Below are 57,256 nucleotides of genomic sequence, written 5' to 3' on the forward strand. Positions count from 1 at the left end.
CGAAAGCGACGGCAGCGGCTGCGACGGCCTCCAGGAAAACGGCCCCAACGTTAACTGCGGCGCCGAGTCCACCATCGCTTATCTCATGACGGCGGCGCTGTGCCGCTGAGGGTCAGCACTTATTCGATACGATGAGACAGATCCCCTGCCGGGAGGCGGGGGATTTTTTAGCGGTAAGTGTGCGTGTGCTTTCCCTCGACAGTACTTCAGCTACCTCCGCTCGTGCGCCACCTCGTGTGCTTTCCCTCGGCAGTACTTCAGCTACCTCCGCTCGTGCGCCGCCGCATGTGCTTTCCGTCGGCAGTACTTCAGCTACCTCAGCTCGTGCGCTGCCTCGTGTGCTTTCCCTCGGCAGTACTTCAGCTACCTCCGCTCGTATGCCGCCTCATGTACTTTCCCTCGACAGTACTTCAGCTACCTCCGCTCGTATGCCGCCTCATGTGCTTTCCCTCGGTAGTACTTCAGCTAACTTCACTCGTATGCCGCCACATGTGCTTTCCCTCGGCAGTACTTCAGCTACCTCCGCTCGTGCGCTGCCTCGTGTGCTCTCCCTCGACAGTACTAGCTCATAACACTTGTTTGAATTTCATTTGGACATTAGTTTCATAATTCTCCCGCCAGCTGAGCGCTCTAGAATGACCAGCCCTTTTTGTTCAAGTACGAGCGTGTGCCTCCCGATTGAACGATAGCTGACCTCCAGCTGTTCGACCAACTCCCCAACTTTCACGTTACCGGCTTGTTCCCGCGCATAATGCAAGATCGCCCGTTCGTATACGTTCAATCTGGGCCGATCCTTGGGAGCGATGAAACCCCAGGCCGACAGTGCGGCGAGCAGCGTCTGTTGGCACCGTCTCGGCTTCTCGAGCATGTCGTCGCGTGAAAAGCGGAGCAGGTGCCAGCCGTCGATGAGCAAATGATTCTGCCTCTCCAGGTTATCGGCGTACTTCCACCGGCTCACGTCCCTCACGTGCGTGCCGAAGGCATCCGCCTCCATCAGCAATCCGCGAGGACGCCGGATCGGATGGAGGAAGCCGTAGTCGCTGAAGCGCGTGCCGTCCTTCAGATCCGTGATCTCCATCTCGGGAATCAAGCCTGCGAGATCGCCTCTTACCTCCCACCAAACGTGCTGGGCCAGCAGCTTCTCGTTAAACCTGTCCAGCAGCAGCCTCCTTTTCCGCTCCCCTGCGCTCGCCTTGATCGCCTTTTCCATCATCTCGTCATAGGCCCGCTCGAATGCCGGATCCGCGCTCATGCTCATCTCTCCCCTCTGAAAATCAAAACAGGCCGCCCGCCGGATCTGCTCCGACGAACGGCCTGTGCTTCAGGACCATACGATCTTTCGTTTGATTATAAAATACAATCTGCAGTAAAAGAAAGCAAGCGAATGTTCATTCTCCAGCACGCAGCTTGGCCAGCGCCGCCTCGAAGTCCGCCGGCAGCGGAGCCCGAACCGACAGCCGCTCTCCTGTCCAAGGATGCGGCCAGATCAGCCGTTCGCCGTGCAGCGCCTGCCGGGAGATCACCGTCCGCTTGCCGCCATAGAGACCGTCGCCCGCCAGCGGGTGCCCGATCGCGGCGAGATGCACGCGGATCTGGTGCGTACGGCCCGTTTCCAGGCGCAGTCGCACGAGCGTGAAGCCTTCGAAGCGTTCGACCGTCTCGTAATGCGTGATAGCCGCATCACCGGTCTCGCTCACGCGGCGGCGCGTGGAATGGTGGCGATCTTGTCCAATCGGCAGGTTGATCGTGCCGCGATCCTGCGCGAGTTCTCCCTCCGCCAGCGCGAGATAGATTCGCTCGATCTCTTTTTCCCGCATCGCTTTGTCGTATTGATAATGGGCGAATTCGTTTTTGGCGTATAAAACGGGCCCTGTCGTCTCCTTGTCGATACGGTGGATGTGTCTGATTCGCACGTCCTGTCCCGTCATCTCGTAGTATGCGGCGACGCCGTGCGCCAGCGTTCCCCGCTGGCCGCGCTCGCTCGGATGAACCTCGTAGCCGGAAGGCTTGTTCACGACAAGCGTGAAGTCGTCTTCGTACAGCACGTTGAGCTCCATCCAGTCCGGCGGAAAATCCCGTGATTCCCGCGGAAACAAGGCGAGCCTCAGCGAGGAGCCTTGCTGTACGATGCCCTTGCTCTGCGCAAGCTTCGAAACGAGCTTCGGCGCAAGCGGCGTATGCTTCATGATCTGCTGCAGCGGCGCCGCGGCCAGCTCGCCCGGGAGGCGAAGCTCCATCCATTCGGCCTTGCGGCGCCCGAGCTTGAGCAAAGTATCGTCCATGCCGGCAAGGACGGCCGCGCGCGGCTCCGATCGGCCAGCCCTTCTGCCGCTTCTGCCGTTTGCGCCATAGCCTTCCGCAGCCGGGTTTCCTTTCGCTCGGCTTATCGTACCGCCGCTCATGCGACCAGCGCCGGAAAAGCCTCTCGCGGCATCCTGTCTCGTCTGCTCGCGTCCGCTCCTGCCGCCGTCGCGGCTGCTCCGTCCAGCTGTCGGCCGTTCCTGTCCGTTTCTGCCCGTCCCGCCCCGGGTTGGCTCAGACGGGCTTCTGCGCCCGCCTGCTGCCGGACCGCCCCGCATTTGCTCCGATTGGCCTCTGCGGCTCCCCGCGCTTCCCGAGCCCGGGCCGCCCCGGCCCCGCTGCTGACTCGTGTCGCCCCCGATGCGAGAGCCCTGCGCCGCCTCCCGGCTTCCCTTCTGCTGTCCCTTGTGCTGCTTCGGCTTGCCCTGCCGATTGCGTCCGGCCCCGCTCATAGGCTTCAACTCCGTACTCTCTTAGGTTCTTATTCGCACAATATAAGTGAACGGCTTATGGATGTCAATTTTGCCGCGTACGGCCTGATTGGCGCCGCGTTCGTCGAATTCTATCAAACACTGCGAGACGAAGGTTTTGTCGGTTCCGGTCGGATCGGATTACAATTTGATTACAGTGTGCGTTTTCGAGGCATCCGGACAAATAGCGTCAATTTACACCCGTATTCAGGCCGGGACCTTCGTGTTATTTTGAAGTCGGGGACATGCCCCAAACATCGCCAAGGAGGCAGAGCGCTATGAGTACGAACGAAGAGCAGCTGGACCAAGAGGTATTGGAAGCGAATTCGGAAGAGCTTGGCGAGGAGGCTTCCGCGGAGGATACCGAGGCCGTCGCGTCCGCTGACGATTCGGACGAAGCAGAAGTCGAGGCGGCTCCCTCCGTCGAAGACGCCGTACTGACGGACGACTGGGCCGTCCAGACAGAAGCGCCTGCCGCATCGATCGAAATTGAAGAGGCAGCCGAATCGGACGCGGAAGATGCAGCCGAAGCCGTGGCGGAGGACGATGCCGAAGCCCTGGCAGTAGATGAAGAGCCCGAAGAAGAGGATGCGCTGGCAGATTGAAAAATACCGGACTGCAGCGGGACCGCGACCGATGGTCCCGTTGCATTTTAAATGCCGCATCGTCGTCAAGCCATACGCTTCAGCGGCTGCGAACGGATGAGAGCAGCGCCCATCTGCGCTCCCTCCGCTTCATGTATCGGGGAAGGGTGCGATAGACGCCCACGCAATCCCGGTAAGCCTGCTTCGCGGCTGCACGATCCCCGAGTCTTGCATAGATTTTCCCCAACAAGTAGTAGGCCTCGCACGACGAAGCGTGAACGTCCTGAAACGCCTTCAAATAAGAAGCGGCCTTCGCGTCGTCCTTGCCTGCCCAGGCATCGCCGAGCAGCAAGTAAGGCAATCCGAACTTGACGCGCGGATTGAGCGCCAGCGCCTCGCGCATATGCTGTTCCCCGGTCTCCAATTGCCCCAGCGCCAGCTCGCACTGCCCTAGTTCGCTCCAATATTCGGCGGATTGCGTCATCCGGTCTTCCATGCCGGCCAGCAAGTTCCGCGCCTCCTCGAATTTGCGCATCCCGATCAGCTCATGCGCGAGCTCCGACTTGGCAGGAGTATCGTGCGGGTTCAACAACAGCTGCCGCCGCAGCTTGCTTACGCGGCTGCGCCGTTTAAACGGCTTGAGCAGGCTCGGCGTAATGCCCAAAAATCGCCGATCGAGCACGTAAAAAATGACGAGCAAGACGATAAGGGCCAAAAATGGATTGCCGAGCAGCCATGAAAGCAGAACAAAAACAAAAAAGATTTTCATGAAGAAACCTCCCGATCCATCGCATCAGACGATAAGCCGGCGGCTATGCGCCTCAACCGATCATACCACACGAGAGGAAAATAAAGGGATTCTAAGTTCGTGGACGCACCCGGCTCGTCGCTTGCGCCTGCATGGGATCGTCGGGCCAATAATGCTTGGGATAGCGCCCTTTCAAATCCTTGCGAACCTCGAAGTAAGCCTCTCGCCAGAAGCTGGCCAAATCGCGCGTAACTTGAACCGGACGCTGTGCCGGGGACAACAGATGCAGCGTGAGCGGCACCCGTCCTCCCGCGATCCGCGGAGAGGCAGGCCATCCGAACAGCTCCTGCAGCCTGGCGTGCAGCGCCGGTGCGGCAGGATCGCTATAATCGACCGGCAGGCGAGAGCCGCTCGGCAGGGCGACATGCGTAGGCGCTTCTTCGTCAAGCCGCCTGCGCTGTTCCCAGGAGAGCATCGCGGACAAGGCCTCCGCCATCTGGAGACGCTGCAGGTCCCCTCGGGTCCGCATGCCGATGACGAACGGGCCCAGCCAGTCCTCCAGCCCGTTCAGCAGCGCAGCTTCGGACAGATCGGGCCAGCCGGCGGGATCGTGAAGCGCCGCGAATCTTGCGCGCTCCAGCCATTGGCGGGACGACTTGGACCACGGCAGCAAGTCAAGGCCCTCAAACCGAATGCCGCTCAGCAGCGCCTCGGATACGGCTGCCGGATCCGGGTCGGCAATCGGCCCTTCGCGCAGCGTCAGCGCGCCAAGATGGATTGTCCGCCGCGCCCTGACGGCGCCGGCCCCGGGCTCCCAGGCGATCGCCCGGCGCTCCGCGACGAGATCGCCGAAGTGCCGCTCGAGATCGTCGGCGCGCAGCGGAGCGGCCAGACGGATCCGCCCTTCGGTCCCCTGATCGTCGAGCTCCGCCGCGACGATCCAGGATTCTCCTGCAAGCGGCTGCCCCTCGGGCACATAGGCGCCTCTGCCGCCGGACAGCGTAAATTTGCCTCCCCCGCGAAGCTTGCCGATCCGGTCCGGATAGGCGAAGGCCAGCAGCAAACCGCAATCGTATGCGGACTGTTGGGCGGAACGGCTCGCGGTTCTCGCGACAGATCCGCTTCCTGTTGCCGAGCCGGCGCCAGGCACAGAGTCGCTTCCGGCAACAGCGCCGGCACTCGCAACCAATCCGCTTCCCGTTGCCGCGTCGGCCCTCGCAGCCGCGCCGGCGCCAGCAGACTCGCCGATTGCATTGTTGAGCTGCGCCTCGAATTGGCGAGCCTCCGCCAGCAGGCGCTCCCTGCGGCCGGCTTCGATGCGACCGTCTCCCGCCGCCAGCGCGGCCAGCCTCAGGGACAGATCCGCGTCGCCGCCTTGCATCGGGTCCCTGTCGCCGAGCAGCGCGGCGATCCGGCAGGCATCGGCCGCGAGGCCGAGCGGCAGCGCGCGCAGCATCATATGCGCGAGCCGCGGATGCGCGCCTAAGCGTGCCAAGGCCGCGCCGTGCGGCGTCGGCGCGCCGTCCGTCCCGATGGCGCCGAGCGCGGACAGCAGCTCGCGCGCCTGCGTGTATGCGGCAGCAGGCGGCACGTCCAGCCAATCCAGCTCCGCCGGATCGGACACGCCCCACACGGCCAGTTCCAGCGCCAGCGGCGCGAGATCGGCCTCGCGAATCTCCGGCGTTCCGGCCTGCGCCAGCTGCCGGTGCTCCTCTTCCGTCCACAGCCGGTAGCAGACGCCCGGCGCGACCCGGCCCGCTCGTCCGCGGCGCTGATCGGCGGACGATACGGGAATGCGCGCCGTCTCAAGCCGCGACATGCCGGTCCGCGGCGAGAAACGGGGCGCACGCATCAGCCCCCCGTCGATGACGATGCGCACGCCCTCGACCGTGAGGCTCGACTCGGCCACGGGCGTCGCGAGCACGACCTTGCGGCCGCCGTTCGCGGCCGGCGCGAGCGCGCGGTCCTGCTCTCCGGGCGGCATGCTGCCATGGAGCGCCGCGATCTCTACGCCCTCTGCGCCCGCGCCGCGAAGCCGCGCCGACAGCGCCGCCGCCGTGCGCCGGATCTCCGCATAGCCCGGCAGAAAAACGAGCGCGTCGCCGTCATGCCGCCCAAGCGCGAGTGCCGTCGCCTCAGCCGCCAACCGCTCGACCGGCGCATCGGACCGTCGATCGAGATAGACGGTCTCTACCGGATACATCATGCCGGCGCTCTCAATGACAGGCACCCCGCCGAGCAGCCCGGCGACCGGCTCCGGCTCGAGTGTGGCGGACATGACGAGCAGACGCAGATCGTCGCGGAACAGACTTCTCGCCTGCAGGCAGAGCGCAAGCCCCAGATCCCCGTTCAGATTCCGCTCGTGGAACTCGTCGAAAATCACGAGCCCCACCTCCGCGAGCGACGGGTCCTGCTGCAGCATCCGCGTGAGCACGCCCTCGGTTACGACCTCGACGACCGTTTTCGGGCCTGCCTTCGTATCCATTCGGACCCTGTACCCCACGCGCGCTCCCGCGCGTTCGCCGAGTCCTGCCGCCATATATTCGGCCGCGCTGCGGGCGGCGATGCGCCGGGGCTCCAGCATGACGATCTTGCGCCCCGCAAGCCACGGCTCCCCCATCAAGGCAATCGGCACCCGCGTCGTCTTGCCCGCACCGGGCGCGGCGACCAATACGGCCCCTCCCCGGTCCCGCAGCGCTGCCTTAATATCCGGGATCGTCCGATCCACCGGCATCGCCGACATGCGCAACGCCTCCTTTTCCTCATCTTTGTAACCAACAGTATAGCATGACGCCCCCCTAAGCAGGAGCAGGGTCCGCTTCCGTTCAGCACGACAACACCCCATTCGATTCGTTCCAATTTATCCTCTTTTTCCCATATGCGCAACTTCCCTTGTACGACAACCGTCTAAAAGGTATCCAGTTCCGAAAGGGGAGAACCGCCATGAAACTTCGAATCGCGACTGCCGCCTTGCTCCTATCCGTGTCGTTAGCCGCTGCCGGCTGTACGAATCACGATAAAAATGCCGATCCTTCTTCCTCCTCTTCTCAGTCGCCCCAAGCCACGCAGACGGAGTCCGCTTCCGCGACGGCGACGGCAACAGCGCCACACTCGCCGTCGGCGAGCGATGCCGCCCCTTCGGCGTCCGGCTCCGCTCCGGCGTCCAGTCCCGCCTCCTCCACCGGCGAAGCTGCCGACGCCTTCGGCTTCCTGATCAGCCTGCCTTCGGGCAACGCGTTCAAGCCGTTCATGCAAATTAGCGAACAGAACGCCAAAAAGGTTGACGCCGTGCTGGACGATGCCGACTGGGAAAAAAAGGAGAGCATTTCCATGCCGACCGCCCCTTCGTACAGGCTGTCGGCGCTGGCCGGCGACCGCGAGACGGACGTCTATTATGTGTGGGCCGACGATGCCGGCGCCTACGAGCTCGTGAAGAAAAACGACAGCAGCTATGTCAAGCTGTCCAAGAAAGACAGCGAATCGCTCGCAAAGCTGCTGCCGTACGACTAAGCCCGAACGCGCCTCGCGTCCGACCGAACCGCCCGCAAGGGCCGGCTCGGTCCTTTTATTTTGGGAAAATCGCCCGTCGCGGTACAATAGGAGAAATCGGAAGGAGGAATCGATATGCGCACGATCGTCAGCCTGTTCGGGTTCGATCCCGAGCAGGAGAGGCGGATACAAGCCGCAGCCCCCGGCTGCAACGTCATCTTCGGCAAACCGGCGGACCTGGACCTCGGCCTGCTTGAGGAGGCGGAGGTGCTGTGCGGGTGGTGGAAGGCAGCCTGGGAAAAGGGCGCCGGAACCCCGGGCAAGCTGAAATGGGTACAGACAGGCTCCGCCGGCGTCGACAATCTGCCCCTGGGCGAGCTCGAAGCGCGCGGCGTCGTGCTGACGACCGCGAGCGGCGTACATCCGGTGCCGATGACCGAGACGGTATTTGCGATGCTGCTGGCCTTCACCCGCAAGCTGCACCATGCGGTACGCAATCAGACGGCGCGCAAATGGGCGCGTTCCGAAGGCTACGGCGAGCTCCGCGGCCTTACGCTTGCCGTCATCGGCGCGGGCGAGATCGGCGCGGAGGTCGCGCGCATCGCGCAGGCGTTCGGCATGCGGACCTTAGGCGTTCGGCGCAGCGGGCGCCCCGCCCCTCACATAGACGACATGCATACGCCGGAGCGGCTGGACGACGTGCTGGCCGAGAGCGACGTCGTCGTTAACGTATTACCGCATACCGCGGAGACCGTTCGCCTGTTCGATGCGGGACGGTTCGGCGCGATGAAGCCGTCCGCCCTCTTCATCAACATCGGCCGCGGCACGGCGGTCGATACGGACGCCTTGACCGAAGCGCTGCGCAGCGGCGCGATCGCCGGCGCGGGACTCGACGTCGTCGAACCGGAACCCCTCCCTGCGGAGCATCCGCTCTGGGCGATGGACAACGTCATCATCACGCCACACATCGGCGGCGCGACCAAGGCGTACAAAGCGCGCATGACGGATCTGTTCGTGGAAAATCTGCAAGCCTATTTATCTAAGGGCACGCCGGCGCGGAATATCGTAGATTACGCAAGAAGCTATTAACCTTCGCGCGCGGAAAAAACGCCCGCCTTTCCGCATTAGCGGATCGGCGGGCGTTTCAGTTTCAGATCTTATTTCCTGTTAGCTCAGCGAAAAATCGTCCAGGTAGAACGTACCGTTCAATCCCGTACCGCTGCCGTCCGTGACTTTCATGTAAACGCTACAGCTTCCCGTCTGCCTCGGCGCGTAGCGCACCGCCCGAGGCTTGACCCGGCGCGAGTGAGATTCCGCCGAAGGCGGCGACCAGCGTAAGAACCGCGATGAGGCAGACTTTTCAGACTTTAGCGTAGTTCACTTGTCATTTTCCTCCTCTACGTGCGGATAGGTGCCTTGCAAGCGATGCCTGTCTAATATTCGTTCACGCCACCAAAATCTGTAAGCGCTTCCCCCCCTTTCGCCGGCTGGATGATTTTCGACGGCTCCTCGCGTGCTGCGCGCATCGGGCGCTTCAACCGTCTTGACTTCATTTTTCACCCGCGGACCCGGTTCCGGCAACCCGACAGATCTCACTTTTCACCCTTCAAATCCGTCTTTCTTATGCAAGAACGTCGGGCAGCGCGCGCAAAACAGCGAAAAAGCCGTCCCGGGCCGGAACGGCTTGCCGCCGGAAATGGCTATGCCGAGATCGGCGGTTTTTTATTCGGGCCTGACGCCTTCCGCCGCAAGCATATACAACCTAATCGAGATCGCCTCCTCGGCTGCCCAATGTCTGTACTCGGATTCCGCGCGCTTCCACGCTTTCGGATCGCCGTAACCGTCTCTCGCCATCTGAGGCCCCCGGCTGGCCGCCGTATCCGCCCAGATGGAAGCTCTCGCCTCGAAGTCCGGTAGTCCCCGCCGCATCTCCTCATGCTGAGGGAAGACGCGGATGTCCCGCAAGCCTGCGTCTCCCATCCAAGCGGACAGCCGATCCGCGACCGCATTGTCCAAGCCCTTGTCCGACCGCCACTTCAAGTATGCAGCGTAAAACTCTTTCATGCTGTCGGGCGGTTCCGGGGACCATTCGATTTTGTCATGATTATAATCCGCGACCAGCACGGTGCCGCCCGGCCGTACTGCACCTGCCAGACTCGCCATACCGGCTCCCGGATCCGGCAGCCAGACGAGCAGGCGGGACGCGGCGACGATGTCGAACGTTTGGTCCGCTGGCAAGCTGCCGACATCCGAGACGTCAAACGTCAAGCCCGGCGTGCCGGCGTGCTTGGCGCGCGCCTCAGCGATTAAAGCCGCATTGCTGTCGACGCCGACGGTCCGGCCCCGCGGCCCGACGGCCTCGGCGATGCCCCGCGTGATCGCGCCTGTTCCGCAGCCGACATCGAGAACCCGAAGCCCCGTCTTCATCCGCTGGGCCAAGAGAGGGAAGGAATCCGCCAGCGTGCGCGCGTTGAGTACGTTTTTTAATTTGCCGTTCAGTGCGGTTTTGCTGCCGATGTCGGTCTTGTCCTTTGTCATTCGTTTACCGCCTTTCAAGCTGAACTTAGGATTGACTTGGTTTATAGACAGCTTATCAAATCATGCTTATTGATAGAAATACATATAAGGAATCAACTTAATAGATAATGACTATGAATAGACAAGAAATTTTTTTTCATATATAATCCTGATTATAAGTAACAAATTTTCTTACGTATCAGGGAGGCAGGGTCGCATGGGCATTCTGCAAGCGATCGAGGACCGGCTGGACACGCTGCATCCCAAGGAGCGCGAGCTGGCCGAGAAGCTGCTCGGACATCCGCAGGAAGCGGTCGGTATGACGATCTCCAAGCTCGCCGAATGGACGGGCGCGAGTTCGGCCACCGTATCCCGCTTCTGCCGCGCGATGCAGTTCCAGAGCTTCGCCGACTTCAAGATGAAGCTGGCGGCCGAGCTCGCGAGCCAGCCTGCGTCCGGACAGTACCAGGATATCGTCGCCGGCAATCCCCTCGCGGACATCGTCTCGGCGATTACGGCGAACCATGTGCGATCGCTGACCGATACGACCAACCTGCTGGATCTGCAGCAGCTGCGCGCCGCGATAACGGCGCTTCACGGCGCGGGGCGTATCGATTTGTACGGCGTGGCGACATCCGGGCTCGTCGCGGAGGACTTTTTCCACAAGCTGATTCGAATCGGCAAGGCGGCCGCCGTCTTCTCCGACCATCATATGCAGCTGACCTCCGCAGCCTCGCTGACCGAACGGGACGTCGCCGTCGGCATCTCGTACTCGGGGGAGACGCTCGAGATTATCGACGCGCTGCGCTACGCCGCGGAACGAGGCGCTACGACCATCTCCATCACGCGCTTCGGACAATCGACGCTGTCCTCGCACGCATCGATTCGCCTTTTCACCTCATCCTCCGAAGCCGGCATGCGGCGGGGCGACATGGCTTCCCGTATTGCGCAGCTTCACGTTGTAGACGTGCTTTTCACGGGACTTGTGAGCGAGCATTTTGACGAGTACGTGCCGAGACTGGAGCGATCGTTCCAGACCGTGCGCCAATATACAGGTAAAAGGGAGAGAAATCCGTTATGAATCTGTTAGTATTTGACGAGAACGAAAAGCTGAACGAAGCGGGCGCGAATATCATCGTGAGTCTGGTGCAGACGAATCCGCGGGCCGTGCTGGGTCTGGCGACCGGCGGAACGCCAGTCGGCATCTACGAGCAGGTCGTCCGCAACTACAAGCAAGGGCTGGTGAGCTTCCGCAATGCCATCAGCTATAATCTCGACGAATACGTCGGCTTGCCCGAGGATCATCCGGAAAGCTACCATACCTACATGCGTCAGCACCTGTTCGACCACATCGACCTTCTGCCTGAGAACGCGCACCTGCCCAACGGCAACGCCGCGGATCCGGACGCCGAATGCGCGGCTTACGACGAGATGATCGAGCGCTCGGGCCAGATCGACCTCCAATTGCTCGGCATCGGGCACAACGGCCATATCGGCTTCAACGAACCGGATACCGACCTCGTGCGCGGCACGCACGTCGTGACGCTCGCCGAAGAGACGCTCAAAGCGAACGCCCGCTACTTCGATTCGATCGACGACGTGCCGAAGCGCGCGATCACGATGGGTATCGGCAGCATTCTTAAGGCGAAGACGATCCTGCTCGTCATCCGCGGCGCGGACAAGGCGGAGATCGCGAAGCGGGCGCTGACCGGCCCGATCACGACGGACGTGCCGGCATCGCTGCTGCAGACGCACCCGCGTCTGACGGTGCTGCTCGACCGCGCCGCCGCGAGGCATTTGTCATGAGCGGCTCTGCGGGACGGGACGGCGTTGGCGGGACGCTGATCGCGAACGCGCGGATCGTCGCGCCGGGCGGCGTCCTTGACGGCGGCTGGATCTGGCTGCGGGGCGCGGAGATCGCCGCGATCGGCGGGTCTTCCGATCCGCTGCCGGCTGCGGCTGCCAGTGCAGAGCGGATTGACGGCGCGGGCGGCTGGGTGCTCCCCGGCTTCGTCGACGTACATGTGCACGGCGGCGGCGGGCATGACTTCATGGATGCGGACGAATCGCTGGCCGGCATCGGTGCGATCGCGCAGTTCCATGCGAAGCACGGGACGACCGGCATGCTCGCGACCTCGCTCACCGCCTCGCGGGAGGAGCTGACGGCCATGATCGACCGGGCGAGCCGGTACATGGCGGGCGATATGCCGTTCGCGCAGGTGCTGGGCGTACATCTCGAAGGCCCGTTCGTCAGCCTCAAATGGAAAGGCGCGCAAAATCCGGACTATATCGGACCGCCGCAGCTCGATTGGCTTGACGAATGGGTCGCGCGTTATCCCGGCGTCCTCAAGCTGCAGACACTGGCGCCCGAGCTGCCCGGCGCGCTCGACTATATCGAGCGGTTGGCTTCGCACGGCATCGTGCCGTCGGCCGGACATACTGACGCGACTTACGAACAGATCGTCGCCGCAGCGGATCGCGGCCTTCGGCACGCCGTCCACACGTACAACGCGATGACCCCGCTTCATCATCGCAATCCGGGCACCGTCGGCGCCGTACTCTCCGACGACCGGATCAGTGCCGAGGTCATCGCGGACGGCCATCACGTCCATCATGCCGCGATCAAAGTGCTCACCCGCGCCAAAGGCAACGGAAAGGTCATCCTCGTCACCGACGCGATGGCTGCGGCAGGTATGCCGGACGGCGAAGGTTACGAACTCGGCGGCTTGCCCGTCGTCCTGACGTGCGGCGTCGCCCGCCTGAAGGACGGCGGCAACCTCGCGGGCAGCACGCTCACGATGATCGGCGCGTTCCGCCACATGGTGCGCGAAGTCGGCATCGACGTCCCGGCCGCCAGCACCATGGCCAGCGGCAACCCGGCCCGCCAGCTCGGGCTCGGGGGCGTCACCGGCTCGCTGGAAGCCGGCAAGCGTGCGGACGTGCTCCTGTTGGACGAAGCGCTCGAGCTGCGCGGAGTGTGGGCCCGCGGCAGGCTGCAGGATTAAACAATGGAAACCCCGATTTCGGTTAGTCGAAGTCGGGGTTTTCATTGTTTAATAAAAGAGCCCCTTCCCCTCCTCGGATATCCGATAGTAACGATGACGCTGTCTATCCGGCGCTACGGCTTCCAGCAGACCTCTCGACTGCAAAGACCGTAAATTTTTGCGCGTCGTGCTCGGACATAGACCCAAGCATTCGCATGCGGAAGTAAAGCTGAACGCCTCTTGACTATGCAGCGCCAATCTTAACAACTCCCTTTCATTCACCTCCAGCTTTTCCAGCTTGTTCTCGCCGGCCGCCACTTTCCATTCTCCTATAATTTCATATAATGAACGGCGACACGCTTCGGGCTTCTTCTCGATCTCATCGCGACTGCATAAAGCTCCAGTACAATGCCCTCCAACGTCTTAAAAAAACGGTAGCGCCACGTTCATCAGCAAGATCCGCGTTCCATAAAGGTCCCTCCCCAGCATCTCACCACGCATGCCTCTCGCTTCTTGACGTTGACTCTCAATAAAACGATCCACCGCCTGCTTTCTGTCCATGACAGCCTCCATCATTGTAATAATCTATTTTGGCTCGGAACATAAAAAACGCCGCCCGCTCCAAAGGAGTCGAACGGCGTGTGCTTCACGCATTTATAAATTTATTGTAGAGGAGCCCCACGAATATGTCGAGCTCTAAAAGAGATCTTGCAGCTGTAGAGTAACTTTTTGCCCTTACAGCAACAAATTAAAAGTTCATTCAGCCTGTTGAGCAATATTTTGCTTTTACGATTTGGCTTATAGCCTATTCCCTCGAGTCAGCTTAGCCTTTCCGCGGTCCCTGCGCCCTCCCGCCGCTCCGCCCTCCGGATTCCATAGGTCTCGACCCAACGTCCGATCCACCAGGTGGCGGCGACGAACAGCAGCGCGTACAGCGCCTGCTCCGGATGGCGGAGGAACTGCGCGGGATCGTGTCCGATGAAAGAGATCACGAACACCATGACGGCCTTGCCCAGCAGGATCGCGACCAAAAACGAGCGGAAGCGCATGCGGGCCAGCGCGGCCGCGATGTTGATGACGACAAAGGGGCCGACCGGGAACAGGCTGAGCAAAAATACGTAGCTGAACGCGTTGCGGCGCACCCAGCGCATGCCCTTGCTCACCCGGGGGCGCTCCGCCCAGCGCTGCCAATACGGACGGTCCGCGATCTTGCGGATGACGGCGAACGTGACGAGGCAGCCCAGCACGATGCCGATCCAGGAGTAGAGGAAGCCCAGCCAGAGTCCGTACACAGCCGCATTTACGCCTACGATGAGGATGGTCGGCAGCGGAGGCACGAAGGACTTCATGAAGGTGAGCAAAATGCCCGGCAGCGGGCCGTACGCGCGGTATTGGTCGAGCCACTCCAGCAATTTCCTTTCATCTATGTGCCGCAATTCGTTCAGGATGTCCATGTCGCGTCCCGCCTTCAGATCTATCGGTCATTTCGTCAACGACAGCATAACCGATATCGGCGCGGAAATCCATGATTCCGGCGGACGCGGTCTGTACAGCCGCGAACCTCGCATCGATCGACACCGTGCTGCCGATGGCCGCAGGACAGACAAAAGCGGACCCCACAGGGGATCCGCTCTCGGTGAGTCCGCATGATTTGCAATACGCGGCGCATGCGCTGCATATGCCTTATGTATGGCGCGACGGCGCCCGCTGACCAATCCGTCCGCTCAAATTGCCGGCATCACATTGCCGCCGCTGACCGGCACATAGGCGCCGGTGATGAAGCTCGCCAGATCCGAGGCCAGGAACGCGACGACATTGGCGATCTCCTGGTCGGTGCCGCGTCGCTTAAGCGGAACCGTGCTCTCGTAGGATTCGCTGCGCTCCGTGCCGTCCGTCCGGTCCCGCTCGCTGATCGTCCAGCCCGGCGCGACCTGGTTCACGGTGATCTGATGCTCGCCGACTTCCTTGGCCAGCACCCGGTACACGCCGTCCATTCCGCGCTTGCCCGCGACGTACGCGGACTGCGTCGGGAAGTTCTGCATGGCGCACTCCGTGTTGATGCCGACCAGCCGGCCGCCGCCCTTCGCGATCATGTCCGGCAAGAAGGCTTTGGCCAGGTGTACGCTCTGCAGCACGCAGGACTCGAACTGGCCGACGTAGTCTTCGACCGCTTGCTCCAGCACGCTCGTCCATTGATACTGGATGACCGCATTGGCGACGACGATGTCGACTGCGCCCAGCCCGGCTGATACCGTATCCTTCATTGCCAGCACTTCTGCCAGCTTGGTCACGTCCGCCTGCACGGTCAGCGCGCGCACGCCCATGCCCTCGAGCTCCGCGCGAAGCTCCTCCGCCTTGGCGGCGTTGCCCCGATAGTGTATCGCGACGTTCGCGCCGCATCCGGCCAGTGTACGCGCCATTACGCGGCCGAGCTGGCCGGATGCGCCGGTGATGAGCGCCGTTTTGCCCGACAGATTAATTTGCATCGCCTTGTCCTTCCTCTGCGGCCCGTTCCCGGACAAAGTCGATCTCCAGGAACCGCGAGACTTCGGTCTCCCACCGTTCGGTTACGAAAGCGACATGAGCGGGATGCGCGTTGTAGCTGTCATATTCGGCCTGCGACGCGAATTCCATGGAGAAGCCGTATGTATAATCGTTTTTGGGACTGACTTGCCTCGATACCTCGAAGTTTCGGACGGCCGGAATGGAGGTAAGTATACGCCAACCGTCCTTCAGGAATCGATCCGCCTCCGCAGACCCCTTCTCATGCTTCAGATCGAAGATAACCTGATGACGGATCGCCGAATCATTAGGCTTGCTCATAGATATCCCCCTTTTCGTTATCCAACTCATTAGCTATAAACGACATTCATTATTATAACAAAAATTGCTTTTAACGAAATATCTCGCCAGTCATCCGAAATCCGCAACCGGCTCGGTCTTCAAATCGTCAAATAATGTGGAATTTCTTTCTTTACTCTTAGGGCGTTTGCCCTAAAATAGAAAGGGTTGCCTCATTTTTAATTTTAAATCATGCGGAGGAACATAATGAACACGCCAGAAAAAAAACGCGCCTGGGTGCGCAAAACGCTGAAATATGCAGGGATTGCCGTCGGTGCCCTCGTGCTCATCGTCGGAAGCTATGCCGGATACCTGGTATACAAAGCGAATCATGCCATCAACCTCATGGCCGGCGAAGAGCCCGCGCCATCGCCTTCCCCTTCGGCTTCCGGCGCGTCCGGCGGTCAGCAGGAGGATGCCGATTACGCAAGCGACAGCACGCTGATCAAGAAGCCCGTGACCTTCCTGCTGGCCGGCATCGACCGCAGGGAAGGCAGCGGCGGCACGCTCAACACGGACGTCCTCATGCTCGGCAGCCTTAATCCGCAGACCAACTCGGCCAGCCTGATCTCTCTGCCGCGCGACCTTCAACTTAAGCCGGAAGACCTAGGCACCCACAAGGCCAACTACTACTATGCCTATTTCTTCAACAAAGACAAAGATACGGCGATGGAAAACACGAAGGAGTTTTACAGCGACCTGTTCGACTTCCCGATCGATTATATGATCATGATCAACTTCGACGGGCTTCGCAAGCTGGTGGACGCGGTCGGCGGCGTCGATGTCGACGTTGATATGGATATGCGGTACGTGGACAACGCGGACGGCACGAACATTGATCTGAAAAAAGGTTATCAGCATCTGGACGGCGCCAAGGCGCTCGACTTCGTCCGTTACCGGAAGTCGAACCGCGGCACCGCCGAATCCTCCGACATCGCCCGCAACGCGCGCCAGCAGCAAGTGCTAAGCCAGCTTACCGACAAGCTCGCTTCGTTCCAGGGGATGCTTCAGTGGGGCAAGGTGCTCGACCTGCTCGGCAAAAACGTGCAGACCGACATTCCCGAATCGATCCTCCGCGACTATATCTATAACGTCAAGGAAATGAAACCGGACACGCTGAACGTGCTGCCGCTTGAGAGCCGTTGGGAGAGCCCTTATATCATCGTCAAGGAAGACGATCTCGAGCAAGCGCTCGACGCCCTGCGCGCCGAAGCAGGCATTCATGAACCAAGCGATCTGAAGCTGGCCGACGTCGTCGGACTCGATCCCTCCCCGGATCCGGACGACGCCAGGTAACTTGGCCGCCTCGCGCTAGACTAACGGCCGAACCAGACCATCACGAGCACCGCGTTCAGCACGAGCAGGGCAGGAATGCCCGCCGTGAAGGAGCGGTGCTTTGTCTTGTGGCGGAAAAAGCGCATGCCCAGCAGCATGCCGAGCGCGCCGCCGATCGTCGCGATCAGGAACAGCCGCTTCTCCGGCACGCGCCTCTCCTTGTGCATCGCCTTCGTCTTGTCGTAACCCATGATGATGAAAGCGATCAGGTTGACCGCCAGCAGGTAGTAAAAAACGATCATGTATGAATCCTCCCGGTCGGCTACTCTCTCAATGCGTCACGCAGACGGGTCGACATCGAGCCTGCGGTCGCGGCGGCCGCGGCTTTGCGCGCGCGGGCCAGATCCTCCTTCAGCTTGGCGTTGTCCGCGCGCAGCGCCTCGAGCTCCGCCTCCGCGGGATCGACGCCGAACGGCTCGCCGTTCGCATAATAATCGGATGGCCGGTAGCCGCGGAACGCAACCTCAACTTCCGGCACGCCGCCGTCTCGGATAAGCCTGTCCAGGCAGCGGGCGACCGCGTCGCGGACTTCCCGGCCGCGCTCGAACCAGGCGATCTCGACAAAGGGATAGGAAGGCGCGATACGCCCTCCGGACACGCAGGTCGTATGAATGACCTCAAGCATAAGATCGCTTGGCTCGCAGCCGATAATGACGGACAGCTCGGCCTCCAGCGAACCGCTCATGGCTTGGACCCGTTCGACGGACAGTCCTCTAAAGTATAAATGGGGCATCGTTAAGCAGCGCTCCTCGCTCTATCGTTCACTCTATTATAGTCCGCATAGCGTATAAAGAGCGAATCAAGACTTGCGCAAATTCGGCACCGGTGAAGCGATGCCTATTGCCCGACCTGAAACGATGCGTTACAATCGAGCTTAATCTTAATAAGCGGAGGTGTTCCCGAATGGGAATGTCAGGTTCGAAAAAAGCGAGGCGCAAAGCCGTGCGCGAAGGCAAGCTGAATCCGGAAGCGCTGCGGAGCGAATGGGTCCGCAAGCCGTATACCCAGGTCCAACCGAATAAGAAGGCCGATCAGCGCCGCTCCTTCTGCCGCAAGCCAGGCACAAGCGAGGGCGCTGATCCTTTATTTAAGGCCGCTTTTTGCGGGGCTTGTGGATTCTCGGCGCGGACAGCTTCTTGCCCCCGGCCAGCCTGATCCAGGTGTTGTAGCGTTTGCCTTCCTCCTTCATTTCGATCACGCGTGCCCCGCGTTTGAACCCCAGCCGGCCGTAAGTATGATAGCCCGTCGACCTTCCGTAAGTGAGCCGGATACCGTGCAGGGTCCCTTCGAAGTCGTTGATATGATCGTGCCCGCAGAACGTGCCGAGCACGCCGCCGGCCTCCGCCATTGCCGCAAACATGCCCGAATTCAGCTTGGGACAGGATATATCCTCGAATCTGCGTCCGTCGCACGGACGCGTGCGCCAGACCTCCTTGTACTCGGGCAGCGGAATATGAAAAAAGACGAGCGACGTCAGCGGCGCAGCGCCCTTCGCGCTTAACGCAGCGGCCTTCTCTCTGAACCAGTCGATCTGATCCTCGCGAATCCAATCGTAGCCGGGGATCCTGTCCAGCTCGGAATAGCTGCCTGCGTCCAAAAAATAGAGCGCGTGACGCCTTTCTCCGTTCGCTCCGTCGATCGTAAGCGCATAGTTGCCGACGCCATGGACGGAATCGGGTCCGGCGCTCGCAAGGCATCCCTGCTGCCCGACCAGCGTCTCCATCAGCCGCTCGCGCGACACGTCGCCTTCGCTGTCGTGGTTGCCGAAGACGGCAGCCCATGGCGTGCCGCTCAGGGCTGCCGTGGACACAGCTTGCGCAATGGACGCATACGGATCCCTGCAGCCCAGACTGAAGACGATGTCGCCCGTAAAGACGATCAGGTCCGGCTTTTCCTCGCTTAAAACCCGCTCCATCAGCCGCCGTGTCCGAAGATCCTCCTTTTCTCCGTTCTGCCAGTGAAGATCCGTAAATTGTACGATTTTAAACGTTCCGTCCTTGCGGAATCGCAGCTTGCTTTCCATATTCAGACCGCCTTCCGTTCGCCGATTGCAGGCCTACCCTTTATATATTCCCTGCGCAAAGGAAAACGACCTCCGCGGCCGGCGGACAGCCGCGGAGATCGTCAATCGTACAAGCAAACTTATGATTTATTGCTGGCTTGCTTCGATCGCCTGGCCGAGATCCGCCAGAATGTCGACGATCGACTCGGTGCCAATCGACAGACGGATCAGGTTCGGACTGACGCCGCTTGCGTTCTGCTGCTCTTCGGAGAGCTGCTGGTGCGTCGTGCTGGCCGGGTGGATGATCAGCGACTTGGAGTCGCCTACGTTCGCCAGGTGGGACAAAAGCTTCACGCTTGAGATGACCTTTTTGCCCGCCTCGACGCCGCCTTTGATGCCGAACGTCAGAATGGCGCCCTGACCCTTCGGCAGGTACTTCTTGGCGAGCTCGTACGATTCGTGACTCGGCAGGCCCGTATAGCTGACCCATTCCACATGCGGATGATTCTCAAGATAGCGCGCGACTTCAAGCGCATTGCTGCTGTGGCGCTCCATGCGCAGATGCAACGTCTCGAGACCTTGCAGCAGCAGGAACGAGTTGAACGGCGAGATTGCGGCGCCCATATCGCGCATCAACTGCACGCGCGCTTTGATGATGTACGCGATCGGACCGACCGCCTCGCTGTAGACGACGCCGTGATAGCTGGGGTCCGGCGTCGTGAGTCCCGGGAACTTGCCGCTGGCAGCCCAATCGAACTTGCCGCCGTCTACGATAACGCCGCCGATCGAGGTGCCGTGGCCGCCGATGAACTTCGTCGCCGAATGCACGACGATATCCGCGCCCCACTCGATCGGACGGAGCAGGTATGGGCTCGGGAACGTGTTGTCCACGATAAGCGGAATGCCGTTCTCGTGCGCGATCTTGGCGACCGCTTCGATATCGAGCACGTCGCCTTTCGGATTGCCGATCGTCTCGGCGTACAGCGCCTTGGTCTTGTCGGTGATCGCCGCACGGAAGTTTTCCGGATCGGCGGCATCGACGAACTTGACGTTGACGCCCAGCTTGGGCAGCGTCGTGGAGAACAAATTATAAGTGCCGCCGTACAGCGTCGAGGAAGATACGACTTCATCGCCGACGCCCGCGATATTCAAGATCGAATAGGTGATGGCCGCTTGGCCCGACGCCGTCGCGAGCGCGGCTGCGCCGCCTTCGAGCGCCGCGATGCGGTTTTCGAACACGTCCGAAGTCGGGTTCATGAGCCGCGTGTAGATATTGCCGAACTCCTTCAGCGCAAACAGATTGGCTGCATGCTCCGCGTCGCGGAAGCCGTAGGAGGAAGTTTGATAGATCGGCACCGCGCGCGACAGGGTCGTCGGATCGATCTGTTGGCCGGCATGGACGGCCAGTGTTTCGGGTTGATATTGTTGCTCGGACATGAGTAGGGTCACGCTCCTCAGGAATTGGTAAGTTTCGACAATGTTACAATTCGATCCTTATCGCTAAACTCCTGCAAAGTCTTTATAATTCCTAGTAACTTTATTGGAATCCAATGCGATTGGATGCGCCGCCCCAGTCCGTGCCGTTCAGCCAATCCCGATTGCGTCCTTTGTCCAGGTCGTTGCGAAGTCCGAGCACCAGCTGCTCCAGGTCGATGCGATCGTCGTAACGCTTCTGCAAGGCCGCGGATACGTAGAGCTCGTTGAGCTGTGCGAGCGAGAAACCTTGGGTACGTTCCGCCGCATGGACGGCCTGCTCATCCCCCGCCAATTCAGCCAGACCCTTGCGCCGCAGGTACGCCAGGCGCAGCGCCTCGTCCGGCAGCTTGACCTCGTAGGCGCGGTCGAACCGGCCGGCGCGATTGATCAGCGCAGGATCGATTTTTTGCGGATAATTGGTCGTCCCGATCAGGAACACGCCTTCCTTGGCCGTCGCGCCGTCCAGAATGTTCAGGAAAAACGACCGGCACGAGTCGGGCATCGAATCGATGTCCTCGATGACCAGCACGGAAGGCGCCTGCTTGACGGCAGCGGCGAACACTTCGCGAATCGATTCGCTGTTCGTATACTCGGTGATCTGCCAGTAGAAAACCGGCGACTCAACGCTGCCGGCGATCGATTGGACCAGCGTCGTCTTGCCGTTGCCCGGCTTGCCGTAGAGGAGGATGCCCCGCTTGTACGGAATCTGGTACTGCTCGAAAAACGTCCGGTCGCCGCCGAAAAATTCGTCGACGGAGCGGAAAATTTGCTGCTTGAGCGTCTCGTCCATCATGACGTCTTCCCGGGGGATGGCCTGGGAGATCGGCTCGCGGCAGTGCTGCAACCCTTCGCGCGTGTCGGTATACACATGCATCTTGCGTTCCTCCGAACGCCGCAGCTGTATCGCCTGGAGACAGGCGATAAGCTGTTCGTCGTCGGACGCGAAGATCAGGTCCTCGGTCGAGAGCAGCCCCAGATGGACGAGCATCGGCATCCGGACGAGCGCGACGCGGTATTCAGGGTATGCGAACAGATTGTTGCGGACCGAAGGCCGCATTCGGTAGATCGTCTCGCCGAGCTTCGGCTGAAAAGAAATTTGCCTGGATTCGACAAGGTCGAAGATTGATGCAACGTGGACGAGTCCCGGATAGTCCGATTCGATGTCTTCGGCCAAGCCGTCCCACACGTCTCCCTGATCCGCCTGATCGTAGAGCTTGAATTCGCAACCGAAGCGGTCCGAGAGCATGCCGGCAATTCTCGCAACGGTCCTCGCATAGTCGAAATAGCGCTCCGTCCCTTCCTGGGCGCGATAATCGTACGAAGCGACGAATGCCGGCGTCTGTACGGCGGTCGGTCCTCTCTGCATGCCAATCTCCTCCTTGGTTGTATAATGTGCGGAATGGCCTGCGCCGGATCGTAGCAAAAAACCGCAGGCTTAAGCCCGCGGTCGTCCAAGACGCGCATGAATGCGACTTCAAAGGACGAAGCGCGCGGGCAGGATGCGGTCTTGCAGGTATGAAATTCGAAGATGATGGCGGCGCTGCCGGCACTATAAAGGTCTCGGGGCTGCCGCTGGCTTGATTGCAGCCAGCTCCCGCATTTCGGCGAGAGCGGACCAAGGCTCTCCGTTGCCCAGATAAGTGAGAGACAGCGGTCCCTCGAAACCAGCTTGTCTGGCGAGCTCGACGCATCGCCTGAAGTCCATGGAATCCAGCTGTCCGCCTCCATCCTCGCGCGCCTTGGCGTGAACGGTCTCGGCATGCGGCAGGATCGCTTCAAGCTGGCGATACTTGTCCTGCTTGAAATTGCCGAAGTCGGCCGTTAGCCCGACGCTGCCGCCCGTCTCGCCCAGCATCCGAAGCACCTGTTCGGAGCGGCTCAGCAAGCCGCCGAGGTTTTCAATGACAACCCGTACGCCGGCTTGGCCCGCATACGCCGACAGCAGCGAGAGCGTCTCAGCGGCGCGGGCAAACGACGCCTCGTCGTCCCCGTCGCCTGCTCCGATGCGGACTCTGCGGAATCCCGCTTGTGCGGCTGCATCGATCCATTCGCGATAGAGCGCCATTTCCGCGTCGTGCCTGGCTGCGTCGCCAGTGCCAGGATCGCCGAAGTCGAGCAGCAGGGAATTCATCTCCACGCCCGCGAGCGACGAGATCCGCCTTAATTCGGACAGGCCTTCTGGCGAACGGTCCTTCAAATGCGGATAGGCGAGCTCGATCCCGCCGTAGCCTTCGGCGCCGAGCCGGACGATCAACTCGGCCAGCCCCCACCGCTCGGGATGCTTCTCGACGCTCGTCGTCAGCGCCGAAGCGTCCTCGTCCCACTCGACGTACGTCAGCGGACCCATCCAATTTTCAAACGACCAGCTGTTGACATGATGCTTCATTTCGATCGCCCCCCCGCCGAGCATGGTCAAAGCGCATACCCCTATTTAAACGCGGAAAGCGCATTCCAAACTTGTTCGCGGGAAAGTTGCGAATTTGCGATCAGCGGGCCGACGGCACGTCGAGAGATTCCGAGGCCGTCATCGTACGGTTTCTGCCCGACTGTTTGGCCTCATACAGAGCCGCGTCCGCTTGGGCGATCAGACGCTGCTCGCTGCCGGTGTCGGGCTTTTGGCAAGCGATGCCGAGGCTAAGCGTCACGACGCCTACGGGCGAGCCGATGTGCGGAATCGCGAGCTCCACGACGGCAGCGCGGATCCGTTCCGCGACGGCCAGCGCCTCTGCCGCATCCGCTCCGAGCAGGATGACGCCGAATTCCTCGCCGCCGTAGCGGGCCGCGGTGTCGGCGCCGTTGCGCAGGCACGCCATCGTGGCGGCAGCGACTTGTACCAGGCAATCGTCGCCGGCCTGGTGGCCGTAGGCGTCGTTAAACTTTTTAAAGTGGTCGATATCGAACAAAACGAGCGCAAGCGGCGAGCCCTCCGTATTTGCGGACGTCCAGGCGGCGTTCAACGCCTGATCGAAACGCCGACGGTTGGCGATTCCCGTGAGGCCGTCCAGCAGAGACAGCTTCTGCAGCAGGCCGTTGGCCTCCTTCAGCTTTTCCTCGGCGAGCTTGCGCTCGGTGATGTCGGTGGACACGCTCATGTATCCGATGACTTCGTCTTCGGAGTCGAGCACGTGCGACACAATTACATTCGCCACGAAGGCGGTGCCGTCCCGTCGCGCGATCGTCCATTCCTGCTCGTCCGCGCTGCCGTACATCATCCGCTGCAAAAAAACGGCCAGGGCGTCGACGTCCATTTCACCCTTCCTGCTATTGCCGGGCTTGTCCAAGGACGCGCGATCTACGCCGACCGCCCCTTGCGCTTGCACCTCGGACATCGTGCGCCCGACGACCTCGTCTGCAACGTAACCGAGCAGCTTTTCCGCACCTTTATTGAACAAGGTGATGCGCCCCGCTAGATCCGCCGCTACGATGGCCACATCCGAAGCGGACTGCAGGATCGATTGTTGCAGCAGATGGAGTTGCCGGTACCGCCTCTCGCTCGAACGCAGCTCCAGCTGCAGCCGGTTAGCCGTGGAGAAATAAGCCGTCAGCCCGCTGACAATGACGCCGCCGATCGCCATGACAAGAAAAAACGGAGGCAAAATGTCCAGCGCTTGCTCGCCGAACAGGATGGCGAACGTAATCGACGTACAGAGCATGCAGAGCGCAATGGAGAACAGCCAGAAGCGCCCGTATCGCCGAGGCAGCCAGCGGCTCATGGCGCCGCTGCTCACAGCCAAAACGAGCGCTGAGGCACATGCGATCAACGACGCTTCGTTGATGCCTCCAAACATCATGATGCGACCGAGCATGACGATCGCCGCCGTAATCAACGCCGAGATCGGTCCGCCGAAAGCTGCCGAGCATACAATCATCAATTGCCGGAAATCGAGCAAAGCATGCGCGTCAAGTCGCACGCTGAAGTACATGAGCACGAGGGCAAACACGCCGTAGGAGACGGCTCCGTACACAATAATCCGCCGCGGCTTGCCGCCGTCCGCTTCGTGCTTGCCGTACAGGGCATTAAAGAAAAACAGGAAAGCCGTTAACAATGCAAAGTTAGCGATGAGTGTATTAATCATGCGATGCCCCCGGTAAAAATAACGCTATCATGGGCCATTCTACTACAATTTCCGGGGAAATATCAGTAAATCCGCAAAACGAACAACAGAATGGCGAAAAAGTGCGCGATCGAGCCGCCGAGCACGAACAGATGCCAGATGGCGTGATGGTAAGGAAAGCCGCGCCAAACGTAGAAGATCGCGCCGATCGTGTACAGCAGTCCGCCGCCGATGAGCAGCTGCATGCCCCCCGCCGACAATGCCGCGGTTAGCGGCCCCCAAGCGAGAACGATCATCCATCCCATTAAGATGTAGACAAGCGTGGACAGGTAGAGGAACTTTTTCGTAAAAAACGCTTTAAAAACGACGCCGCCGATCGCAAGCCCCCAGACGAGGCCGAACAGCGTCCAGCCCAGCGGGCTGCGCAGCACGGTCAATAATATCGGCGTATACGTGCCGGCAATAAACAAATAAATGCACGAATGGTCGAAGGTCTCGAACAAATTCTTCAGACGTCCCTCCCGGAGGGCGTGTACGAGCGTCGAAGCCGTATATAAGAGGAGCATGGTCGTGCCGTAGATCGCGAAGCTCGTTACATGCCAGGCCGTCCCGTACAGGCTGGCGTAGACGATCAGGATCGTCAGCGCCGAGACGCTCAATACCGCGCCCAATCCGTGCGTTATGGCGTTGGCCACTTCTTCTCTGCGGGTATACACGTACGTGTTCGCCATCTTCCAGATCTCCTTCCGAATGCGGACTAGCTTCTTACATTTTAACATCGGCGCTTTAAAAAGCGAAATCGGACCGCGCCGGATCCGGATGGAAACCGTATCGGGCGGATAAGGCTTACGGGGATTGTTCTGCATTCAACATATGCGGGGACCAGCCCAGAGGTGAGCGGCATGTGCAGGCGATTTTGACCGTTATTTTGCGTGAGGAACAGCCTTCAAGGGTACAAATGGGGTAGCAAGACCAACGAATCGACTTACGGGAGGGAATCGGATTTGGAGACGCGTAAATTCGGCAAAACCGATATGAAGGTGTCCGTGCTCGGCTTCGGCAGCGCCGAGATCGGCATGGATAGCTCCAAGGCGACGGACCGCGAGGTCGGCGATCTGCTCAACGCGCTGCTGGACGAGGGCGTCAACGTGCTGGATTCCGCTTCGAGCTACAAGCGCAGCGAGAGCCTGATCGGCCAGCTCGTCTCGAGCCGGCGCAGCGAATTCTACATTTTCAGCAAGCTCGGCGAAGGCGAGAGCGTCGGTCTCCCTTATCCGGACTGGGACGTCCGCAATGTGCGGCCCAGCATCGAGCGGACGCTGCGGGATCTGCGAACCGACTACGTCGACCTCATGATGATCCACAGTTGTTCGGAAGCCGTGCTTCGTCAAGGCGATTTGATCGAGGCGCTGCGCGATCTGAAGCGGGAAGGCCTGACGCGCTACATCGGCTACAGCGGCGACAGCACGGACGCTTTGTATGCGGTAAACACGGGCGTCTTCGACGCGCTCGAGACGTCGATCAACATCGCCGACCAGGAAGCGCTGCAGCTCACCGTGAGCGAGGCGGCCAAACGCGACATGGGCATCATCGCGAAGCGCCCGATCGCCAACGCAGTCTGGGTGCGGCAAGGGCTTGAGAACGCGCCGGACCCCTACGTGGAGCGGCTGGAGAAACTCAACTATCCGTTTTTGAAAAACGACTCCGATGCCATCGCAGAGAACGCACTCCGTTTTGTACTCTCCGTGCCGTACGTGGACACCGCGATCGTAGGCACGACCAACCTGACGCATTTCCGGCAGAACATCGGGTATGCAGCCAAAGGCAAGCTCCCCGACCGCGAGATTCTCGACATCCGCAACCGCTGGCTGGAAGTTCAGGAGCCGGCTTGGGCAGGGTTGAAGTAAGATCCGAGAAGCGAGCTTGGATTACCGCTTGCCGCCGTGCGGCTCCCCTTCTATAATGTAACTATCGAGACGAAGAACGTCCCGCCTGCATTCCCTTTGAGGATTGCCGCGGGGCGTTTTTTATTTGCCGGGAGGTTGGGTCGATGGGATTCGAGCAAGCGCACGAAGCCTTTATCGCGCAGCATTTATCTGCGAGATCGGGCGAGCGCAGGGGCAGACTGGAACGCGGACATCGGGAGGCAGAGAAGCTGTTCTGCCAAAACGTGTGGTGGAAGCTGCATGGACACTTTGAAGGGCTGCACCCGGAGTACGAGGTGAGAGATTGGCGCGGCTTGTCTTACTTTTGCGATTTCGTATGGATTCGCGTCGCAGTGAAGCTGGTCATTGAGATCAAAGGCTTCGGCCCGCATGTGCGCGACATGGACCGGCAGAAATACTGCAACGAACTGAATCGCGAGACGTTTCTGACCGCGATGGGTTATCAAGTCATTAGCTTCGCGTATGACGACGTAGTGTCGAGGCCGGAGTTGTGCGTGACGCTGCTTCGCATGCTGTTCGCCCGCTACCAAACGCAGTCGCTCCCGATTGGCACGGACAAGCTTATGGAACGGGAAATTATTCGGATGGCCGCTACGCTCGCACGTCCGGTGCGACCGATAGATGTCTCGACACATCTTCGTATCGGTCACCGGACAGCGCTTCGCATGCTGAACGCGTTATGTGAGGCGGGCTTGTTAACGGAAGTACGCGGACCGGAAGGTAGCCGGATCGTACGATACGAAGCGACGGATGCGGCATGGAAGTGGCTATGAACACGTTGTTCGTTAGCTTCATTCGTGGGGTTGCACCGTTCGGAGTAATTAATAGTGGTTAAAAGGCAGTTATTTCGGCAGTTATCGCGAGCGCGAATCCAAGAGTTGTTAAAAGGCAGTTATCTCGGCGAGATTTTAGTGAGCGGAGTCGGTTTTAAAGAAATAGCTGCCTTTTGACCCTTATTCGAAAAATTCTATCGTCTATGAGAGAAATAAATGCCTTTTGACACTTATTTGAAATGGAGGCCGCGGCGGAGCGTGAGATTACCGGACGTGCGGCGTGTCAGGTGCGGAGCTATGAGGTTTCTCAGGGTTACTCGGGGTTACTCGGGGTTACTCGGGGTTACTCGGGGTTACTCGGGGTTGACGGGGTTGACGGGGTTGACGGGTTGACGGGTTGACGGGTTGACGGGTTGACGGGTTGACGGGTTGACGGGTTGACGGGTTGACGGGGTTGACGGAATTAAACCGAGGAGTTACTGGAACGGCTGAATTACTCGAGCCTGCGGGGTTTTAGAAGGTGCCCTGGCAGGCGGGGGTCGCATCCCTCGCAACCGCGCACCAAGCAAAAAAAACGCCGGAGGCGTATCCTCCGGCGCGGGTTTTGCGATTACTATTAATAGAGGTGGCAGGCCACGGCGTGGCCCGGCTTGACTTCTTTGAACTCGGGCATCGTCTTGGCGCAGATGTCCATCGCGTGCGGGCAGCGCGTGCGGAACGGGCAGCCGCTCGGCGGATTCAGCGGGCTCGGGATCTCGCCCTTCAGGATGATGCGCTCGCGCGATTTTTGCTGCTCGGGATCCGGCAGCGGGATCGCGGACAGCAGCGACTGCGTATACGGATGCAGCGGGTTTTCGTTGAGCTCGTCCGATTCGGCGACCTCGACCAGCTTGCCCAGGTACATGACGCCGATGCGGTCCGAGATGTGCTTGACCATCGCCAGATCATGCGCGATGAACAGATAGGTCAGATCGCGCTCGCGTTGGAGCTTCTTGAACAGATTGACGACCTGCGCCTGCACCGACACGTCGAGCGCGGAGATCGGCTCGTCCGCTACGATGAACTTAGGCTCGATGGCCAGCGCGCGTGCGATGCCGATCCGCTGGCGCTGACCGCCGGAAAATTCGTGCGGGAACCGGTTCGCGTGCTCTTCGTTCAGGCCGACGGCGTCCAGCAATTCGGCGACGCGTTCCGTGCGTTTGCGGCCGGAGGCCAGCCCGTGGATCTCGAGGCCTTCGCCGATGATCTTGCCGACGGTCATCCGCGGGTTGAGCGATGCGTACGGATCCTGGAACACCATTTGCATTTCCTTGGTGAACTTGATCCGCTCGGACTTCGTGAGCTTGCTCACGTCGCGGCCGTCGAACTTGATGCTGCCGGAGGTCGGCTCGTACAGCTGCATGATCGTGCGCCCCGCGGTCGACTTGCCGCAGCCGGATTCGCCGACGAGACCGAACGTCTCGCCGCGCCGCACGTTGAAGTTCAGGCCGTCCACGGCCTTCAGCACGCGGCCGCCGGACAGATTAAAATGCTTGCGCAGATCCGTCAATTCCAGAATAGGCGCGTTAGACATTTGCGGCACCCCCTGTCTCGATCGGCCTGTCTACCTTGGGAGCGTCCGGATGGTTCAGCCAGCACTTGGCCGTATGGGCCGGTCCGTCGATCTCGAACTGCGGCGGATCGTTCTCCATGCACACCTTCATGGCATACGGGCAGCGAGCCGCGAACGCGCAGCCTTTAGGAGGCGCGTACAAATCGGGCGGCGTGCCCGGAATGGACGTCAGCTCGCTTTTCTTGTCGGTGTCGAGGCGAGGTACCGAGTTCAGCAGTCCCCAGGTATAAGGATGACGAGGATTATAAAAGATATCGTGCAGGCTGCCCTGTTCGGCAACCTGTCCGGCGTACATGACGATAACGCGCTGCGCCAGCTCGGCGACGACGCCCAGATCGTGCGTGATCAAAATGATGGACGTACCGGTCTTCTCCTGCACGTCGCGCATGACGTCCATGATCTGCGCCTGGATCGTCACGTCGAGCGCCGTCGTCGGCTCGTCCGCGATCAGCAGCTTCGGATGGCAGGCCAGCGCGATCGCAATCATGACGCGCTGACGCATGCCGCCGGACAGCTCATGCGGATATTGGTGAATACGGCCTTCCGGATTCGACATGCCGACGAGCTTGAGCAGCTCGATCGCACGGGCCAGCGCCGCTTTTTTCGACAGCTTCTCGTGCTTGCGGATGCTTTCGGCGATCTGCATCCCGACGGTCATCGTCGGATTCAGCGATGTCATCGGGTCCTGGAAAATCATGCCCATTTCGGCGCCGCGAACCTTCCGCATTTGCGACTCGCTCAGCTTGGTGATGTCCTTCTGGCCTTCGTATAAGATAGAGCCTTCTTTAATATAGCTGGGCGGCGTCGGCGTGAGGCGCATGAGCGTCTGGGCGGTGACCGATTTGCCGCTGCCCGACTCTCCCACGATTGCGAGCACTTCGCCTTTATCCAGTTTAAAGGAGACGCCGCGAACCGCTTGCACCTCGCCCGCATGCATCTTGAACGATACGCGCAGGTTGTTTACTTCCAATAGAGGCTTGCTCATCGGACTCCCCTCCTTATTTTCTCATCTTGGGATCGAGTGCGTCCCGCAGGCCGTCCCCGAGCAGGTTAAAGCTCAGCAATATCAAGCTGAATATGATCGTCGGAAATACGAGACGGTGCGGATGGTAACGCATATACGTCGCGCCGTCGCTCAGCAGATTCCCCAGCGACGCCAGCGGCGGCCGGATGCCTAATCCAATAAAGCTCAGGAAGGCCTCGGCAAAAATGGCGGTCGGCACGACGAACGTAATCTGAACGACGATGACGCCGAGCGCGTTCGGAATGAGATGCTTCAGTATGATACGGAAAGGCTTGGCGCCCAGCGCCCTGGCAGCCAACACGAACTCTTGCTCTTTTAACACGAGCATCTGTCCGCGTACGAGCCTCGCCATCGAGACCCAGCCGGTGATGGCATAAGCCAATATAATGGTCGATACGCCCGGCCCGAGCACCATCAACAACAGGATGGAGAGCAGCAGGTAAGGGATCGAATAAATGACTTCGATAAAACGCTGCATGAAGTTGTCTACCCTGCCGCCGAAGTACGCGGAGATGCCGCCGTACAGCACGCCGATGACGAGATCGAGCAGCGCGGCCATAATGCCGATGAACAGGGAAATGCGGGCGCCCCACCAGACGCGGGTCCACAGGTCGCGACCGAAGTCGTCCGTGCCGAAGTAGTGGGCGGCGGAAGGACGAAGATTGACGGCGCTTGGATTTTGCGTCTCATAGTCGTAGCCGCTGACGAGAGGCACGATAATCGCAAGCAGCGCGATGACGATCATGACGACAAGTCCGGCCATGGCCAGCTTGTTCTTTTTAAGACGCCGCCAGGCGTCCTGCCAATAACTGACGGAAGGGCGAAGAATCGCTTCTCTGTCGCCAGACTTGACCGCCGGCTCGAATTGGCTCTTGGCGATGTTGTCCATTGTCTATCTCCCCTTCCCTAAGCGAATCCGCGGATCGACCAGGCCGTACGCGATATCCGTGATGAACATGACAAAGATCAGGATGGCTGCGTAAAAGATAGCGAGCCCTGCGATCATCGTGTAGTCCGTCGTTACGATCGACTGCACGAACTGGTGACCGAGACCCGGCACCGAGAAAATCTCCTCCACGATAAGCGTGCCGGTGACGACATTAGCGGCGATAGGACCAAGAATCGTGACGACCGGCAGTATGGCATTGCGGATCATGTGGTTCCAGACGATCGCGTTGCCGCCGATGCCCTTGGACTTGGCGGTCTTGATATAATCCTGCCCGGCGACATCGAGCATGGAAGCACGCATCATCCGCGCGAGGATGGCGATGGTGCCGAACGAAAGCGCGAGCGCCGGCAAAACACGGTGCTCGGGACCGTTCCACAGTCCCGGGGGCAATATCCCCCATTTAACGCCGACAAAGTATGAAAGCAGCGGCCCGACAACGAACGACGGCACGGAGATTCCGATAATCGCAATAAGCATTGCGGTATAGTCTCCGGCTTTGTTGTGTCTCAGCGCCGCGAAAATGCCAAGTAATAGGCCGATGATGACGGCGAATACCAAAGATTCTGCTCCAAGCTCGAGCGAAGCCTTGAAGTTATGCTTGATAATATCGACGACTTCACGCGTCGGATACTGGTAGGAGACGCCGAGGTCCCCTTGAACGACTTTGCCCATGTACTTCAAGTATTGCTGCCAGACGGGTTTGTCCAGGCCATATTGCTCCCGCAGGATCTGCAGATTCTCGGGCGACAGCTTCGATGCATTCTCGCCGAACGGATTGCCCGGAAGCAGCTTCATCAGAAAAAAAGTAGCGGTGATTACGACCCAAAGCGTAATGATCATATAAATAAACCTGCGCAAGGTATACTTCAGCATGGAAAACCCTCCCTTCATCGAATTTACTAGCATCAAGCACATGAAGGAAGCCGTTCAAGAACGGCCTCCCTCATGGTTGGCGTTGACTGTACCAGGTGCGTTAGTCGTAAAGCAAGCTTGACGCTTGTCTTATCCTTCGAAGTGAGCCCACTTCAATTCGAAATCGGGGCCGTAAGGCGGCAGGATCAGATCCTTCAGCTTCGGATTGATGACGAACGGCGAGGAACGGAAGTACAGCGGCGTGACGGCAGCTTCGCTCAGCAGGATCTTCTCGGCTTGCGCCATTTCGTCGGCGCGCTTCGCGTTGTCGGTCTCGAGTTGAGCGGCCTTGACCAGCTTGTCGTATTCGGCGTTCGACCAGTCTTGCGTGTTGAACGAACCGCCGGTCAGGAACATGTCGAGCCAGGTCATCGGATCGTTGTAGTCCGCGCCCCACAGGGAGCTGACGATCTGGTAGTTCTTGGACAGCTCGCGATCCAGACGGTTCGCGTGCGGCAGCGGCTCGGTCGTTACGTCTACGCCCAGGTTCGTTTTCCATTGGGAAACGAGATACTCGAGCATTTTCTTGCCGGTCTCCGTGTCGTCGCCGATGATGGAGAGCTTAGGCAGCGTAGCGCCGGATTCCGCAAGGCCTTCAGCAAGCAGCTGCTTCGCTTTGGCTGCGTCGAAGGCAGCTTCGGTGTCGCCTACGACCGTACGGAAGTCCTTGCCATTGCCGTCCTGGTTGCCGGCCGGCACGAAGCCGGTCGAAGGAACGGAACCGTTTTTCAGAACGAGGTTGGCAACGCCGGCACGGTCGATTGCCATCGTGAACGCCTGCCGAACCTTAACGTTGGCGAACGCGGGAACCTTCGTCGCTTGGAAGTTCAGGTAACCCGTAACGAGCTCCTTCTTCATTTGCAAATCCGGCTTGCCGTCGTAGGCGAGCATTTGGTCGCCCTTGACGTCGGCATAATCGGTCGCGCCCGTTTCGTACAGGTTCAGGCCAGTCGCCGTATCCTTGACGATGTTCAACGTTACCTTCGTCAGCTTGACGTTGGCGGCATCCCAATACTTGTCGTTCTTTTCAAGCACGAGCTGCTGCTCGTGGTCCCACTTCGTCAGCTTGAACGGACCGGCGCCGAGCACCTTGTCCGCATCCGCGCCGCTCTTATCGCCTTGAGCGGAGACGAACTTCTCGTTTTGCGGGTAGAAGTTCAAGAACGCCAGCTGAGCCGTGAAGAACGGAATCGGGTGGTCGAGCGTGATCTCCAGCGTCGTGTCGTCCTTCGCGACGACGCCCATCTTGTCTTGCGCAGCCTTGATCGCGGCGTCGTCCTTGGCGGCCAGAACGTCATTGCCGCCCTTGACCCAGGCGACCATGAAGCCGTAAGTCGCCTTCGTACGCGGATCGACGGTGCGCTTGAAGGAATAAACAAAGTCCTTGGCGGTCAACGGATCGCCATTGGCCCAGGTCAGACCGGACTTCAGCTTGATCGTATAGACCAAGCCGTCTTCAGAGATTGTCGGCATGCCGTCGGCCAGCGCAGGCTGCGGCTGCAAATCTTTATCCAAACGGTACAGACCTTCGCTGATAGCGCCGAGAATCGTGAACGACGCGGCACTCTCCGCGATCGATACGTCCAGCGCCGGCGGATCCGCACGGTAGTTCATCACGAGTTCGGTCTTGGAGGAGCTGGATGGCGCGCTCGCGCTTGCGGACGAGCTAGCGCCGGAGCTGGCGCTTGGGCTGCTGCCTGCGTTGTTATTGTTGTTGCCGCAAGCAACCAACGAAGCGCCGAGCAGCGTCAACGTAAGAATACCTGACACAATCTTCCTTGTCTTCATGTACTGGCCTCCCCAGATTTTTGATCGAGCATAATTCGCATTTACTTTTTCCAGTTTTCTAGCGGATGCTCTCTCTCCTAGGCGATTATAAAGCAAGATTCTGAAGAAATCTATGATATTTTGCACATTTTTTAATCAAACGTTGAAATAAATTTTACATGATTTAGCGTGTAAAAGCGGCTATTCTTTAACGCGTTTTCCCTTTAACGATGGAAAGTGATAAATGAAAACGAATTCAATTGTCACTTATCCACAACCAATAGATCAGGAAACCTATTACATGTCACCGACATGTCAGTTACCATTTAATGTTTGTAACTGGAAATTAAAAATGCTCGATTTGCGAATGTTTAGCGATTAAATCCATTTTCAGCTTCCATGCTCGTTCGCTTAAGTTGACCCGGTAAAGCTCCGGGTTAAGCTTGCGCAAATACTGCGGCCAGAACTGACCGATCTGCGCGTCATGATAAGCGCGGATTTCTTCGAGCGACGGCAGCTGCGCCGCCAGCTCGCCGTCTACGATAACCGGCTTTAACAGCGGCACTGCGTCGTAACGATCGATATATTTATGAATGTACGGGTGCACCGGGTCGAACAGCTTGATCCGGCGACCTTCGCGAATATCGTCCTCGTCCTTGAGGGCGATATAATCCCCCTCCGCCTTCCCCGTATCGCGGCCGATGATACGGTAGACGTCCTTGAGGCCGGGCGTCGTCACCTTCTCCGGATTCGCGGAGATCTTGATCACCGGCTCGTAGACGCCGTCGCGCGAGATCGCGACCATCTTATACACGCCGCCGAGCGAAGGCTGGTCGGCAGCCGTGATCAGCTTCGTGCCGACACCCCAGACGTCGATTCGCGCGCGCTGGCTTTTCAGGTTGTCGATGATATGCTCGTCCAGATCGTTGGAGGCGGTGATCTTGACGTAGTCGAGTCCCGCTTCGTCAAGCATCTTCCTCGCCTGCTGCGAGAGGTAAGCCAGATCGCCGCTGTCCAGCCGGATGCCGACCATGCGCTTGCCGGAAGCCTCGAGCAGCCTGCCGATCCGGATGGCGTTCGGCACGCCGCTGCGAAGCGTATCGTACGTATCTACAAGCAGCGTGACCTGATCCGGGAGCGCCTCCGCGTATTTGCGAAAGGCCTCCTCCTCCGTTCCGAATACCTGAACCCAGGCATGCGCATGGGTACCTTTGGACGGAATTCCGAACAGCATGCCGGCCCGCATGTTCGAAGTGGCATGGAAGCCTGCGACATATGCCGCGCGCGCCCCCCATATGGCCGCGTCCGCCTCCTGTGCCCTGCGGGTCCCGAATTCCAGGAGCATATCGTCCGGAGCGACCTGCCGGATTCGCGAAGCCTTTGTCGCAATCAGCGTCTGATAGTTCAGGAAGTTCAGCATGGCCGTCTCGATCAGATGCGCTTCGAAGAGGCGCGCTTCGACCCGGACGAGCGGCTCGTTCGGGAAGGCCAGCGTCCCCTCGGGCATCGCATGCAGGCTGCCCGTGAAGCGGAAGGACCGGAGCGCTTCGAGGAAGCCGGGCGCATAGTTTTCCTCTTGCCGCTTCAGGTAGTCAAGCTCCCGCTCGCCGAATCGAAGCGCCTCGATATACCGGACGATGCGCTCAAGACCGGCGCAGACGGCATAGCCGTTGCCGAACGGCAGCTTGCGAAAATAGATCTCGAACACGGCCCGCTCGTTGAGCGTGCCTTGCACCCAGTGCGCATACATCATATTAATCTGGTACTTGTCCGTATGGAGAGTCAGATCGGTCGCGGTCATCCATTCAGCTCCTTCCGTTAGAGGCGCTTGCGGCAAGATTTGACCGCATCGCCTGTATTATGCATCCGGGGCCGCTAGTTCATTCCAGAGCGCCCCCGTAGCCCATCAAGCGACATTCAAGAACTGCGCGTTCGACTAGACCCCGAAGTTGATGATAGTTCCGGATGGCTCGGCGGTAATTGTTACAATCGTACCCTTAGCCCTGCGCCCTGAATCAAGGAATAATATAGAAAATTATACTATCTTAATCCAGAAAAGGAAGAACCGTCCGGAGATCAAGATCCCCCTGACGGTCCTTTAGGTTTGGCGGATATTAGAAATCCGGGATGTTCGCGAAACGCTTATTGGCGGCTCATCCGCACAACCCTTCGCATTTAATTTCCTCCGCCCGCTCATTTTCCGGCTTTTGCTTTGAAATCCGGCTGGCTCCGTCACGGGCGAAAGTGCGCTTGCGGACAAAAATAAGCCTCCGCGGAGGCTTATTTCCTGCTTCTATTCGAATACCGGTCAAATTCGCTTCAAATGCCGGCGTACTGCCGGATCTCATCCAGACCCATGCCGGTCCTGGCGCTGTAAAGCACCTTCGGTCCGGAGAACCGCTTTGCAAGCTCGCCGAGCAGCTGCTCCCGATCCTCATCCTCCAGACTGTCCGCAAAGCTGCGAACGAGCAGCGTCCGCTCCGCGAGTCCGGCCCGCGCAATGCCGGCGAGCAGCCGGTCGTCCGCGGCGTGGAGCTTATCCTTGAAGACGAGCAGGAGTCGATCGAACGAGCGATAGGGAAACAGACGAAAAAACGTCTCCGCCGGATGCGCGGCCGTACCGTAGCCGGGCGAATCGACGAAGACGGCTTCTCCGCACGCATGGATCAGCGCGGCATTCGGGTCATGCGCCCAAGAGGTCGCGTCCGTCCGCTGGCCGACGACAGGCCTCGGCACGCAGGCTCGGTCCGTGAGCAGGTCAAGCAGCGCCGACTTGCCTGCCCCAGGCTGCCCGAGAATCGCGATCTTGCGGCGGCGCGGGATGACGGCGAGCTCCGAGGCGAGCCGCCTCAGATTGCGCTCCAGCACCGTCGGCTCCGCGCCCGCCCCGCCCCCTGCGCGCTTCGCCTTCGCGCTCAAGGCTGGCGCTCGATTCCGAGCTCCCGCTCCAGGATGCGCTCGGCCAGCTCGTGGCAGTCGTTCAGATACGACTTGCCGGCCGCGAGCGTCATGCCGAAGCCAGCGGCCGCCGCGATCGCCTGGCCGACGATCGGCACGAAGCGCCCGACAGCGGTCGACGCGCTTTTGCCCGCGAACTTCTTCAGGAGCAGCATGATGCCTTCCTTCGTGCCGTAATCGAGCACCCGCTTGCCGAGCGGCAGGAGCGAGGGGATCAGCTTGTTCACCTTCTCGTCCGTGAGTCCGTACGAGGCCCGGATCTCGGCAAACATCTTGTACATGATGGACATGTCGACCCCGACGTTCACGCCGGGTACCGGATTGAGGCCGTTGGCGGCGGCGAGCCCCGCGTATTTGTACACGGACTTCTCGCAAGCTTCCTTCTTCGCCTCGAGATGCGCGAGGCTGAACGCCTTGGCCGACCGCGCGTACTTCTCCTGCAGCGCGGGCTCGAGCGCCGCCTTGATCCCGTCCACCAGCTCGCTCAGTCCCTCGCGGGTCCGGCAGCTGACGAAGTACACATGCTCGGGCGCGCCGATCTGGCGAGCAACATCGGAGACGATCTCCGCCTGCAGCTCCTCCGTCGTGCGGCCGTCCTCCCACAGATCGTCGAGCTTGTTGCGGACGAACAGGCAGATCCGCCCTTTTTCCCGCAGCTCCTTGAAAAAAGCGGTGTCCGCCTCGTGGAACTTGCCCGCGAATACGCAGAGAAACAGGTCAAGCTCCTCGGGACGGAACCGGTCCATCCATTCATTGGGCGGAAAACGGGACGTTCCGTATCCCGGCAGATCCACGAGAAGCAGCTCCTCATGAGCGATGATCTGCGCCTCTACCGTCGTATCGGTCGTCACGCCCGTGCGCGCGACCGGCTGCCCGACGATCTGATTGATGAGCGAAGACTTGCCCGAGCCCGGCTGCCCGAACAGGGCGATCCGGAGCTTGGCATTCTGCTCGTCTTCGATATCCTGCTTCAGCCTTGCCGCATCCTCTCTAAGTCCCATCCGCAGCTCCCCCTCTTCGCGCAACGTCTAACGAATGTTTTTCCCATAGAAAATCTCGTCCATCTCGATCTTCAGCCGCTCCGCGATCTCCTGCTGCTCGACCTCGCTCAGCTTGTCCTTGGTGTAGCCGAACAGGTAGTTGTTGAGGTCGAACTCGCGCAGCTTGCACTTTGTATGGAAGATATGCTCCTGATACACGTTGACGTCTATCATATCATACGCTTCGATCACGGCGTCGGGAATGTAATTCTGGATCGAATTGATATCGTGATCGATGAACAGCTTGTGTCCGTTGATGTCCCGCGTAAACCCGCGCACCCGGTAGTCGATCGTCATGATGTCGGTGTCGAACGAATGGATCAGGTAATTGAGCGCCTTGAGCGGAGAGATCTCGCCGCACGTCGAGACGTCGATATCCGCGCGGAACGTGCTGAGGCCCTCGCTCGGGTGATACTCCGGATACGTATGCACGGTAATGTGGCTCTTGTCGAGCTGCAGCACCACGTTGTCCGGCATCGGTCCAGGCGACTCCTCGTACGAATCCGTCGGCACCTCCACGATCGGCCCTTCCGAGACGAGCAGCGTCACGCTCGCCCCCTGCGGCACATAATCCTGCTTCGCCGTATTCAGGACGTGGGCGCCGATAATATCCGCCACCGCGTTCAGAATCTTGGTCAAACGATCGGAGTTGTACTGCTCGTCGATGTAGGCGATGTACGCCTCCCGCTCTTCCTTGGTCTTGGTGTAGCAAATGTCGTACATATTGAAGCTCAGCGTCTTCGTCAGATTGTTGAACCCGTGAAGCGTAATGCGCTGCTCGTCGGTAAGCGCCATGTCGCCGTTCCCCTCGCTTCTGTTCGGATCGTCTCCTTATTATGGCTGAGGCCGTGCGCCCCAATCCTCCCATGTATTTACCCCGAATGCGGCAAACCGGAGCATGGGCGTCGAAAGAGAGCATTCCGTATGAGGACGGGCGGCAAAAAAAGACCCGAAGACGGTGGGCCTGCGTGGCGGTTCGGAGTTATTCGGCGGGCTGGTGCTGCGGCTTGGACTCCACGATCTGCACGGAGCGCGTGAGCTCCTGCAAAATGTCCGATTGCAGCTGGGGATTCATATAGAGCGCCTTAATGTAGGCTTGGCCGGCTTGCGTCGAAGTGTACTGCGGTTTGAGATGGTTCAGGGTCAGTACGATGATATCCGTCGTACACTTCTCGCAGCTGCATTTCAATGGATAGTTGGGCAGAATATGCTCCTCGAAGAAACTCACGACGATCGGTTCCATCGCGTTAAATATAGATGAAGCTCTCGCAAATTCCATCGCGTGTCAAACTCCCTGTTGCCGTTTTTCATTCAGCATATCACAGGGCCGAGTCTGCCGTCATTAGACCTAAGTGCCAATGTTTGTCGTCCGGGATCCCGTTAAGGCCGCCCCGCGTTTGGGTAATGGAGACCAAGCGACTAATAAAGGAGTGCTGCCAGATGTCCGAAAATAGAGATTATGCCGCCGAGCTGCCGCAGTTCGATCCAGGTACGCCGGAGATCACGCCTCCGACCTCTCCGGAGATCTCGCCCGTCGTGCCAAATCCGGAGATCGTGCAAAATCCGACGCCCGAGATCAAGCCGGACGTCGTACCGCCGGACGTCAAGCCCGACGCGGTGCCGCCGGAAACGCCGCCGGAGCAGCCGCTCTGACCGCGCGACCGCGCGGCAGATAAAAGCAAAGGCGGAGCCGTCCCACGAGTCACGAATGTGAACGCTGGTGCGGCTCCTTATTTGCGTGGAATGGCCGGGGCGGCGCTTGGACCGTGCGCGGAGACGCTCCTCAGGTAACTTTCTGCTTATAAAAAAAGATTGTGATTATTTTCACTTGAATTATTGCCTTCCGTCCGAAGGTGGCGTATATTGGACTTAACAAGACATTGTGATTTAAATCACAACCCTATTGAGCGAAGCGCTGTATCCTGCAGATATAGCTCTTCGCTCTCCTTCCAACAAACTATGTGAATTTAATCACAATAAACGAATCCGAGGAGGACTTTCCTATGAAAATCGTCGTTATTGGCTGTACCCACGCCGGCACCGCCGCCACCGTCCAAATGGCCAAACGTTATCCCGACGCTAAAATTACCGTGTACGAGCGCAACGATAACATCTCGTTCTTGTCGTGCGGCATCGCGCTTCATGTGGGCGGCGTCGTGAAAAATGCGGAGGAATTGTTCTATGCCCATCCCGACACGCTCGCCGAGCTCGGCGTGAACACCCGGATGCGCCATGACGTGCTGGCCGTCGATACGGTGTACAAGACGGTGACCGTCCGCAACCTGGAGACCGAAGAAGTGACCGTCGACAGCTACGACAAGCTGGTCGTCACGACGGGATCGTGGCCGATCGTTCCGCAGATGCCGGGCATGGATCTCGACCGGGTGCTGCTCTGCAAAAACTACGCGCACGCCCAGACGATCATCGAAAAAGCGGCGACCGCCAAGCGGATCACCGTCGTCGGCGCAGGCTATATCGGCGTCGAGCTGGTCGAAGCGTTCCATCAGCTCGGTAAAAGCGTGACGCTCATCGATAATACGCCGCGCGTCATGTTCAAGTACCTCGACAAGGCGTTCACCGACATCGTCGAAGCCGACATGCAGGAACGTGGCGTACGGCTCGCGCTCGGCCAGACGGTGACCGCGCTCGAGGGGCAGGACGGCAAGGTCGCCCGCGTCGTTACGACCGAAGGCGCGTACGATTCGGATCTCGTCATCCTCTGCATCGGATTCCGCCCGAATACGGAGCTGCTCAAGGGCCAGGTCATGATGCTGCCGAACGGCGCGATTGTCGTCGACGAATACATGCGTACGAGCTGCCCGGACGTGTACGCCGCCGGCGACAGCTGCGCGATCCGCTACAACCCGACCGGCAAGGCCGCCTACATTCCGCTGGCGACCAACGCCGTCCGCATGGGGACGCTCGTCGCCATGAACATCATGGAGCCGCGCGTCAAGTATATGGGTACGCAGGGCACGTCGGGCATCCGGATGTTCGATCTCAACATCGCTTCGACCGGCATGACCGAGCAGGCCGCGATCGATGCCGGCTTGAAGGTACGGTCGACGACGGTCAGCGACAACTACCGTCCGGAGTTCATGCCGACCTATGAGAAGGCGCTGGTCAAGCTTGTCTATGAAGATGACGGCGGCCGCCTCCTGGGCGCGCAGGTGCTGTCGAAGGCGGACCTCACGCAGTCGGCCAATACGCTGTCGGTGTGCATCCAGAACAAGATGACCGTACAAGAGCTCGGATTCGTCGACTTCTTCTTCCAGCCGCATTACAACAAGCCCTGGAACCTGCTGAACCAGGCAGGCCTGCAGGCGGCGGCCGATCTTGAGGCGGCGAAAGCAGGTACGAAGGCAGGCGCTTAAGCAAGACAATCACAGCCTCACATGCTTGACCTGCAGCAGCTGACCCGCCTTATCGAACAAATCCGCATTGTGCCCGACCGACAACGCGCAGTGATGCGTAGGCGCCTCGGCAAACCATCTCGTCATATAGGCATCCGGATGTTCGCGGAAGCGGATCGGCGTCTGCGTGTTGCCGATGCGCATGATCGGCCCGTCGGTCGATTCGCCTTCGCTGCTGATCAGCTTCAGCCTGCCGTCTCCCGTCTGCGTTACGTTCAGCGTCGTCACCGGCCCGCGCGCGACCTTGGCTTCGACCGAGACGCCCGTCCCCTGCTTGCCATGGTACAGACCCATCCCGCGGAGAATCGGCTTGCCCTCGGCGATCGCGATATGGAACGGCCCGTCATGGCCGAGCAGAATCGTGCCGTCCGCATAATCGGTGACCACAATCTCCGAAAAGCTGCCGCCGGTGCCGAGGATATCGCAAATTTTCATGGCCACGGCCGTTTTCAGATCGCCTTCGCCAGCGCAGGGAATGCCTCGTGCCGTCAGCAGCGAATGTCCGACGATGAACCCGCCCTGCAGCTTCTCGTAGGCCCCGCCTGGCGCGCCATGATAATAGTAAGAAAGCGCGTCCAGCTCATACTCCCGTACGAGCTTCTCTTGCGCCGCCGCCACCCGGCAGGACCATTCAAGCTGCTCGTCGGTCGGCTTTTTCGCAATCGGATCGGAAGCCGAATCGCCGCTTAACTCGAACATTTCCCGCACTTCGCCGAGCTTGCGCTTGACGTCGTCCTGCGTGACCGTTCGCAGCTGCCGGTCGAGGTCGCACATTTCGAGCACCTCGACATGCAGGCCGGTCTGCGCCTGAATCATCGTAAAGTCGCTGTACATATCGAGCATCCCGCCGTACGTGTTGCCCAGGAAGCCGAAGCGGCTGTGCCGAAGCGTTCGCGGAACGGCGGCGGCCTGCGCCCAAGCCCGAATCTCCCGCCAGGCGCGTATCGCCTCCTCCCGCTCATGGGTCGCTTCATTCGTCAGGGAACCGGCCGGCGTTTCCTTCAGCCCGAGCAGACCGTTCACGACGCGAAAAGGGATGCCCGCCCTGTTGAATGCATTCGCGAATTCGGGAACCGGGCAGGCGCCGCAATGCGCCAGCCACTCGCCGGTCGTCGTCGCCTCGTAGTTGATGCGTTCGGTCGGCTGCAGGTTTAAAAACACGACGGGCGCTTTGTTAATCTGGTGAACGGGGAGTACGGTCGAGCTCGTCGAATACGTGGCCGCATGGCAGAACACCAGATCGACGTCCTGCGCGTTCAGCCACTCGCCGGCGCGGCGGCCTTCTCCTTCCGTATCGACCAGTCCGAAGTTGAACACGTCTGCCCATTCGGACAGTCTTGCTTCAATGAATTTGCCATAGCCCTCCAGGCGTTCGCGCAGGCCGGGGAACTGCTCCCAATAGGCCCGCAGACCAACCGAATATAGCCCGATACGCGCCTTTCGAATCGGTTTGATCGGCTGCAGCGTTGACATGGCGATTCCTCCCTTTTTGCGATCCAAGCTTTATAACAAAATTGTAAACGGTTATAATCTTGAAATCATCGGAGAAAGTTGACCGAAAATCCTAGTTTCTTGCGGAAAGGATGAGGGGATTGCCGGCTTCTTATGTCAACGTCTCTCCCGCCTGGTCCGCGGATTCCGTCCGCCTGATCGCCACCCCGTCGGAATTGGCCAAGAGCGCTTTCTACTTCGTTCAGGAGGTCGGGCATTTTTATGCGAACGCCTCTTACTTTACGGAACGCGAGGGGATCGATTCCTATCTGATCGTCTATACGGTATCGGGGTCCGGCAGGCTCGCCTACCGGAATCAATCGTACGCATTGACAAGCGGACAAGCGTTTTTTATCGACTGCATGGACTATCAGCATTATTCGACAATCGGTGACGGTACGTGGGAGCTGCTCTGGATCCATCTCAACGGAAGCCAGACGCGCCGATATTACGAGGCATTTTCCGGCTATGCATCTGCTCCCGTCATCACGGCAGGCAGCGATTCGATCATTCCCGGTCGCATTCGCGAGCTCATCGACCTTCATCGTTTTCACTTTGCGCACACCGAGCTGTTAAGCGCCAGGCTGCTTACCGACGTCCTGACGGAGCTGGTCGTCCTTGCTTCGGGCAGCGGACAGTCGCCCCGCGATGTACCGGCCTACGTCAGGCAAACCGTCCAAGCGATCGACTCGCGTTACAGGGAAAGACTGACGCTCGAAACGCTTGCGAACGAGCGCTCGGTCAGCAAGTTCAATTTATCGCGGGCCTTCAAGCGCTATATCGGACTCGGGCCCATCGAATATCTCATTCAAGTGCGCATGAACCACGCCAAGGAATACTTGAAGTACGCGGACGTGCCGGTCGGGGAAATCGCGGAACGAGTCGGGATCGATAATGCCAGCCATTTCATCAATCTGTTCAAGGAACGAACCGGCTTGACGCCGCTTGCTTACCGCAAGCAGTGGAAGAGCCGCCGCTGAGCTGCTCTGACCGGTCAATCCGGTGGGCTGCTTCGAACGGTCAATCCGTGGGCTGCTCCGACCGATTGGCAATCGTCGCCCGCATCGTTCTCGCCGCTAAGCCTGCAAATATACATCTTTTTTTGCCGCCATCGCCCCGATTGGACAAAATAGATGCGAAAACGCAGGTGTTTTCCTCCGCCAGCCGGGTTTCCGGCTTTTGCCGTGAATTTACCTGCATATTCGCAGGCATTCCACCATGTATTGCGAGTCGGTTGAATATAGATGTACAAATGCAGGTTTTTCGGTCCGCCAAACCACGAAAAAAAATCGCCGGCATGCCGTTAGCATACTCACCTCTCCACGTTCGCCTTCACCCGAAGCCGGATGTAAAGCACGCATAAAAAGCTCTCGCCAGGTTCGAATCGGCGAGAGCTTGTGGTTTTCGTTTGTGGTTCGTCTCAGTCCCCGACGGCGCCGCAGCACTTCTTGAATTTCTTGCCGCTGCCGCACGGGCAAGGGTCGTTGCGGCCGATCTTGCGGCCGGTCTGGATCGAGATGACGTCCGCCTGGTGCGAACGCTGCGGCATGGCGAGCACATTGGACGGAATCCCGCCCCCCATCACGATATTGAGCTCGTCCGGACGATGTCCCTTCAGCACCCATGACCTCGTGCCGTTGTTCAGCCGCGCGAGCAGATCGCCGACCTCTTCGACCGTCTGGGCATCCTCGATCGAAAACTCGAATTGCAAAATCTCGAACGCCGCGCTCATCGACTTGCCGTTCTTGAATGTATCGGCGCAAATCTCGGCAATCGTGTCCGCTTCGTCCTTGTCTACCGCGTATTCGCGGGCCAGGAAGCCGGCCAGCTCCTGATGCGCCTTCGTCCGCTCTACGTATTCGTACTCCCCGGCCTTGAGCAGCTCCGCCTTGGTGAACTCGCGATATGGCAGCTCCTTGCGCGCCTGCTGAATGCGCAGCAGTTCCTGGGGTTCTTCGACGTCGAGGTTCGCATATAGCGCGTCTTCGTCGAAATCGTACATCGCGCGGAAGTCGCGCGCGTCAACCAGCACCTCGAACATATTGGGGCCATCCTCGGGCGTCTCCCCCGTCAGCGCGATCAGGCGGGCCTCCAGCTCGCTCTCCTCCAGCACGCCGTAATAGTAAAGCAGCCCTTGGGTAAGCTTGATATGTTCCGTATTGCGCTTCACCTGCGCAGGCGTGCCCGAAAGATCCTCCAGCTTGGCGAAACGCTCGACCAGCTCGGCCGGCATGACAAGCGACTTTTTGCCGTTTATCTCCCCGGGAAACGCGATCCCGCGCTCGGCCAAATAGTAAGCGATTGGGCCGGATTCGGGCGGGTCCGCGATCAGGCCTTTATTTTTCACCAGCCTTCGAATCAATGCCCACCGTTCCTCGTCCCACAATCGCGTCGATTCGGCGGCATAGTCGGCCAACACAGGCAAGAGCCCGCCTATAAGCTTGTCTTTGTCCCGTTCGTTCTTCCAATCGTCTATCAACAGCAGTCTTGCCGTTTGCGCCAGCGATTCCCCGGTTTGCTGCGCCAGGGCCTCCTTCAGCGGGAGCGGCCAAGTCAATGCAGGCCAGTCGCCGTCAAGCTTCATATGATCTGCCATAATCATCCTACTTCCGTTTTAATAAAAAACAAGCCCGATCGCCAATCGCCCGGGCTGCCGCTCCGAACCGTACGAGAAACGCTTAAACGCCCGTACGTTTCTTCTGGTTGTTCGGCTTCTTTTTGATTTGGCTGCGCATCTGCTTCACGTCGGTCGAAAAGCCGCTCTGCTGTCCGCCGCCCTGCGCCGAAGCCTGCTTCTTCTGGGCCAGGCGCTGCTTCATCGCTTCAGCCAGACTGATCTTTTTCTGTTCCGGCTTGTCCGCGGACGCGGACGGATTGGAATCGCTGGATTGTGTCATACTCATCGCACCCCATTGTTAGTCGCGCTGCAAACTGTTTTTATTATACCGCGGGTACGCCAAAAGAGCCACGCCCCCTTGCGGGACGCGGCTCCTCGTCAGGTCCGCGGCTCGGAACGAAAACGCAGAACCGGTCAGATTCGTTCGCTTGGCGGCAGCGGACCGTCCTCGGAAAGGATGCGCGGCAGCTCCCGGTCGATCGCCTGATTGCGAATCGCGCTGTCCGATACGTTGTCCTCGGCCGGCGAGCTGGCTACGACGTCGTCGGGCAATCCGTTGTCATGGCCGATCAGAAGCAGGAACCGTCCCTTGTCTACCTCCGGCGCGTACTCCATCGCTTCGCCATTCGTAAGTCCGATCTCCTCGAGCCGGCCCGACAGATCGCTGTCCCCGCCGGCTTTGATGATGCGCTTCACCTTGCCCAGCAGCGAGCCATTGCCTGTGCCGGCTCCCTCCACCTCGACCAGTTCCGCCGCCTGCCCCAGATTGCCGAGACTCCAGGATTCTTCCCGGTCCGCGACGACCGTCAGATCATGGTCGGAATGTCCTCTTATTTTCAAAGACTGAATCGCGTCGATGACTTCCTTGCTCGTGTCGAAAACGCCGTATACGGTTATTGACATAGGGGATTCCTCCATTTGCTGTCTAAAGGGATATTCAACTTTACCCGCGGCGCCCCCGGATTAATCCCTGAAGGAATTGCCATCCTAGAGGGTACTTAATAGGGACTCGCCGGAATTCCAACACGCAGAAGGAGGACGAAAGAGCATGCGAGCGGTAACCTTCCAAGGTAGTAAAGACATACAGGTCAAAGAGGTCGAGGATCCGAGGTTGAAGCAAAAGGACGACATTATCGTGCGCATTACGTCCACGGCGATCTGCGGCTCCGATTTGCATATTTATCTGGGCGGCATGCCCACGCATAAGGGAGCCGTCATCGGCCACGAGCCGATGGGCATCGTCGAGGAGGTCGGACCCGAAGTGACCCGCGTTAAAAAGGGCGACCGGGTCGTCATTCCTTTTAACGTGTCCTGCGGCAAATGTTATTATTGCGAGCACGACATGGAGAGCCAGTGCGACAATTCGAATCCCCATCCCCCGCTCAAAGAGATCGATTCCGGCGGCTACCTCGGATACACCGAACGCTACGGCAATTACCCGGGCGGCCAAGCCGAATACCTGCACGTTCCTTATGGCAACTTCATGCCCCTCGCGATCCCCGAATCGTGCGAATTGCCGGACGAAGCGCTGCTATTCCTGTCGGACGTCCTGCCGACCGCTTATTGGAGCGTGGAGAACGCCGGCGTGAAGCCGGGCGACACCGTGACCGTACTCGGATGCGGCCCGGTAGGCCTGATGGTTCAGAAGTTCGCCGCCATGAAGGGCGCGATGCGGATCATCGCCGTCGACAACGTGCCATACCGTCTCGCGCATGCGCGCAAGATGAACAACGTCGAGACAATCAATTTTGACGAGCAAGACGAGGTCGCCCTGCACATCCGCGAGATAACCCGCGGCGGCACGGATGTCGTCATCGACTGCGTCGGAATGGACGGCAAGAAAAACGCATTCGAGAAAATCGGCCAAAAGCTGAAGCTGCAAGGCGGCACGCTGAGCGCGATCGATATCGCGATGGACGCAGTCCGCAAGTTCGGCACGATCCAGCTGACCGGCGTGTACGGCGCGCTTTACAACATGTTCCCGCTAGGCCACATGTTCGAGCGCAACCTGACGGTTAAAATGGGACAAGCGCCGGCTATCCACTATATGCCGAAGCTGTTCGACATGATCGTAAACGGCGAGTTCGATCCGACCGAGATCGTGACCCATCGCGTCCCGCTCGATCAGGCGAGCGAGGCGTACAAGATTTTCAACGACAAGGAAGACGGTTGTATCAAAGTTGTGCTGAAGCCTTAAATTTTGTGGAAAAGACGGCCCTTCGCTCGCGTCCGAGCGGAGGGCTGTTGGCGTTTGGGGAGCTGTTTGGCTTTTGAGTGGATGGATTTTTGCGGCGGGATGGTTGGCGGCAGGATAAGCTATGGCGGGCGTTCCTGGCTTTGCTATAATGGACGGAATAGATGGGCGGCTCTCCGTCACACCATTCCTTGATCGTAAAAGGAGCGTTCGAACAAGCATGTCGATCACCAACCAAAGCGAGGCCGAGAACCTCATCTACCGTTCGTATCTGCGGGCAGCTCCGCAACTGCCCGCCGCCGGCGACGAAAAGGTCCGCAGCCCCCAGCTCACCCGTCGCCTGCTCGATCTGATCGGCGCGCCCGACCAGAGTAGGCGGTTCGTTCTCGTGACCGGCAGCAAGGGAAAAGGCTCGACTTCGCGTCTCGTGTCCTCTCTGCTGAGTCATCTAGGCTATAAGGTCGGCTTGTTCACCTCTCCTCACTTGGTCGATTACCGTGAGCGGATCCGCATTGACGGGCGCGCGATCGGGGAAGCCGACTTCGTGCGGATCGCGCGGCGGATCGAGCCGGCCTGGGCGGAGATCGAGCGCGGCTTGGACGCGGCGACCTATCAAGGTCCGGTCGGCGTGTCGCTGGCGATCGGGATCAGCTGGTTTGCGGAGCGGGGCACCGACATCAACGTCGTCGAATGCGGGCGGGGCGGCCGCTACGACGATGCCAACGTGCTCGCGAACGAATGGGCGATCGTCACGGCGATCATGGAGGAGCATGTCCGCGAGCTTGGTCCGGGCCTTGGCGACATCGCGCGGCATAAGCTGGGCATCGCGAAATCGGCGGACACGCGGCTATACATCGGGGCGCAGCGCGAAGACGCGCTTGTCGCGATTAAGCAGGAGCTGCGCGCGACGGGAAATGCAGCGAAAGAAAACGAGCGTGCCGAGAATTACGCTTCGATGGATGCGTCGACCGGACGTGAGGTTGCGACAGTTAAGAGCGAGTTTGTTGCAATCGCAGGCGTTGCGTTTACCGCCGAGCATATCGCCATGTCCGCGTGCGGTACGTCGTTCGACGTCCGCACCGGACGGGCGGCGTACCGCGGTCTGACGCTGCCGCTGCTCGGCGCGTTCCAGGCCGACAACGCGGCGCTTGCGGTGCAGGCGTGCGAGGATATCGCGGGCGCAGCGCTAGATCCTGCGACGGTCGCCGCGTGCTTCGCCGGTCTGCAGTGGCCGGGCCGCTGCGAGATCGTGAGCCGCGAGCCGCTCACGATCGTGGACGGCGCCATCCACCGCGACTCGGCCGCCTACCTGGCGAGCGTCGTAGGATCGCTCGGACTCGGAGAGGATGCGCGTGTCGCAGCGGTGATCGGCGTGCCGAAGGACAAAGACTATGCGGGCGTCATCGAGACGCTCGCCCCCATATCGAGCCGCATCCTCGTGACGCGGCCGGACGTGAGCCATCTTGCGTTTCCGGAGGACGCGCTGGAGGTGGCTAAGCGATATTGCCCGGACGGCTGCGCCGCCTTCCCGGTTCTCGCGGACGCGCTGGACGCCCTGCGCGAAGGCCCGCCGCCCGACTGCATCCTCATCGTCGGCACGCAGACGCTGATCGGCAACGCCAAGCGGCTGTACGGGCAAGAGCTGGAGGATATCGGAAAGTAGAAAATGCAGCTTGCGAACGGGTCTACGCTTAGCGCCTAAGAATACCCTTTTCAGCCGCTTCCTTTAGCCAGGACGGGAATTCGTTCAGCAGCTTGTCGTACAGCGATTCGTCGGATACCGAAGCGATGTCGTCGACTGGAATAAAATTCGCATTATCGACGACTCGCCCCTCCATGGTGTCCAACTGCTTCAGCACCTGGAACTCACCCCGGCCGATCCCGACGAACTGCCAGAAGATCGGCAGGACGGCCGAATCCGTAATGATTTTGCGAACGGCCTTCACCATGCCTCCGTCGTTAATGAATAAAATGTAAACCGGCAGGTCCGAAGGCTCTTCCTCGGTGTACTTGCGGATGACATCCTGCATGACAGGCGGCTCGTTGTTGCGCCCGAACTTGTGGATGTTTTTGTTGTTCAACACATGCTGCAGCACATAGTTCTTGAAGTTGCTCTCATCTGCGGCCGGCAGCCTGCTATATTCATGATCGTATACCCACACGTCCAGCTTCGCGTCGTCGTCGAACTGACAAGCCACGGCTAATATCCGTTCCACGACCTCTTGTACGGTGCCGTTGCGATATAGCGACACCATCGAGCCCGATATGTCCAGCACCAGGGCAACCCTCGCTTTTACGCGGGAAATCTTTTTCTTTTCCAAAGTGACGGCCACGAGCTTTTTACGCAAATCGATAGAAGAGACGGGCCGTTCAGTTGATGCTTGCGCTGCCGCAGACACCTGCACGGCCGCTGCCTCCAGCTCCGCTTTTGCAGCCTTCAGTTCGGCTTCCTGCTGTAAGTTGGCCGCCTCCGGCGCCGCGGTCTCCTGCTGCGCCTCTTCTGCCACTTCCAAGCCATAATGCTTGCAGAGTGCGCCAAGGCCACCGAAGAAGCCGCTGCCGACAGCATTATATTTCCAGTCGCCATTGCGCAGGTAGATTTCTGCGACGACAATCGCATTTTCCTTGCCGAGATTGTCCGCGAAGCGGAATGTGCCGAGTTCCTCACCCGATGCAGCGCGCACGCGGCATACCGCATGCGCGACTTCGGCGAAGGTGCCTCCCTGCCCGCCGGCATCGTGAATCGTCAACGTGATCGCCAGCTTAACGACGTCTTCGGGCATCCTCGGAAATGAGATGCGCAGACTTTCACGCGTACCTCCGCCATTTTCTGCCGCATGCCGGACGGCATGCTGCCGGCTGACCGGCTGATTGTAGAAAATAAAGTCTTCGTCTCGCGCGCAGATGCCGTCTGCGTTAAGCAAAAAAGCGGAGCCGTTAATATCCAGCCCCGCTGTCGAAGCCTGCCATTCAAGCTGCAGCTCGATCTCCTCGTTCTTTCCGCCATTGGTCAGATCAATTCGCTGTCCTCTTTGTATCTGCATTTGTCGATCGCTCCTCTCAACTTGGTCTGCTCGCTCGCATCAACGCCCCGGAGACGGCAAAAACTGCTGCACCCAGCCGCCAAAGCCGCGTGCATTGCGCGTCTGGATGAGAACGACGCCCTCGCCGCGGAATCGGCAGACGGCCACTTCGCCCGAAGTAAAGGTGTTAAGCCACCCGCTCGCCGCCTTTTGAACGGTATAGTCCATATAATCCGGCCAGGCGACGAGATGCTGGTTGTCGATAATGATCTCCTCGCCGGGCGCCAGATTGATCGCGTGGATCGCGCCGAAGGAAGACAGGAATACCGTCCCCTTGCCGCTGATCTTGACGATAAAGAAGCCTTCTCCCGAGAACAGGCCCCTGCTAAGATTTTGCATCTTGGTCGTTACCTCGATGCCCGCGGTACCGGCTAGAAAACCGTCTTTCTGAACATAGAGGCTGTACGAGCCGTCCAGTTCCACCGCCTGCACGTCGCCGATCGAGCTCGGCGCCAGCATCACTTCTCCGGGCCTGCCGCGTGCAGTCAGCTCTTGGAAAAAGAATTTCTCGCCGCTCAGCATTCGGCCAAGTCCGCGCATAATTCCGCCATCGACCGTACCTTTCAGATCAATATGAGGGGACATGGATACCATCGCGTTCATCTCGGCCTTGACGGATTCTCCGCTCTCCAGCGCAAGCTTTACGATCGGGAATGAATGGCCGTATAAAATCTCGTATTTCAACTCTATTTAACCGCCTTTATTTCGAAATTTTATTTTAACCATAGCATAGATTATGAGCCGATTGCTTAAATCTTCCTTTATTTTAGATTTATTGCCCAAATAGAAAGTGCCGCAGCGCGTCCATTCGGACAACGCTACGGCGCTTTTTACTCTCTATGCCTTTCTCGAATAGATCATCCGATCCAGATTGCCGATGTACAGCAGGCTGGATGTCGTGCTGCCCTTGAATACGACACAGAGCGTCTGTTTGCCGGTGAGCGACCGGTTCAGCGCGGCGCCGGCTGTCTTGTACGAGCCCCAGCCGCCGCCGGTATTCGGCAGGCTGACCGTGCCGACGAGCTCGCCGTTTTTGTCGTTCAGCCGGATCTCCGCGACGACGTCTGCAGGCACCCGATTAGTCGGCGCGTCATAGACGATGTCGACGTAATTTTTGCCGAGCGTACCGAATTCGAGATCCTTGTAGGTCAGCCACGCGCCGGTGAAGGTGTTGCCGACCGTGGTGCCGCCGTTGTTGCCTTCCGTTTTGAGCGGATTGTTGTTAAACGTGTTCTTGTCCGTCGACCACTCGCTGCGGCTCTCGAACTCTACGTTGATATCCGGTTCGCTAAGCGCGAAGGCCGCATTGTCGAAGTTGCCGATATACTTGAACGTGGCGGTTGACGTGCCGACGAGCACGAAGTAAACATCCTGCACGCCGGACAACTTCTTCGTCAGGTTGGCCGTTGCCGTCTTGTACGTCCCCCATGCGCCGGCTGTCGGCGGCGTCAGAACTTTGCCGATCAGCTCGCCGTCCGGAGCTCCAAGCCTCACTTCGACCGCCGCATCAGCCGGACAGCTCGTCGAATTGCCGCTGTACTCGATCGATACTTGATCGACGCCGGCGCTGCCGAAGTCCATGCGCTTAAACGCCAGCCACGCGCCGTTAAACGTATTTTTAATCTGCTTGCCGCTCTTGCCGTTCTCGGTGCCAAGCGGCGAATTGTTGTAAGGATTCAACGCAGTCGACCAGGCGTCGTAGCTCTCCAGCTCAAGCTTGGCAAAGTCGGTCCGTACCGGCTGCTCCGGCACCGCAAGCGAAAACGCCGCGTTGTCGAAATTGCCGATGTACTTGTAAGTCGTATCCGTCGATCCGGTGAGCACGAGGTAGACGTCCCGTACGCCCGTGACGGTCTGCGTCAACGCGGCGGACACGGTCTTGTACGTCCCCCATGCGGCGGCGGTAGGCGGTGCGCCGACCTTGCCGATCAGCGTCCCGTCGACGGAATCCAGTCGTACTTCCACCGAGGCATCCGCCGGCACGCTCGTGCTGTTGCCCGAGTATTCGATGCTGAACTGATTGACGCCTTCAGTGCCGAAGTCCATATGCTTGTAAGCCAACCAAGCGCCGTCGAACGTGTTGGCGACTTGCTGGCCGCTCTTGCCGTTCTCGGTCTTGAGCGGACCGCCGTTGACGGGGTTCACGCTGTCGGACCAAGCGTCGTACTTCTCCAGCTCCAGCTTGGCATAGTCGCTGCGAAGCTTCCAGTTGGCGAACGTCATGCGATCGAAGTTGCCGATATACGGCAGTCCGCTGGTCGTGCTGCCATGCATGACGATATACAGCGTTTGCTTGCCGATCACGGTCTTCGTGAACTGCGCGTCCGCCGTCTTGTACGACGTCCACTCGGTGCCTGTCCGCGGCAGGGCCACAGTACCGAGCAGCTCTCCGTCCACGCTGCCTAGGCGAACCTCCAGCTTGGAGTCGGCCGGTACTTTGGCCGTAGGAGCCGCGTACTCGACAGTGATATGATTGGCGCCTTCCGTACCGAGGTCGACATCCGTATATGCGAGCCATGCGCCGTCGAACGTGTTGGCGACGACCGTGCCGCCGTTGCCGTCCTCGGTCTTGAGCGGATTGCCGTTAAAGGTATTTACGGCCGTGCTCCATTCGCTCCGGCTCTCGAACTGCACGAGACCCGGCTCCGTCACCGGCGGCTCGTCCGGCTGAATCGGATCGAGCGGCGGCAGCGGCGGCTTGACCGGGATCGGCAGCGGATCGGGCAGCGGCTCCGGCTGCTCGGGCGGATCTTCGCCCGGCGCGGGCTTCGGCTCCGGCTCCGATACGACCGGTTCGGCGAGCCACAAGGAATTGTAGATGTCGCCGTCAAACGCGTCGACCAAATAGACGTTCACCTTGAACTTCTCGGCGTTGACGTTAAAGATCTGCGACACTTCGAACCCGCCGGCCTCGACCGGCATGGCGCTGCTCACCCAGGCCTGGTCGTTGCCGTCCATCAGCTGGATGACCGCGTAGGCGGAGCCTTCATAGTCGCCCTTCAGCGTACCCGTGACGCGGACGTCCATATTGCCGTCCCGTCCGACGTCCGCCTGCAGGTCGTAGACGTTCCACTGAATATCCGACGTATAGGCCGCATCGGAGAGCAAGGCTTCGCCCGAGGTCACGCCTCGCGTTTCGTCGGCTTTGACCCGCACCTGCACCTGGCCGGCACGGTAGGCGAGCGGTCCGACGGTCTGCGGATTGGCGGTCGCCGGCTTCCAGCTCTGTCCGCCGTTTATGCTGAACTCATAATCCTTCGCCTGCTCGAAACCGGAAACGACGGTCCAGCCAAACGTATTGGCCGTGTCGTCCTGTATCGGCGCGGTTGGCGACGCCGGTTTGACCATCGGTACGATGGCCTCCAGTCCGAGATCGAAGGCGATGTCCGAGCTGGTCGCGTTCACCTGGTGGACTTCGGCGGTCAATACGTTCGTGCCTGCGACCAGGTAGGACGGATCGATCGTATACACGTTCACGTCCCGCTCGTCGCCGACGGTCGCATTGGCATACGTGCCGTAGCTCACCGTGCCCGACGGCATGTTCGTACGAATGATCTCGCGCCCGTTCAAGTACACGATCGCGCCGTCGTCGCGAATCAGACTCGCGTTCAGCTGGATGAGCTGCTTAGGATCCGCCACCTCGAACGTCTTGCGGAAATAGGTGGTCGGATACTTGTTGTTGGCATCCGGGCCGTAACTCGTCTTCGCTTTTGCATAATTTTTGCTGTCGTAGCCGAGCGGCGCGGCGCCGGCAGCCCAGCTGCTGTCGTCGAACGAGCGTCCCGTCCAGCCGATTGCAGCCGCCTGACCCTTGTCCAGATACTTCCACTCCGCTCCCGCGGGGACAAGCGTCTGGCGGGCCAGCGCATTGTCGACGGTCGCGCCGTAGTCGGCCGTCGGCGGAGCCGCGCTTGCGGCAGCGCCCCAGCTTGTGTTGGGCGTCGCGCCCATCTCGAACGAGATCGTGCCGCCGGCCATAATGTCATCGTAATCGATCCAGGCCTGATCGAAGTCGGCGCCGTTCAGTTTCGCCGATTGAATGAAACGGTTTTCGCTCGAAACGTTGTTCGCCTTGATCGTGAACGTCTTGCCGCCGTCCAGATGCAGCGTCATCTCGTCGAAAATCGGCGAGCCGATCAGGAAGTACGGATCGCCCGGATTGGCCGGGTACAGACCCATCGCGCTGTAGACGAACCAGGAGGACATGCCGCCCGCATCGTCGTCCATCGACGGCAGATAGCCTTCCGGGTCGTCGCGATAGACGCGCGACTGGATCGGATACGCGTACGGACCGTGGTTGTGATACTTTTGCGTGACGACTTCCGTCGTGAATTCGCGCGCGTAATACTGGGTCAGGTAAGGGTGCCCCAGGTAGTTGAACAAATAGGGAACCTGCAAATCCGGCTCGTTGATCGCCATGTATTCGTCGATCGCGAAGAAATGCTGCAGATCCTGCGCCATCGCTTGCTTGCCGCCCATCAGGTCAGCCAGCCCGCCGACGTCCTGCGGCACGAACCACCGATACGTCCACAGGTTGCCCTGGTAAGCGTACTTGTCCACCGCCGTGACGTCGGTCCTCGCGACCGTCTGGGCGTTCGGGGTGAAAAAGCCGCGCTTGTCGCCTTTCTCGTCTACCTGATTGACGTTCCACAGCGATTTGTAAGACAAAGCGATCGCCTTATACTTCTCGTAGCTCGTCTTGTCTCCGAGCATCGCGGCCAGCTTCATCGGGAAGTAGGCGCTATACGCCTTTTCCAGCTTGCCCGAGATCTCGCTGTCGCTCATCGTGTAGTTGTCCGTGTCGACCGCCATGCCCTGGAGCGCCTTATACGCGTCGAAATCGGTGAAGCCCTTCGCGTAGGCGTCCAGAATGACCGCGCCGTTGAACTCGTTGCGCACGGTCGGGCTCGGCCAGTATCCGTCGCCCCACTGCACGTACGAGCCTCTCGTGCTGTACAAGTCGATCATCGACTTCACCATGTTCTCGTACCGCTTCGGATCGAGCACCGAGTATAGCGCATACTTGCGGAAGTCGTCCCAGGTCGACCAGCCGTTGTAATACTCGAAGTCCTCGCCCAGCTCGGAAGCCTGGCGGATTGTGTTCTCGTCCCGGCCCGCGCGGAACGTGCCGCTCGAGCTCGTGACGTTTTTCGGATGAAGGAAGGAATGGTACAGCTGGGTGTAGAACACCCGCTTGTTCTCCTCATCGCCGCCCTTGATCTCGACCTTGTTCAAAACGTCGCTCCAGGCGCTTCGCGTGCGCTGATGCTGCGCCTCGAAGTCCCAGTCCGGAATGTCGTGCGACCGCTCGTACTTGGCCTGCTCCACACTGATCGTCGACAGACCGACCTTCGCCTGAACGACCGCACTGTTCTTCGTGTTGAAGTTCAGCCATACGCCGCTGTTGAATCCGGTGCGGGACGCTACCGCGCCGACCGAATCTCCCTGCCAGGACGAATACGAATCGAAGTCGCGATCGAACTGGATCGAGTAATAAATCGTGTAGTAGCCGTGTCCGCAAACGTTTTTGGACTGGATCATGCCGCTAACTTCGTTGGAGCCCTCTACCTTCAGGTTGGCGTCCACCATGCCCGCGTAGGAGTTGGACAGATCGACCAGCACCGAGCCGGTATCGGTCCCGGGGAACGTATAGCGATGAAAGCCGACGTTGTCTGAAGCGGTCAGGTCGACTTTGACGCCGCTCGCCAGCGTCACGCCGTAATAGCCCGGAGAAGCGGATTCGCTGCTCTTGTCGTATTGCTGCTTGTATTCGCTGCTGTTCTTGGTAAAAGAGCGAGTCTCCGGCATCATCAGGATGTTGCCGCCGGCCCCGCTGCAGCCGACGCCGCTGAAGCGAAGCTGGGAGAAGCCCTTCAGGAAGCGGTCCTGATAATAGTAGCCGCTGAAGGCGCCGCCATCGCCGTCGGGACCGACGGAAGCCAGGCCGAAGGGCATCGTCGGCCCCGGATTGGTCTGCCCGTTGTCGCCGAGCGTGTTGATAAACGGATCGACGTAATCGACGGGCAGCAGATCGGTGGCAGGAGCCGCGGGAATCTGGTCCGCTTCTACGCCATAGATCTCGATCTCGTAGAGGCGCGCCGTGTTGTTGTCGTACGCGGCCTGGTCGATATAGACGCGGACGTACCGGGCGGAGAACGTCGGCACCTGACGGTCGACGAGCGTCTGCGCGTTGTTGCGCACGACGTCGATATCTTCCCAGGTCGTGCCGTCGTCGCTGCGCTGAAGGCGATAGTCCTTCGTATTCCAAAACGGACTATTGGCCGATTCGCCGATGGCCGCGTTTTTCACGATCCACTGGTTGATGTTGTAGGTTTTGCCGAGATCGAGCTTCAGCCACTTTTTTTTGACCGCGGTGTTGTCGCACCACTTGGTCGTGAGCTTGCCGTCGACGGCAGCGGACGCCGATTCGTTGGCGTTGCACTTACCGGAAGCCGTCGCTGTCGAATTAAGAGCAACGTTCCAGGTCTTCGTATATATGTCGGCAGCTGTCTCTTCCGCTTGCGCGGCGCCCGGCGCTGCGGACGACAAGATGCCGTACAGCAGCAGCGCCGCCATCGCGGCCGCAATCCACCTTTTTAACATGGGGTTCGGATCCTCCCGCACTTGGATTAGTTCGTGGCGACCGGCAGCAGCCGGTCGATCATCGCGGCGGCT

General features: G+C 59.7%; 52 protein-coding genes (2 of these 52 running past the window's edge). 17 read left to right on the plus strand and 35 right to left on the minus strand.

Features of this window, described 5'->3' with window-relative positions; genetic code table 11:
- Positions 1-109: the final stretch of a hypothetical protein gene (locus KB449_RS21775; RefSeq protein WP_282910350.1), read on the plus strand. Its footprint begins 1,235 nt before the window's first position; the window shows 109 of its 1,344 coding nt (coding positions 1,236-1,344); its start codon lies beyond the left edge, outside the window; the stop codon is at positions 107-109.
- 477 nt (positions 110-586) lie between these two features.
- Here KB449_RS21775 and KB449_RS21780 read toward each other — a convergent pair whose 3' ends face one another.
- Together KB449_RS21780 and KB449_RS21785 are read right to left on the minus strand one after the other, a co-directional pair.
- Entirely contained in the window at positions 587-1,252 is a 666-nt protein-coding gene (locus KB449_RS21780) for a DNA-binding response regulator (RefSeq protein WP_282910351.1), read from the minus strand.
- A gap of 136 nt (positions 1,253-1,388) precedes the next feature.
- Positions 1,389-2,753 (minus strand): RluA family pseudouridine synthase, encoded by a 1,365-nt coding sequence (locus KB449_RS21785; RefSeq protein WP_282910352.1) that lies wholly within the window; start codon positions 2,751-2,753, stop codon positions 1,389-1,391.
- 296 nt (positions 2,754-3,049) lie between these two features.
- On the opposite strand from KB449_RS21785, the gene KB449_RS21790 reads away from it, so the two are divergent.
- Positions 3,050-3,376 carry a hypothetical protein gene (locus KB449_RS21790; RefSeq protein WP_282910353.1) on the plus strand — a complete coding sequence of 109 codons (327 nt, stop codon included), beginning with the start codon at positions 3,050-3,052 and terminating at the stop codon, positions 3,374-3,376.
- Positions 3,377-3,455: 79 nt separating this feature from the next.
- Here KB449_RS21790 and KB449_RS21795 read toward each other — a convergent pair whose 3' ends face one another.
- The gene (locus tag KB449_RS21795) at positions 3,456-4,124 is read right to left on the minus strand and encodes a tetratricopeptide repeat protein (protein WP_282910354.1); all 669 of its coding nucleotides are present in this window, start codon (positions 4,122-4,124) and stop codon (positions 3,456-3,458) included.
- Positions 4,125-4,215: 91 nt separating this feature from the next.
- Positions 4,216-6,846, minus strand: coding sequence for an ATP-dependent helicase HrpB (gene hrpB / locus KB449_RS21800; RefSeq protein WP_282910355.1), 2,631 nt, complete (start codon positions 6,844-6,846; stop codon positions 4,216-4,218).
- 200 nt (positions 6,847-7,046) lie between these two features.
- On the opposite strand from hrpB, the gene KB449_RS21805 reads away from it, so the two are divergent.
- Both KB449_RS21805 and KB449_RS21810 read left to right on the plus strand, forming a co-directional pair.
- Positions 7,047-7,613 (plus strand): hypothetical protein, encoded by a 567-nt coding sequence (locus tag KB449_RS21805; RefSeq protein ID WP_282910356.1) that lies wholly within the window; start codon positions 7,047-7,049, stop codon positions 7,611-7,613.
- Positions 7,614-7,727: 114 nt separating this feature from the next.
- Positions 7,728-8,681 carry a D-2-hydroxyacid dehydrogenase gene (locus tag KB449_RS21810; RefSeq protein ID WP_282910357.1) on the plus strand — a complete coding sequence of 318 codons (954 nt, stop codon included), beginning with the start codon at positions 7,728-7,730 and terminating at the stop codon, positions 8,679-8,681.
- A 633-nt stretch (positions 8,682-9,314) separates the two neighbouring features.
- Here the strand turns inward: KB449_RS21810 and KB449_RS21815 are convergent.
- Positions 9,315-10,130, minus strand: coding sequence for a class I SAM-dependent methyltransferase (locus KB449_RS21815; protein WP_282910358.1), 816 nt, complete (start codon positions 10,128-10,130; stop codon positions 9,315-9,317).
- A gap of 196 nt (positions 10,131-10,326) precedes the next feature.
- On the opposite strand from KB449_RS21815, the gene KB449_RS21820 reads away from it, so the two are divergent.
- From KB449_RS21820 to nagA, 3 genes are read left to right on the plus strand one after another with little or no spacing between them, the layout of a single operon-like run.
- Complete coding sequence (locus KB449_RS21820) at positions 10,327-11,190, plus strand: MurR/RpiR family transcriptional regulator (RefSeq protein WP_282910359.1); 864 nt, start codon at positions 10,327-10,329, stop codon at positions 11,188-11,190.
- Entirely contained in the window at positions 11,187-11,915 is a 729-nt protein-coding gene (nagB, locus tag KB449_RS21825; RefSeq protein ID WP_282910360.1) for a glucosamine-6-phosphate deaminase, read from the plus strand. The genes KB449_RS21820 and nagB overlap by 4 nt, the downstream gene beginning before the upstream one ends.
- Entirely contained in the window at positions 11,912-13,114 is a 1,203-nt protein-coding gene (gene nagA, locus KB449_RS21830; RefSeq protein ID WP_282910361.1) for an N-acetylglucosamine-6-phosphate deacetylase, read from the plus strand. Before nagB ends, nagA begins: the two co-directional genes overlap by 4 nt.
- Positions 13,115-13,516: 402 nt before the next feature.
- On the opposite strand, the gene KB449_RS21835 is transcribed toward nagA, so the two are convergent.
- Both KB449_RS21835 and KB449_RS21840 read right to left on the minus strand, forming a co-directional pair.
- On the minus strand, positions 13,517-13,654 hold the full coding sequence (locus KB449_RS21835; RefSeq protein ID WP_282910362.1) for a hypothetical protein: 138 nt from the start codon (positions 13,652-13,654) through the stop codon (positions 13,517-13,519).
- Between the two features lie 257 nt (positions 13,655-13,911).
- A complete protein-coding gene (locus KB449_RS21840) occupies positions 13,912-14,547 on the minus strand; it encodes a TVP38/TMEM64 family protein (RefSeq protein WP_282910363.1) in 636 nt (211 codons plus the stop codon).
- Between the two features lie 71 nt (positions 14,548-14,618).
- Here KB449_RS21840 and KB449_RS21845 point away from each other — a divergent pair, with 71 nt between their 5' ends.
- Complete coding sequence (locus tag KB449_RS21845; RefSeq protein ID WP_282910364.1) at positions 14,619-14,804, plus strand: hypothetical protein; 186 nt, start codon at positions 14,619-14,621, stop codon at positions 14,802-14,804.
- 13 nt (positions 14,805-14,817) lie between these two features.
- Here KB449_RS21845 and KB449_RS21850 read toward each other — a convergent pair whose 3' ends face one another.
- Both KB449_RS21850 and KB449_RS21855 read right to left on the minus strand, forming a co-directional pair.
- Positions 14,818-15,579: an SDR family NAD(P)-dependent oxidoreductase gene (locus KB449_RS21850; RefSeq protein WP_282910365.1), complete on the minus strand. Its 762-nt coding sequence runs from the start codon at positions 15,577-15,579 to the stop codon at positions 14,818-14,820.
- Complete coding sequence (locus tag KB449_RS21855; protein WP_282910366.1) at positions 15,569-15,916, minus strand: Dabb family protein; 348 nt, start codon at positions 15,914-15,916, stop codon at positions 15,569-15,571. The genes KB449_RS21850 and KB449_RS21855 overlap by 11 nt, the downstream gene beginning before the upstream one ends.
- Positions 15,917-16,141: 225 nt before the next feature.
- Between KB449_RS21855 and KB449_RS21860 the strand changes: the two genes are divergently transcribed.
- The gene (locus KB449_RS21860; RefSeq protein ID WP_282910367.1) at positions 16,142-17,230 is read left to right on the plus strand and encodes an LCP family protein; all 1,089 of its coding nucleotides are present in this window, start codon (positions 16,142-16,144) and stop codon (positions 17,228-17,230) included.
- A gap of 20 nt (positions 17,231-17,250) precedes the next feature.
- On the opposite strand, the gene KB449_RS21865 is transcribed toward KB449_RS21860, so the two are convergent.
- Both KB449_RS21865 and KB449_RS21870 read right to left on the minus strand, forming a co-directional pair.
- Positions 17,251-17,511, minus strand: coding sequence for a DUF1294 domain-containing protein (locus tag KB449_RS21865; protein WP_090108560.1), 261 nt, complete (start codon positions 17,509-17,511; stop codon positions 17,251-17,253).
- Positions 17,512-17,531: 20 nt separating this feature from the next.
- Positions 17,532-18,002, minus strand: a complete 471-nt coding sequence (locus tag KB449_RS21870; RefSeq protein ID WP_282910368.1) for a DUF1904 family protein — start codon at positions 18,000-18,002, stop codon at positions 17,532-17,534.
- Positions 18,003-18,178: 176 nt separating this feature from the next.
- Here KB449_RS21870 and KB449_RS36760 point away from each other — a divergent pair, with 176 nt between their 5' ends.
- Positions 18,179-18,424, plus strand: a complete 246-nt coding sequence (locus KB449_RS36760) for a hypothetical protein (protein ID WP_488192483.1) — start codon at positions 18,179-18,181, stop codon at positions 18,422-18,424.
- Here KB449_RS36760 and KB449_RS21875 read toward each other — a convergent pair.
- The 6 genes from KB449_RS21875 to trhA all read right to left on the minus strand — a co-directional run bounded on the left by KB449_RS21875 (position 18,357) and on the right by trhA (position 25,533).
- Positions 18,357-19,292: a metallophosphoesterase family protein gene (locus KB449_RS21875; protein WP_282910369.1), complete on the minus strand. Its 936-nt coding sequence runs from the start codon at positions 19,290-19,292 to the stop codon at positions 18,357-18,359. The genes KB449_RS36760 and KB449_RS21875 overlap by 68 nt on opposite strands.
- A gap of 126 nt (positions 19,293-19,418) precedes the next feature.
- Positions 19,419-20,708 (minus strand): homocysteine synthase, encoded by a 1,290-nt coding sequence (locus KB449_RS21880; RefSeq protein WP_282910370.1) that lies wholly within the window; start codon positions 20,706-20,708, stop codon positions 19,419-19,421.
- A 100-nt stretch (positions 20,709-20,808) separates the two neighbouring features.
- Entirely contained in the window at positions 20,809-22,113 is a 1,305-nt protein-coding gene (locus tag KB449_RS21885; RefSeq protein WP_282910371.1) for an AAA family ATPase, read from the minus strand.
- Between the two features lie 183 nt (positions 22,114-22,296).
- On the minus strand, positions 22,297-23,133 hold the full coding sequence (locus KB449_RS21890; RefSeq protein ID WP_282910372.1) for a sugar phosphate isomerase/epimerase family protein: 837 nt from the start codon (positions 23,131-23,133) through the stop codon (positions 22,297-22,299).
- Between the two features lie 100 nt (positions 23,134-23,233).
- Entirely contained in the window at positions 23,234-24,823 is a 1,590-nt protein-coding gene (locus KB449_RS21895) for a diguanylate cyclase (RefSeq protein WP_282910373.1), read from the minus strand.
- A 62-nt stretch (positions 24,824-24,885) separates the two neighbouring features.
- Entirely contained in the window at positions 24,886-25,533 is a 648-nt protein-coding gene (trhA, locus tag KB449_RS21900; RefSeq protein WP_282910374.1) for a PAQR family membrane homeostasis protein TrhA, read from the minus strand.
- Positions 25,534-25,806: 273 nt separating this feature from the next.
- Here trhA and KB449_RS21905 point away from each other — a divergent pair, with 273 nt between their 5' ends.
- Complete coding sequence (locus tag KB449_RS21905) at positions 25,807-26,709, plus strand: aldo/keto reductase (protein WP_282910375.1); 903 nt, start codon at positions 25,807-25,809, stop codon at positions 26,707-26,709.
- A gap of 143 nt (positions 26,710-26,852) precedes the next feature.
- Positions 26,853-27,521, plus strand: coding sequence for a DUF559 domain-containing protein (locus KB449_RS21910; protein ID WP_282910376.1), 669 nt, complete (start codon positions 26,853-26,855; stop codon positions 27,519-27,521).
- A 616-nt stretch (positions 27,522-28,137) separates the two neighbouring features.
- Here KB449_RS21910 and KB449_RS21915 read toward each other — a convergent pair.
- The 10 genes from KB449_RS21915 to KB449_RS21960 form a co-directional block, all read right to left on the minus strand.
- Positions 28,138-29,094 carry an ABC transporter ATP-binding protein gene (locus KB449_RS21915; protein ID WP_282910377.1) on the minus strand — a complete coding sequence of 319 codons (957 nt, stop codon included), beginning with the start codon at positions 29,092-29,094 and terminating at the stop codon, positions 28,138-28,140.
- Complete coding sequence (locus KB449_RS21920; RefSeq protein WP_282910378.1) at positions 29,087-30,118, minus strand: ABC transporter ATP-binding protein; 1,032 nt, start codon at positions 30,116-30,118, stop codon at positions 29,087-29,089. Before KB449_RS21920 ends, KB449_RS21915 begins: the two co-directional genes overlap by 8 nt.
- 13 nt (positions 30,119-30,131) lie before the next feature.
- Positions 30,132-31,046, minus strand: a complete 915-nt coding sequence (locus KB449_RS21925; RefSeq protein ID WP_282910379.1) for an ABC transporter permease — start codon at positions 31,044-31,046, stop codon at positions 30,132-30,134.
- Between the two features lie 3 nt (positions 31,047-31,049).
- Positions 31,050-31,979, minus strand: a complete 930-nt coding sequence (locus tag KB449_RS21930) for an ABC transporter permease (protein WP_282910380.1) — start codon at positions 31,977-31,979, stop codon at positions 31,050-31,052.
- A 129-nt stretch (positions 31,980-32,108) separates the two neighbouring features.
- On the minus strand, positions 32,109-33,806 hold the full coding sequence (locus tag KB449_RS21935) for a peptide ABC transporter substrate-binding protein (protein WP_282910381.1): 1,698 nt from the start codon (positions 33,804-33,806) through the stop codon (positions 32,109-32,111).
- A gap of 325 nt (positions 33,807-34,131) precedes the next feature.
- A complete protein-coding gene (locus KB449_RS21940; protein WP_282910382.1) occupies positions 34,132-35,586 on the minus strand; it encodes a nicotinate phosphoribosyltransferase in 1,455 nt (484 codons plus the stop codon).
- A gap of 518 nt (positions 35,587-36,104) precedes the next feature.
- On the minus strand, positions 36,105-36,704 hold the full coding sequence (locus tag KB449_RS21945) for a GTPase (protein ID WP_282910383.1): 600 nt from the start codon (positions 36,702-36,704) through the stop codon (positions 36,105-36,107).
- Positions 36,701-37,744: a GTPase family protein gene (locus tag KB449_RS21950; RefSeq protein WP_282910384.1), complete on the minus strand. Its 1,044-nt coding sequence runs from the start codon at positions 37,742-37,744 to the stop codon at positions 36,701-36,703. Before KB449_RS21950 ends, KB449_RS21945 begins: the two co-directional genes overlap by 4 nt.
- 27 nt (positions 37,745-37,771) lie before the next feature.
- Positions 37,772-38,578, minus strand: coding sequence for an adenosylmethionine decarboxylase (speD, locus tag KB449_RS21955; RefSeq protein ID WP_282910385.1), 807 nt, complete (start codon positions 38,576-38,578; stop codon positions 37,772-37,774).
- 187 nt (positions 38,579-38,765) lie between these two features.
- Positions 38,766-39,062 (minus strand): late competence development ComFB family protein, encoded by a 297-nt coding sequence (locus tag KB449_RS21960; protein ID WP_282910386.1) that lies wholly within the window; start codon positions 39,060-39,062, stop codon positions 38,766-38,768.
- Positions 39,063-39,223: 161 nt separating this feature from the next.
- Here KB449_RS21960 and KB449_RS21965 point away from each other — a divergent pair, with 161 nt between their 5' ends.
- Together KB449_RS21965 and KB449_RS21970 are read left to right on the plus strand one after the other, a co-directional pair.
- The gene (locus KB449_RS21965) at positions 39,224-39,436 is read left to right on the plus strand and encodes a hypothetical protein (protein WP_282910387.1); all 213 of its coding nucleotides are present in this window, start codon (positions 39,224-39,226) and stop codon (positions 39,434-39,436) included.
- 350 nt (positions 39,437-39,786) lie between these two features.
- Positions 39,787-41,157, plus strand: a complete 1,371-nt coding sequence (locus tag KB449_RS21970) for an FAD-dependent oxidoreductase (protein WP_282910388.1) — start codon at positions 39,787-39,789, stop codon at positions 41,155-41,157.
- A 9-nt stretch (positions 41,158-41,166) separates the two neighbouring features.
- Here KB449_RS21970 and KB449_RS21975 read toward each other — a convergent pair whose 3' ends face one another.
- Complete coding sequence (locus KB449_RS21975) at positions 41,167-42,669, minus strand: L-fucose/L-arabinose isomerase family protein (RefSeq protein WP_282910389.1); 1,503 nt, start codon at positions 42,667-42,669, stop codon at positions 41,167-41,169.
- Positions 42,670-42,788: 119 nt separating this feature from the next.
- Here KB449_RS21975 and KB449_RS21980 point away from each other — a divergent pair, with 119 nt between their 5' ends.
- Positions 42,789-43,667 (plus strand): helix-turn-helix domain-containing protein, encoded by an 879-nt coding sequence (locus KB449_RS21980; RefSeq protein WP_282910390.1) that lies wholly within the window; start codon positions 42,789-42,791, stop codon positions 43,665-43,667.
- A gap of 440 nt (positions 43,668-44,107) precedes the next feature.
- On the opposite strand, the gene KB449_RS21985 is transcribed toward KB449_RS21980, so the two are convergent.
- The 3 genes from KB449_RS21985 to KB449_RS21995 all read right to left on the minus strand — a co-directional run bounded on the left by KB449_RS21985 (position 44,108) and on the right by KB449_RS21995 (position 46,207).
- Positions 44,108-45,283: a YecA family protein gene (locus KB449_RS21985; protein WP_282910391.1), complete on the minus strand. Its 1,176-nt coding sequence runs from the start codon at positions 45,281-45,283 to the stop codon at positions 44,108-44,110.
- A gap of 82 nt (positions 45,284-45,365) precedes the next feature.
- Positions 45,366-45,584, minus strand: a complete 219-nt coding sequence (locus tag KB449_RS21990) for a hypothetical protein (RefSeq protein ID WP_282910392.1) — start codon at positions 45,582-45,584, stop codon at positions 45,366-45,368.
- A gap of 134 nt (positions 45,585-45,718) precedes the next feature.
- A complete protein-coding gene (locus KB449_RS21995) occupies positions 45,719-46,207 on the minus strand; it encodes a general stress protein (protein ID WP_282910393.1) in 489 nt (162 codons plus the stop codon).
- Positions 46,208-46,352: 145 nt separating this feature from the next.
- On the opposite strand from KB449_RS21995, the gene KB449_RS22000 reads away from it, so the two are divergent.
- Positions 46,353-47,501: a zinc-dependent alcohol dehydrogenase gene (locus KB449_RS22000; RefSeq protein ID WP_282910394.1), complete on the plus strand. Its 1,149-nt coding sequence runs from the start codon at positions 46,353-46,355 to the stop codon at positions 47,499-47,501.
- 217 nt (positions 47,502-47,718) lie between these two features.
- Positions 47,719-49,161, plus strand: coding sequence for a bifunctional folylpolyglutamate synthase/dihydrofolate synthase (locus KB449_RS22005; RefSeq protein ID WP_282910395.1), 1,443 nt, complete (start codon positions 47,719-47,721; stop codon positions 49,159-49,161).
- Between the two features lie 28 nt (positions 49,162-49,189).
- On the opposite strand, the gene KB449_RS36565 is transcribed toward KB449_RS22005, so the two are convergent.
- The 4 genes from KB449_RS36565 to KB449_RS22030 form a co-directional block, all read right to left on the minus strand.
- Positions 49,190-50,542, minus strand: coding sequence for a VWA domain-containing protein (locus KB449_RS36565; protein WP_350356238.1), 1,353 nt, complete (start codon positions 50,540-50,542; stop codon positions 49,190-49,192).
- Positions 50,543-50,581: 39 nt separating this feature from the next.
- Positions 50,582-51,265, minus strand: a complete 684-nt coding sequence (locus KB449_RS22020; protein ID WP_282910396.1) for a TIGR00266 family protein — start codon at positions 51,263-51,265, stop codon at positions 50,582-50,584.
- A 153-nt stretch (positions 51,266-51,418) separates the two neighbouring features.
- Positions 51,419-57,184 (minus strand): GH92 family glycosyl hydrolase, encoded by a 5,766-nt coding sequence (locus KB449_RS22025; RefSeq protein WP_282910397.1) that lies wholly within the window; start codon positions 57,182-57,184, stop codon positions 51,419-51,421.
- Between the two features lie 26 nt (positions 57,185-57,210).
- Positions 57,211-57,256: the 3' end of an S-layer homology domain-containing protein gene (locus tag KB449_RS22030; RefSeq protein WP_282910398.1), read on the minus strand. It continues 1,622 nt past the right edge of the window; only the last 46 of its 1,668 coding nucleotides appear in the window; the start codon falls outside the window, past its right edge; its stop codon occupies positions 57,211-57,213.

This window comes from Cohnella hashimotonis (assembly GCF_030014955.1).
Taxonomy (GTDB): domain Bacteria; phylum Bacillota; class Bacilli; order Paenibacillales; family Paenibacillaceae; genus Cohnella; species Cohnella hashimotonis.

Excerpts from the sequence above, each read along its gene's own strand:
- KB449_RS21780 (WP_282910351.1), bottom strand. The coding sequence starts at position 1,252 with ATGAGCGCGGATCCGGCATTCGAGCGGGCCTATGACGAGATGATGGAA.
- KB449_RS21785 (WP_282910352.1), bottom strand. The coding sequence starts at position 2,753 with ATGAGCGGGGCCGGACGCAATCGGCAGGGCAAGCCGAAGCAGCACAAG.
- KB449_RS21790 (WP_282910353.1), top strand. The coding sequence starts at position 3,050 with ATGAGTACGAACGAAGAGCAGCTGGACCAAGAGGTATTGGAAGCGAAT.
- KB449_RS21795 (WP_282910354.1), bottom strand. The coding sequence starts at position 4,124 with ATGAAAATCTTTTTTGTTTTTGTTCTGCTTTCATGGCTGCTCGGCAAT.
- hrpB (WP_282910355.1), bottom strand. The coding sequence starts at position 6,846 with ATGTCGGCGATGCCGGTGGATCGGACGATCCCGGATATTAAGGCAGCG.
- KB449_RS21805 (WP_282910356.1), top strand. The coding sequence starts at position 7,047 with ATGAAACTTCGAATCGCGACTGCCGCCTTGCTCCTATCCGTGTCGTTA.
- KB449_RS21810 (WP_282910357.1), top strand. The coding sequence starts at position 7,728 with ATGCGCACGATCGTCAGCCTGTTCGGGTTCGATCCCGAGCAGGAGAGG.
- KB449_RS21815 (WP_282910358.1), bottom strand. The coding sequence starts at position 10,130 with ATGACAAAGGACAAGACCGACATCGGCAGCAAAACCGCACTGAACGGC.
- KB449_RS21820 (WP_282910359.1), top strand. The coding sequence starts at position 10,327 with ATGGGCATTCTGCAAGCGATCGAGGACCGGCTGGACACGCTGCATCCC.
- nagB (WP_282910360.1), top strand. The coding sequence starts at position 11,187 with ATGAATCTGTTAGTATTTGACGAGAACGAAAAGCTGAACGAAGCGGGC.
- nagA (WP_282910361.1), top strand. The coding sequence starts at position 11,912 with ATGAGCGGCTCTGCGGGACGGGACGGCGTTGGCGGGACGCTGATCGCG.
- KB449_RS21835 (WP_282910362.1), bottom strand. The coding sequence starts at position 13,654 with ATGGACAGAAAGCAGGCGGTGGATCGTTTTATTGAGAGTCAACGTCAA.
- KB449_RS21840 (WP_282910363.1), bottom strand. The coding sequence starts at position 14,547 with ATGGACATCCTGAACGAATTGCGGCACATAGATGAAAGGAAATTGCTG.
- KB449_RS21845 (WP_282910364.1), top strand. The coding sequence starts at position 14,619 with ATGATTCCGGCGGACGCGGTCTGTACAGCCGCGAACCTCGCATCGATC.
- KB449_RS21850 (WP_282910365.1), bottom strand. The coding sequence starts at position 15,579 with ATGCAAATTAATCTGTCGGGCAAAACGGCGCTCATCACCGGCGCATCC.
- KB449_RS21855 (WP_282910366.1), bottom strand. The coding sequence starts at position 15,916 with ATGAGCAAGCCTAATGATTCGGCGATCCGTCATCAGGTTATCTTCGAT.
- KB449_RS21860 (WP_282910367.1), top strand. The coding sequence starts at position 16,142 with ATGAACACGCCAGAAAAAAAACGCGCCTGGGTGCGCAAAACGCTGAAA.
- KB449_RS21865 (WP_090108560.1), bottom strand. The coding sequence starts at position 17,511 with ATGATCGTTTTTTACTACCTGCTGGCGGTCAACCTGATCGCTTTCATC.
- KB449_RS21870 (WP_282910368.1), bottom strand. The coding sequence starts at position 18,002 with ATGCCCCATTTATACTTTAGAGGACTGTCCGTCGAACGGGTCCAAGCC.
- KB449_RS36760 (WP_488192483.1), top strand. The coding sequence starts at position 18,179 with ATGTCAGGTTCGAAAAAAGCGAGGCGCAAAGCCGTGCGCGAAGGCAAG.
- KB449_RS21875 (WP_282910369.1), bottom strand. The coding sequence starts at position 19,292 with ATGGAAAGCAAGCTGCGATTCCGCAAGGACGGAACGTTTAAAATCGTA.
- KB449_RS21880 (WP_282910370.1), bottom strand. The coding sequence starts at position 20,708 with ATGTCCGAGCAACAATATCAACCCGAAACACTGGCCGTCCATGCCGGC.
- KB449_RS21885 (WP_282910371.1), bottom strand. The coding sequence starts at position 22,113 with ATGCAGAGAGGACCGACCGCCGTACAGACGCCGGCATTCGTCGCTTCG.
- KB449_RS21890 (WP_282910372.1), bottom strand. The coding sequence starts at position 23,133 with ATGAAGCATCATGTCAACAGCTGGTCGTTTGAAAATTGGATGGGTCCG.
- KB449_RS21895 (WP_282910373.1), bottom strand. The coding sequence starts at position 24,823 with ATGATTAATACACTCATCGCTAACTTTGCATTGTTAACGGCTTTCCTG.
- trhA (WP_282910374.1), bottom strand. The coding sequence starts at position 25,533 with ATGGCGAACACGTACGTGTATACCCGCAGAGAAGAAGTGGCCAACGCC.
- KB449_RS21910 (WP_282910376.1), top strand. The coding sequence starts at position 26,853 with ATGGGATTCGAGCAAGCGCACGAAGCCTTTATCGCGCAGCATTTATCT.
- KB449_RS21915 (WP_282910377.1), bottom strand. The coding sequence starts at position 29,094 with ATGTCTAACGCGCCTATTCTGGAATTGACGGATCTGCGCAAGCATTTT.
- KB449_RS21920 (WP_282910378.1), bottom strand. The coding sequence starts at position 30,118 with ATGAGCAAGCCTCTATTGGAAGTAAACAACCTGCGCGTATCGTTCAAG.
- KB449_RS21925 (WP_282910379.1), bottom strand. The coding sequence starts at position 31,046 with ATGGACAACATCGCCAAGAGCCAATTCGAGCCGGCGGTCAAGTCTGGC.
- KB449_RS21930 (WP_282910380.1), bottom strand. The coding sequence starts at position 31,979 with ATGCTGAAGTATACCTTGCGCAGGTTTATTTATATGATCATTACGCTT.
- KB449_RS21935 (WP_282910381.1), bottom strand. The coding sequence starts at position 33,806 with ATGAAGACAAGGAAGATTGTGTCAGGTATTCTTACGTTGACGCTGCTC.
- KB449_RS21940 (WP_282910382.1), bottom strand. The coding sequence starts at position 35,586 with ATGACCGCGACCGATCTGACTCTCCATACGGACAAGTACCAGATTAAT.
- KB449_RS21950 (WP_282910384.1), bottom strand. The coding sequence starts at position 37,744 with ATGGGACTTAGAGAGGATGCGGCAAGGCTGAAGCAGGATATCGAAGAC.
- speD (WP_282910385.1), bottom strand. The coding sequence starts at position 38,578 with ATGGCGCTTACCGACGAGCAGCGCATTACGCTTCACGGGTTCAACAAT.
- KB449_RS21960 (WP_282910386.1), bottom strand. The coding sequence starts at position 39,062 with ATGGAATTTGCGAGAGCTTCATCTATATTTAACGCGATGGAACCGATC.
- KB449_RS21965 (WP_282910387.1), top strand. The coding sequence starts at position 39,224 with ATGTCCGAAAATAGAGATTATGCCGCCGAGCTGCCGCAGTTCGATCCA.
- KB449_RS21970 (WP_282910388.1), top strand. The coding sequence starts at position 39,787 with ATGAAAATCGTCGTTATTGGCTGTACCCACGCCGGCACCGCCGCCACC.
- KB449_RS21975 (WP_282910389.1), bottom strand. The coding sequence starts at position 42,669 with ATGTCAACGCTGCAGCCGATCAAACCGATTCGAAAGGCGCGTATCGGG.
- KB449_RS21985 (WP_282910391.1), bottom strand. The coding sequence starts at position 45,283 with ATGGCAGATCATATGAAGCTTGACGGCGACTGGCCTGCATTGACTTGG.
- KB449_RS21990 (WP_282910392.1), bottom strand. The coding sequence starts at position 45,584 with ATGACACAATCCAGCGATTCCAATCCGTCCGCGTCCGCGGACAAGCCG.
- KB449_RS21995 (WP_282910393.1), bottom strand. The coding sequence starts at position 46,207 with ATGTCAATAACCGTATACGGCGTTTTCGACACGAGCAAGGAAGTCATC.
- KB449_RS22000 (WP_282910394.1), top strand. The coding sequence starts at position 46,353 with ATGCGAGCGGTAACCTTCCAAGGTAGTAAAGACATACAGGTCAAAGAG.
- KB449_RS22005 (WP_282910395.1), top strand. The coding sequence starts at position 47,719 with ATGTCGATCACCAACCAAAGCGAGGCCGAGAACCTCATCTACCGTTCG.
- KB449_RS36565 (WP_350356238.1), bottom strand. The coding sequence starts at position 50,542 with ATGCAGATACAAAGAGGACAGCGAATTGATCTGACCAATGGCGGAAAG.
- KB449_RS22025 (WP_282910397.1), bottom strand. The coding sequence starts at position 57,184 with ATGTTAAAAAGGTGGATTGCGGCCGCGATGGCGGCGCTGCTGCTGTAC.